Origin of the sequence: Rhizobium sp. BK418, from assembly GCF_004341105.1 — a bacterium.
GTDB lineage: Bacteria > Pseudomonadota > Alphaproteobacteria > Rhizobiales > Rhizobiaceae > Rhizobium.
In genome coordinates, this window is the sequence record NZ_SLZK01000001.1 from 56,742 (window position 1) to 112,885 (window position 56,144).

Sequence of the window (56,144 nt, forward strand, 5' to 3'; positions counted from 1 at the left end):
TCCATGGTGAAGCCTCGCGATCATGGTCACAGCCCCTGTGCATGCTGACTGACGGCAATGCGAGCCCCCCTGACAGTCGAATGGCATGCCTTTGAAAGGCTGAACCTATGACTATGACTTACCCTGCGGTCGACGAGCTGAAGGCCCAGGCAAAACGCCTGCGCCAAGCCATGACTGAGCGCGGCAGTGAAATCACCCACGGCGCCGCTCTGGAACTGATCGCCCGCCAATATGGCGCGCGCGACTGGAACACGCTCTCTGCCCTTGCTGCCAAGCCGAACGACAAACCGTCGTCACCGATCTTCGTCGGCGCCCATGTCAGCGGCCGCTACCTGAACCAGCACTTCACCGGCAAGGTTCTCGCGCTTTCCGCCATCCCCGGCAGCGAGTTCTACAGGATCACCATTCATTTCGATGAGCCTGCCGATGTCGTGACCTTCGAGAGCTTCTCGGCCTTCCGCCAACGCATCCATGCCCAGATCGACGAGAACGGTGTTTCGCCGCGCAAGACTTCGAACGGTCTGCCGCACCTCGTTCTCGATATCTGATCGCCTTGTTGCCGCCCGTAACGCCCGGAATCCGTCCATGACCTCTCGTTCAGAAGCCAATGCCTTTCTGACTGGCCCGCTGCCCGCGGTCTTTGCCCGCACCGCGCTGCCAATCGTCCTCATCACCACCATCAATGGCCTCTTTGCCGTGGTGGATGCCTATTTCCTCGGCGCCTATGTCGGGGCAGGCGCACTCTCAGCCGTGACCCTGATCTTCCCCGGCCTCATGATGCTCTTCGCCCTGCAGTCGCTCGTTTCGAACGGCATGGCGAGCATCCTTGCCCGCGAGCTTGGCGGCGGCAATCGCGATGCGGCACGGCGCACCTTCGCAGCCGCCCATATGCTGGCGATCGTCGTCGTGCTTCTCGTCAACGTCATCTATTGGATCGTCGGCCGGCACATCGTCAACAATGCCGCGGCGGGTGATCTCGCCGTTGCCGAAAATGCCCGCACCTTCATGGCCATCATGGTCGGTGCCGCACCCGTCGCTTTCTTCCTGTCGCTCAATATCGATGCCTTGCGCAGCGAAGGCCGGATAGGCTTCATGACCATGGTGATGCTGGCCGCGACAGTGCTGAACATTGCCGCCAACTGGTTTTTCATGGCGATCCTTGGATGGGGTGTGGCGGGCTCGGCGCTCGGCTCGGTGCTCGCACAGGCAATCTGCCTTGCTGCAGTGCTGATCTATCGCTGGCGCAATGATAGCGCCCTGCGTCCGGCTGCCCGCTTTTCGTTTTCCGATTGGCGGCCGATCCTGGCGCTCGGTGCGCCGATGAGCCTTGGCTTCATCGGCATCTCGCTCTCATCGGCGGCAGTCATCTTTAACCTTTCGGTCTGGGGCGAGCGGGATTATGTCGCGACGGTCGGCGCTTACGGCATCATCACCCGTGTCATGACCGTCGCCTATCTGCCGCTGCTCGGCCTCAACATCGCCTTTCAGACGATCTGCGGCAATAATTACGGGGCCGGCCTTTCGGTACGCGTCGGCCGCAGCCTGCAGATCGCCCTGATTGCCGCGCTCGTCTACTGCACCGGCGTGGAGATCACGGTCGAACTGCTGGCAACCCGTTTCGGTCATATCTTCGTCGACGATCTTGTCGTCATCGCCGAGGTCTCCCGCATCTTGCCCTGGACAGTCGGCGCCTATTTCCTGTTCGGTCAGATGATCGTGCTGTCCGGTTATTTCCAGGCGATTGGCGATGCTAAGCGAGCCGCGATCTTCGGTCTGTCGCGGGCTTATCTCTTCGCGCTGCCGCTGACATTCCTGCTGCCGCATGGCTTCGGCGAGATGGGCATCTGGATGGTTCCGGTCTTTGCCGAAGCCTGCATGTTCCTGCTGGCTTTTATTGTCCTTAGCCGGAACTCGAGGCGACTCGGCTGGCGTTATGGGCTATTGCCCGCCTGAGGGTGCCGCCGCTTCAGCAAAATTCCGTAAAACAAAGAGATAAGGCCGCGCCTGCAGGGCGCGGCCCTGTTTTCAATCCTTGCTGGCTGCGGGCGTGGATGCCGTGGCGGCCTTCGCTTCCCCGAGTGCCTGCGCGCATTCCTCGCAGCAGACCTCAACGGTCTTGCCGCCGAGCTTGACGCTGATGGCGTCCGGTCCGAGTTCGCAGTCACAGGCAGCGCATGTGGTCTTCTTCATCTGGTGATCCTCCTTTCAGTGCCCGTCCGGGGCAGGATCATAAGACCATCGAAAGCCTTCCCGCCGCTGTCGAATTCTTTAGCGACTTTAAGCCCGAAGCCGCGTTGCGCGTTGGAACTCCGCCGGTGTCTGACCATAGGTCTGGCGGAAGGATGAGGTGAAATGGCTGTGGCTGGAAAAGCCGAGATCGAGCCCTAGCGCCGTCAGATCCTCATACTCGGCGAGAAGATCGAGCGCGCGGGCAAGCCGAAGCCGGAGCTGGTAGCGATAGAGCGGAATAGCCTCTACCTGCTGGAAGACCTGTGTGAGATAAACAGGTGAAACGCCGACCTCCGTGGCGATATCAGCGAGCGTCCAGCGTCGCGCGAGATCAGAGGAGAGCACGAGCTTCGCCCGGTCGACAAGCTTCTGTCGCCCGGCGCTGGCACCCGCTGCATGCGAGGTGCGCTCGCCGAGAGAGCGGTGCACAAGGGTTAGCGCCAGCGTTTCCGCCTCCAGCGTCTCTGCGGCACCACGGCGTAAGCCATGGCGAAGAAGCGCAACGAGCGCCTGTGCGCGCGGATCGATACGACGGCGCTGGCGTTTGAAACCGAACAGCTCACCGGCCTGCACCTGATCCCTCGGTGCAAGCTCGGCAAGCAGGGCCTGATCGATCGACAGATCGATGCAGGCATCGCCACCGTCGACGGGATGGCTGATGCGGTATCCTTGCCCGGCATTGAAGAACAACATCTGATTGGCTTCTGCCACAGTGTCATTGCGCCCGACATGGCGCATGAAGACGCCGCGATAGGGATAGACGAGGCTGGTCTTATGCGCGCATTCCTCATCGCTCTTGTGACGGCATTCGCCATTGCAGACAACGTCACGGATCGCGACAGTCTTCGTCTTCAAGAGCAATGCGGTCGAAAATTGCGACATCGGTCTTTCCGGGTTTTTGCGCGGCGAGCGTTGCCCGCCGCATCACCCTATCACAATCCCTTGTTGTTCCAGTAGTGGCTTGAGACATGCACGTCACTTTCGATCTGGCCGCGGGAGAGGCCAATATCCTTCAGCTGATCGTCGGACAGTTCCATGACGGCACTGCGGCGGCGCTGCTCGGCGAGTTTGCGCGCCATCCAGCGGAATCCGTCAGCAAGGCCGGCAATAAGCCTGGATTGCGGCGTTTCCGTCTGGCGGTTGGTCTGAGTGCAGAATGTAAGATCTGGGCTGCGCATGGTGTTCCTCCATCCATTGCGTTTGGATGGAGGCATTGAACCATCTGCACGGCCCGCCCGCTGTCAGAATATTTAGCGATCTGCCGCCGTATCAGGCTTTCAGCAGCCACTCATGCTCAGGCGCATTGTAAAACTTCCAGATGCGCTTCGGCCCTGCCATGACATTGAGATAATAGAGATCATAGCCATGCGTTGCCGCACACGGGTGATAACCCCTGGGCACCAGCGTCACGTCGCCGTCTTCCACCACCATCGCCTCATCGAGCGAGCGGTCGTCGGTATAGACGCGCTGGAAGCCGAAGCCCTGCGGCGGGTTGAGCCGGTGGTAATAGGTCTCTTCTAGCAGGCTTTCGTGCGGAAGGTTGTCCTGATCATGCTTGTGCGGCGGATAGGAGGAGGTGTGGCCACCCGGCGTGATCACCTCGACGACGAGCAGCGAATGTGCCGAACTATCGTCTTCCGGCATGATATTGTTGACGTAGCGCACGTTGGTGCCCTTGCCGCGGGTCAGCGGCGGATGTGTGCCGGGCGGAATGGCCTTGGCCTCATAGGTGCCGCCGCCGGGTGCCGAGCAGACGGCAAGCTCAAGATCCGTCTCGGCCGTGACAGACCATGCCGATTCCATTGGGATATAAAGAGCATGCGGCGCGCCGTCGAAGGGGCTCATGCGCTCGCCAAGCGTGCCGAAATCCTTCGTGCCGGCCGAAGCCTTGCCCTTGCCGCTCACCCAGACGAGGCAGACTTCCCGCTCGCCGGTTTCGCCGGAGGCCGTCTCGCCCGGTTTCAGGCGGTACAGGTCGAAGCCGACATAGGTCCAGCCGGCGTTTTCCGGCGTGACATGCGTGACTCGGCCATTCTTGCCAGACGGTTTCACCTTGAGATTTGGCATTGGTGTTTCTCCTCCGTTACCTGGAAAATTCCCCTCCCCAACCCTCCCCACAAGGGGGAGGGGCTAAGTCTCACGCACCGTCTCCCTCCACATCCCCGCAGTGACTTTTGCAAAGATCGCTTGTGGCACTTATGGGGAGGCTCGTTCGGCCCCTCCCCCTTGTGGGGAGGGGTTGGGGAGGGGTCTTTCTGTTCCGTTACCCCTTCGGGAAACCTTCCGTCTCCACCGTATAACCAGCCGCCGTCATCACCCGCATCAATTCGGCATGACCGATCTCCGCCATCTTCTGCGGCGGTGCCTTGCGCGGATCCTGCTCGGCCTCGACGACGAACCAGCCTTCATAACCGTAATCGGCGAACCGCTTGACGATCGCGCCGAAATCGAGCGAGCCGTCGCCCGGCACGGTGAAGGCGCCGAGCGCCACCGCATCGAGGAAGGATTGCTTGCTGCGATCGAGCCCCTCAACGACGGCCTTGCGGATATCCTTGACGTGCACATGGTTGATGCGCGCGTGGTGGTTGTCGATCGCGCGCAGCACGTCGCCGCCGGCAAAGGCGAGATGTCCGGCATCGAGCAGCAACGGAATGCCTTCGCCTGAATTCTTCATGAAGGCGTCGAGTTCCGGCTCGGTTTCCACGACTGCGGCCATATGGTGGTGGTAGGAAAGCGGCATACCCTGATCGGCGCACCATTCGCCGAATTCGGTGACGCGGCGCGCATAGGCCTTCATCTCGTCATCGGCAAGGCGCGGCTTGGTCGCGAGCGGCTTGGAGCGATCGCCCTGGATGGAGCGGCCGACTTCGCCATAGACGATGCAGGGCGCATTGACGGCCTTGAAGAGCTCGATCATCGGCTGGATGCGGTCCTTGTTGGCCGCAAGTTCCTCATTGACCAGCGTGCCGGAGAACCAGCCGCCGCAGAGCGTCACATCGGCCGCGCGCAGGATCGGCAGCATTTCCTGAGGATTGCTGGGGAAACGGCGACCCTGCTCCATGCCGGTAAAGCCGGCGGTGCGCGACTGCCGCAGGCATTCTTCGAGGGATACATCGTCGCTGAGTTCGGGAAGGTCGTCGTTCCACCAGGCGATGGGCGACATGCCGAGCTTGGCCTTCATCTATGGTCTCCTTGAAAATAGTGTGGAGGAGCGTTTCCGCTCCTCCAGAAAATTGAGAATGATCGATCAGCCGACGCGCTGGGCCGCGCGTGCTTTCACATAGGCTTCGTGCGCCTTGTTGACCTCACCACGAGGGCTGACTTCCGGCACCGCGACATCCCACCAGTGGCCACCGGCATCGGTCGTGATCAACGGATCGGTGTCGATGACGAAGACCGAGGTGCGATCGTTTTTCTTTGAATCGGCGATCGCCTGTTCGAGCTCGGCAATCGAGGACACCTTTACCGCGATGGCGCCCATCGCTTCCGCATGCGCGCGGAAATCGATCTCCGGCATGACCTCGTGATAGGCGTCCTTCAAGAGATTGTTGAAGTTGGCGCCGCCGGTTGCCATCTGCAGGCGGTTGATGCAGCCGTAACCTCGGTTATCGAGCAGCACGATATTGAGCTTCAAGCCGAGCATGACCGAGGTCGCGAGCTCGGAATTCAGCATCATGTAGGAACCGTCGCCGACCATGACGACGACTTCCTTTTCCGGATGCGCCATCTTGGCACCGAGGCCGCCGGCGATTTCATAGCCCATGCAGGAGAAGCCGTATTCCATGTGGTAGCTGCCGGGAACGGTGGCCGGCCACAGCTTGTGCAATTCGCCCGGCAGACCGCCGGCGGCGCAAAGCAGCGTGGTCTTCTCGCCGCCGATCGAGCGAGCGACCGCGCCGATGACCTGCGCATCGGAGGGCAGGGCGGCATTGGTGGTGCCCATGGCCTTGGCGGCAGCCTCCATCCAGATGTTCTTTTCCCTAGCAGCCTTCTCGGCGAGTGCCGCCGGCGCCTTCCAGCCGGAGAGACCCGCAGAGAGCGCCTTCAGCCCTTCGCGGGCATCGGCGACGAGCGGATGGCTGTCATGCTTCAGCGCATCATAGGCTGCGATATTGAGGCTGAGCAGCTTGAAACCTTCATTCTTGAAGAGCGCCCAGGAGCCCGTCGTGAAATCCTGGCAGCGCGTGCCGACGGCAATCACCAGATCGGTTTCCTCGGCGATGGCATTGGCGGCCGAGGTGCCGGTCACCCCCACCGAGCCGAGCGCCAGCGGATGGCGCTCGTCGATCGCCGATTTGCCCGCCTGCGTCACGACGACGGGAACGCCGTGTGTCTCGGCAAAAGCTGCAAGCTCCTTGGTCGCCTGCGAATAGAGAACACCGCCGCCGGCAACGATGACCGGCTTCTTCGACGCCTTGATCAGTGCGATCGCATTGGCAAGCTCATCGGCATCCGGCTGCGGACGGCGCACCGTCCAGACCTTCTCGTCGAACAGGCTCTCCGGATAGTCGAAGGCCTCCGCCTGAACATCCTGGCAGAGCGACAGCGTCACCGGGCCGCAATCGAGCGGATCGGTCAGCACCTGCATGGCGCGCTTCAAGGCCGTGATAATCTGTTCCGGCCGGGTGATGCGGTCGAAATAGCGCGAGACCGGGCGGAAGGCATCGTTGGCCGATACCGTGCCGTCGCCGAAATCCTCGATCTGCTGCAGCACCGGATCGGGCGCGCGATTGGCGAAGATGTCGCCGGGCAGGAAGAGGACCGGGATGCGGTTCACATGCGCCACACCAGCCGCCGTCACCATGTTCAGCGCGCCGGGGCCGATCGAGGTCGTGCAGGCCATGAAACGCTTGCGGAAGCTCGCCTTGGCATAGGCGATTGCCGCATGGGCCATGCCCTGTTCGTTATGAGCGCGGTAGGTCGGCAGTTCCTGACGCACTTGATAGAGCGCTTCGCCCATGCCCGCGACATTGCCGTGGCCGAAGATTGCCCAGACGCCGCCGAAGATCGGCACTTTCTTGCCGTCGACGATCGTCATCTGCTTTTTGAGGAAATGCGCGACGGCCTGCGCCATCGTCAAACGGATTGTCTTACTCATCGGGTCCTCCCGAACCTTCGCTCTATCTGTTCTCCTCCCCAACCCCTCCTCACAAGGGGGGGGCTAACCTGCCGGGCTCTCCGCATTCCGCTGCAACATTTCATCCAGAGGACGCTTGCTGTGGCGTTAGGCGGTGCCCCAAGTTAAGTCCTCCCTTGTGGGGAGGGGTTGGGAAGGGGTCTAAATCTACTTCTACCGAAGCCCGCGCGTTTTCAGCCAGGCCTCTGTCAATTGTTTGAAGCGGCCTGCCATATCGGTGATCGCTTCCTCGTCATTGATCTTGCCCGAAAGCCAGCCGCGCGCCGCCTCGGCAAAGATCGTGCGACCAACCGCAAAGCCCTTGACCGAAGGGGCAGCCAGCGTTGCCTCGAATCCCCTCACCAGCTCGTCCGCAGGGGCCTCCAGCCCCAGCAGCACGATACCGCGGCACAACGGATCATTTTTGGCAATCACTGCATCGATTTTCCTCCAGGCGCCGGTCGAGGCCTGCGGTTCCAGCTTCCACCAGTCCGGCTTGATGCCGAGCGCATAAAGCTCTTCGAGCGCAGTCGAAACCGTATCATCGGTCAGCGGCCCGTTCTTGCTGGAGATGATCTCGACCAGCAACTCGCGTCCGACCTTGCGAGCCGCTTCAAAAAGCGTGCGCAGTTTCTCCTGCTGTTCCGTCTTCAAGTCGGCTGGATCGACCGGATGATAGAAGCACAGGCATTTGATGCAATGGTCGAGTGGCCATTCCACCAGTTGCGAGCCGATATCCTGACTGAATTCGAATCGCAGCGGCTTGGAACCCGGAAGCTCGACCGGGCGGCCGATCCAGGTGAAATTCTTGGTGGCTGCATCGAAGAAGGCATCGCGGCCGAAGCGCTCGTCGATCAGCATGCCGTAACCTCGACGGCCATCGGCAACGCGTGCCGCGGCTTCCACGGCAAGCCGTTTGAAGGCGACGATCTGCTTGTAATCGACGCCAAGTTCATCGCAGACACTGGTCAATTGCGAACGATGATCGACTGCCAGCGCCATCAGCAGCGGTATCTCGCCCTTGCGGGTCGAGGCCCAGTGAATATGATTGATCGCCTCGTCCTTGCGCAGCGCGCGATGTTTGCTGCCGTTCTTGAGGAAGAAGTCGAGCTCCGCCCAGGTCGGATATTCCGGCGAGCAGAGCAGCCGGGAGACGGCAAAGGCGCCACAGGCATTCGCCCAGGTGGCGCAGGTCTTAAGCGGCTCATCTTTCAGCCACCCGCGCAGCAGGCCGGACATGAAGGCGTCACCGGCGCCGAGTACGTTGAACACTTCGATCGGAAAACCCTGACCGACGATGCCGTCTTCCAGATTGTCGCTGATTGGGCCGTCATAGACGATACAGCCCATGGCCCCGCGCTTCAGCACGATGGTTGCCGGAGAGATGCGGCGGATTTCCTTCAGTGCGGCCAGAACATCGTCCGCGCCCGACGCAATCAAGATTTCTTCCTCGGTGCCGACGATCAGATCGCAGTCCGGCAGCGTCTCCTTCATCTTCGAGGACACGCGGTCGGACTTCACGTAACGCTCGAAGCCCTCGGCATGGCCGGCAAGGCCCCAGAGGTTCGGTCGGTAATCGATATCGAAGATCACCTTGCGGCCATTGGCCTTGGCAATGCGGATCGCCTTGCGCTGTGCGGCTTCCGTATTCTGGCGGGAGAAATGCGTGCCCGAGACGAGTACCGCGCGCGAGGACTTGATGAAATCCTCGTCTATATCGTCTTCGTCGAGCGCCATATCGGCGCAGTCGGACCGGTAGAAGATCATCGGCGAAACGCCTTCGGCCTCCACCGCCAACAGCACCAGCGCCGTCAACCGGTCCTTGTCCGTCTTGATGCCCTTGGTCTCGACGCCTTCGCGCGCCGACTGTTCGATGATGAAGCGGCCCATCTGCTCGGCGCCGACGCGGGTGATCAATGCCGATTTCAGCCCGAGCCTTGCCGTGCCGATCGCGATATTGGCCGGGCAGCCGCCGACGGACTTGGCAAACGAACCGATATCTTCGAGCCGTGAGCCGATCTGCTGGCCGTAGAGGTCGACGGAGGATCGGCCGATGGTGATCACGTCAAGAGACGGCTCCGGCGCGTCCGGATTCGATTGTACCATGATGTCCTCCCGCTAGTTTCTTACACGGTCCGGTATGCCCGCGAATTTCTAATAATGAAACATCGGTTCCGTATCTTTGTCAATTCGGAATATTTATTCCATTTTTGCCTTTGCGGATTTGGAATGCTGCAGCTTGCGTCGCCGCTCGGCAATGGCGACCGGCAGCGCCATGGTGAGCGCCATCGATGCGGAGAGCGAACGAAAACCGCCGAAATCAGCCTCTGCCACTTCGAACCAATGTGTCGCGCAGGCGGCCAGCGGCGAAAAGGCCGAATCGGTGATCGCGATGACCGGCACGCCGCGATCGGCCAACTCCTGGCTTTGGCTGAGACTGTCGGCGGCATAGGGCGAGAAGCTCGCCGCAATCGCCGCATCGCGCGGTGTCGCGAATTGCACCATCTCCGGATCGACGCCATTCGGCGAGGCAACGATCTGGTGGCGAATGTGCAGCTTGGAAAAAGCGTAGGTCATATGCGCCGTCAGCGGATAGGAACGCCGCTTGGCGATGAGGTAGATGGTCTCGGCACTCGCCAGAATATCGACCGCCTTGGCGAAGGTGTCGGTTTGCACCGTCGCTGCAAGCCGGTTCACGGACTGGCTTGCGGCGGAGATGAAGCCGGCAAGCAGGGTGGCATCTTCGTCATCCCCGCCGGACTGCTCCAGCGTGACGAGGCGCTCCTCATAGCTCAGCGTCCGGTCGCGCAGCCGCTCGCGAAAAATGCTCTGAAGGTCGGAGAAGCCTTCATAACCGAGGTGGTGGGCAAGGCGCACCAGCGTGGAGGGCTGCACGTCCGAAGCGGCGGCAATGCTTGCCGTCGTGCCGAAGGCGATTTCATCGGGATTGCCGAGCGCGAAGGCGGCGACCTGCGCCAACCGCTTCGGCATGCTCGCCTTGCGTTCGATGATGGTGCTGCGTAGGCTTTCGAAATCGCGTGGCACACGCGCTCTCTGGGGATCACTATCCATGCTGACGGCTCGGGAGATGAAACAAATATTCCATATTTCGAAGCATAGACGATTTCGTGCGGAGCGCCTAATTGTTTTTAATCCCATGAATTTCAACGGTTTTGGACAGCCTAGCGCGAGGCGGAGTGAAGTGATGCTTCAGGACATGCTTGTCAAAACGGTCCAAATATTCCAAAAATTCGCGAAATTTGAGGAGGAGACCTTGATATGAAGCCACTCGGCATCGGTTTGATCGGCACCGGTTATATGGGCAAGTGCCATGCGCTGGCATGGAATGCGGTGAAAACCGTGTTCGGCGATGTCGAGCGGCCGCGCCTCGTGCATCTCGCCGAGGCCAATGCGGAACTGGCGCGCGCCCGCGCTAGCGAGTTCGGCTTCGAAAAGGCGACCGCTGACTGGCGGGCGCTGATTGCCGATCCTGACGTCGATGTCGTCTCCGTCACGACACCCAACCAGTTCCACGCCGAAATGGCGATCGCGGCCCTTGAGGCCGGCAAGCATGTCTGGTGCGAAAAGCCGATGGCGCCAGCCTATGCCGATGCCGAACGCATGCTTGCCGTTGCCCGGCAGTCCGGCAAGGTGGCCGTGCTCGGCTACAATTATATCCAGAACCCGATCATGCGGCATATAAAGACGCTGATCGGCGAAGGCGCGATCGGCGCCGTCAATCATATCCGCGTCGAAATGGACGAGGATTTCATGGCCGATCCGGATGTCTTCTTCTACTGGAAGAGCGAACTGTCCGCCGGTTATGGCGCACTCGACGATTTCGCCGTCCATCCGCTGTCGCTGCTCTGGTATCTCTTCGGCCACGTCGAGGCCGTCACCACCGATATGGTGAAGCCCTATGGCGACCGCCCTGTGAAGGAAGGCGGCCGCCGCGCGGTGGAGAATCACGATGCGGCCAATGTCCTGATGCGCCTCGGTGGCGGCATTTCCGCGGTTTTGATGGCAAACCGTGCTGCCTGGGGCCGCAAGGGCCGCATCGCTCTGCAGATCTATGGTTCCAAGGGCTCGATCCTCTACGATCAAGAGCGCATGAACGAATTCGAGCTCTACCAGGCCGAGGGGCGCAGCTCCGAACAGGGCTTCCGCAAGATACTGGCGGCACCCGCCCATCAGCCCTATGATCGCTTCATTCCGGCACCCGGCCACGGCCTCGGCTTCAATGACCTGAAGATCATCGAATGCCGCGAGCTGATGCGGGCGATTTCCGGAGAGCCGGCGTCTATCGTGACATTCGAAGACGGTCTCAGGATAGAGAAGTCGGTTCACGCCATGGCACAGTCTTTCCATGAGCGCCGGTGGATCGAGATCGGCTGAAGCACAGATCTCGCTTCCGTTGACGGCGTTCGGGGTAGGGGATAGGCCTTGCCTCTGGTGAAGGGCCGCATATTTCGGGAGTGACATCGTGACGGACAGACTGGTAATCATCGGCGCGGGGCAGGCGGGCTTCGCATTGGCCGCCAAGTTGCGCACGCTGAAGGATGAGCGTCCGATCACGCTGATCGGCGCGGAGGACGTGCTTCCCTATCAGCGCCCGCCATTGTCGAAGAAATATCTGCTCGGCGAGATGGCCTTCGACCGCCTGCTGTTCCGCCCCGAGCATTGGTATCCCGATAATAATGTCGAGATCCGCCTGTCGACATGGGCCGAGCAGATCAAGCGCGAGAGCAAACAGGTCCTGCTGCAGGACGGCTCTGTTCTCGATTACGGCACGCTGGCGCTCGCAACAGGCTCGACGCCTCGCCGGCTGCCGGCAGCGATCGGCGGCGATCTGGAAGGCGTCTATATCGCCCGCGACAAGCGCGATGCCGATCTGCTGGCCGCGGAGATGCGCCCCGGCCGTCGCGTGCTCATCATCGGTGGCGGCTACATCGGCCTTGAGGCCGCAGCAGTCGCCCGCCATCTCGGTCTCGAAGTGACCGTCATCGAAATGGCCGACCGCATCCTGCAGCGCGTTGCCGCGAAAGAAACCGCCGACATCATGCGCGCGATTCATAAGAGCCATGATGTGACGATTCGCGAAAAGACCGGCCTGAAACATCTCATCGGCAAGAACGGCCACGTTGCAGGTGCCGAACTCTCCGATGGGAGCACCATCGACGTGGACTTCGTCATCGTCGGCATTGGCGTGGTGCCCAACGATCTTCTCGCCAAGGAGGCGGGGCTCGACGTCGGCAACGGAATCATCGTCGACGAGTTCGCCCGCACGTCGGATCCGTCGATCTATGCGGCCGGCGATTGCGCCAGCCTGCCCTGGCGGGGCGGCCGCATTCGGCTCGAATCCGTCCAGAACGCTGTGGATCAGGCCGAGGCAGCGGCGGCCCTCATTGCCGGCGGCAACGATCCCTATGATCCCAAACCTTGGTTCTGGTCCGACCAGTATGATGTGAAACTGCAGATCGCCGGCTTCAATATGGGCTATGACGACACGCTGCTGCGACCCGGTGCACGCGACGGCGCAAGTTCGGTCTGGTACTTCCGAGAAGGCAGGCTGATCGCCGTCGATGCCATCAACGATGCGAAAGCTTACGTGTCAGGCAAGAAGATGCTGGAATCAGACATCAATCCCGACCGCGCCATTCTCGCCGATCCCGCAGCGGATCTGAAGCAATTGCTGGTCTGACGCCTGCCCGCATAAGGGCCTCTGAGGCGCCTGTATTTTTGCACTGTCATCATTCTATCGATGACCTAGATAAAGGACATGTGAAAACTTCAAAAAAAGCTTGATCGTACGGGAGAATACCCATATCAGGGCTCCCACCGGAGAGGTGGCCGAGTGGTCGAAGGCGCTCCCCTGCTAAGGGAGTATACGTCAAAAGCGTATCGTGGGTTCGAATCCCATCTTCTCCGCCATCTATCTTTTGATTAAAGGAAATCAGATAGATGGAAGCGGATGCCGATCAGACCATGACAGTTGCCATCACACAATTTTCGCCTGCCGCAGCCGGGTTAGGCTGAATTTGTGCTGTAATTTTTCTTTTTCTCTTGAATTTTGGTGCGTCTTTGGACGTAAAAATGCCGCCCGCGCTGAAGCGGGCAGGCAGCATTCAGGCAGATGCCTTGGGCGGCGTTGGCGACCGCCATCGGTCCTGAAGGCCGGAGGTTGAAGCATGCCGCCTCCTGCGAAATGCTAGGACCGGCTAGAAGCGGAAATATAAACTCACTCCTGGCCGGCGATGGTAATAATCGCGATAGCCGTAATACCCGGGATAATCGCGGTAGCCGTAGTACCCGGGATATCGATAGCCGTAATACCCAGGGTACCTATAGCCGTAATACCGAGGGTATCTGTTGTAGCACCTGCCATAATATCCACAGGAACGGTAAGCGTAACGGTGGTTCCAGTAGCGATCTGCCCGCCAATGATGGCTCCGGTGTCGGATCAGCTCGACACTGCCGATCTGCACTTGTTCGGGAGTCGGCGGAAAGATCGGGGCTGCCTTTAGCGGCAGGGCGAAAGATGCAGCCAGGACAACGGCTGCGAGTGCTGATAATAGCTTCCTCATCGACGTATCCTCTCAGGTTTTCACCTTGAGCTTTCAGGGCTGAACCTTCGATGAACGGACTTCGTCGATCGGCGGCCTGGAATCGCCTGGCCCAGAGTCGCCAGCCAGCCGGCCACAGTGGGAACGATGATGATCCGGCTTGCTGGCATCTTCTCCGCCATTGCTCTCCATTGATAACGCCGCGGTTTTTTGCACGGCTTCTGTTTCCGCTGCCAATTTTCCCTGTTCGAAATTCTCCCTGGCGCACGCGCCGTCCCAGCATCGCGATGCTCGCCAGGCGAATCGCGTATGGGAATCAGTTGTCCCGCGTCGGCCAAAGCTGAAATCGGTTTCGGCTTTTCATACGGCGGAACGTCCGTCAGTCCTCAACCGGTCACCTTGAAAAGCCGAATCTGGCTGGAAAGTGGTGCCAATTTGGCACGAGTAGGCGCCTCTTCGCCTTGTGAAATCCCGATAAACGCTGGGAAAATAAGAACTTTCTTAACAAAGCTTAAACAAACGGCGGCCCCATTGCCCAACTTGTGGCCTTTCAGCAACAGCGTTTCGGTAAGGCTTTCGTAAACCCCTCTTGAACACAAGTTGGTGATTGCGTGACAGCCGCCGTCTTGTATTTTCAGCCTCGGAAGCAAGGGCCTGACCGCCCGACTTCTTCAAACACCGGGGGTAGGGCAGGGAAACGCCGTAAGGCGTGATCTTACCTCCGATCGAAACTTGAATTGGAGGTCATTATGAACATCAAGAGCCTTCTTCTTGGCTCTGCTGCCGCTATGGCAGTAGTTTCCGGCGCTCAGGCTGCTGACGCAATCGTTGCAGCCGAGCCGGAACCGGTTGAATACGTTCGCGTCTGCGACGCTTACGGCACCGGCTACTTCTACATCCCTGGCACGGAAACCTGCCTGAAGATCAACGGTTACATCCGTTTCCAGGTTAACGCTGGCGAAAACGTCGGCGGCGACTCGGATTGGGATGCTGTAACCCGCGGTCAGCTTCAGTTCACCGCCAAGAGCGACACCGAATACGGCCCGCTCACTGGCGTGATCGTTCTTCAGACCAATGCCGACAACGCATCGACCCAAGTTGCTAAGCTCGACTCCGCTTACCTCGACGTCGCGGGCTTCCGCGCTGGTCTCTTCTACTCCTGGTGGGACGATGGTCTCTCCGGCGAGACGGACGATATCGGTTCCGTCGTAACGCTGCATAACTCCATCCGTTATCAGTACGAAACCGGTTCCTTCTACGCTGGCCTCAGCGTCGACGAACTGGAAGACGGCGTCTTCAAGACTGGCGAAGAGCCGAACAACGTCGGCGTTGCCTTTGGCATCGGCGGCAAGGCTGGCGCCTTCAGCTACCAGGTCACCGGCGGCTGGGACTTCGACAACGAAGACGGCGCAATCCGCGCAATGGGTACGGCTGAACTCGGCCCGGGCACGCTCGGCCTCGCAGCTGTCTACTCCAGCGGCCCGAACTCCTACTACTCGCAGTCTGAATGGGCAGTTGCTGCCGAATACGCCATCAAGGCTACCGACAAGCTGAAGATCACTCCCGGTGTTCAGTACTACGGTAACTACTGGGGCACCCCGGCCAAGCTTGGCGCTCCTGACGACTTCGACGGTCTTGGCGATGCCTGGAAGGTCGGTTTGACGGTTGACTACCAGATCGTTGACAACTTCTACGCCAAAGCTTCCGTCCAGTACCTGGATCCGGAAGATGGCGACGACGTCACGACCGGTTACTTCCGTCTGCAGCGCTCGTTCTAATTCGAGTTGACTTCGGTCATAGAGAAGCCTGGCTTTTGAGCCGGGCTTTTTTTATGGTCGACGCCTTCACTATAACGAGTGGTGTTTTGATGTCCGCGCTAGGCGGCATCACGAAAGCTCAACTCAGCTTGCCGATAAACATCCTGATCGTGTCCGGAATGTCTCCCAGATGCAGAAGCGGCGCATGGCCTTGGCCTCTCGCCATGATCTGCACCATATCAGGATGCCGCTTCGCCATTTCATCCACTGTCTGCGGCGATAGCAGATCGGAATTCGCTCCCCTGATAACCAGCAGCGGCATGGCACGCAGGCTCTCGAACTGCGCCCAAAGGTCGGGGAGGGGCTTGCTGAAATCGATTGTTTTCAGCTGCTCGGCAATATCAGGATCGCAATCGGCAACTGGTACGCCGTTCTGCTCCCTATAGATGGCCTGCGCCATATTCAGCCAGTCGTTGACGGCGAGCACGGGGAAGGCAGCGGCATAGTTCTCCTTGAGGATGTCAACCGCATCACTCCAGGAAAGAGGTTTGCGATCCCGGTTGAGATAGTCCCTGATCGCCATCAGCCCGACCGGCTCAATGACCGGTCCGATATCGTTAAAAACTATGCCCGCCAGCAGTTCCGGCTTCATTCCCGCCAGCAGATGCAGGATCAGCCCGCCGCGCGATGTGCCGATAAAGATGGCGCGGTCGATGCCGAGTGCGGCGCAGGCGGCAATCACGTCGGCGCATTCGACCGCCAGATTGTAATTCGTCGTGTTCGCATCCCGCTCGGACATGCCGCGCCCGCGATAATCGAGAGCGACGACACGGCGCGGGGAGGCCGCGTCCTGTGACAGCAGCAAGGCAAGTTCATGAAAATTGCGAGAATTGCGTGTAAGGCCCGGCAGGCAGATGACAGGCAATCGATTGATGTCTCGGCTTGCCGCCCGGTAGTCGCGGGCATAAAGCTTCAACCCATCAGTCGAAGTAAAGAATTTTTCGGTGAATGCGTTCTTGTCTTCGTCGCGCATGACATCTCCATCCGGTGTGCCAGAGGAGATGTAACGTGCTTTCGGCAGGCCTGCCAATCGGCCTTAGGTCGCGCTGCGCCCGCCGATCAGATCGCGCTCGATATCCGGGGTCTGGCCAAGGCGAACCTTGTAGACCTCGTAATTCTCCATCACCCGCTGCACATAATTGCGCGTTTCGGGAAAGGGGATGCGCTCGATCCAGTCGACGATCTCATCGACCGGCTTGCCACGCGGATCGCCATAACGCCCAATCCATTCCGGCACGCGCTTCGGTCCGGCATTATAGGCGATGAAGGTCAGGATATAGGAACCGCCGAAGGCTTCGATCTGTTCGCCGAGATAATGCGCGCCGAGCGTCGCGTTATAGCCGGCGTCGGCCGTCAGCTTGTCCTTGGAATAGGTGATGTTGTGCCGCTTGGCGACGGCCTGAGCGGTGCCAGGCAAAAGCTGAAGCAGGCCGCGGGCGTTGGCGGCGGAAACGGCAGCCGGATTGAAGGCGCTTTCCTGCCGGGCGATCGCATAGGCGAGTGCCTTGCCCGAGCCGGAAATATTGGCATTGGCGGGTATGACACCGACTGGGAAGGCAAGTGCTGCGACATCGATGCCGCGTCCATAGGCGATCTTGCCGATCTGCAGCGAAAGGTGATGGTCGCCCGCCTGCTCGGCCTTGGCCGTCAGGATCGCCAGCTCGCCGGGGCTTTGAAGCTGGTCGGCAAGTGCCAGGTAAATGGCTGCCGCACGCCAACCATGACCTGCTGCCTCCAGCCGTCCGATTGCCTGCACGGCCTCACGCTGCTGCAGGTTCTGACGGTCGGCAGCTGTCGGCGCCGGATAGGTGACGTTCAATGTCTTGCGCCCGAGCCTTTCGGCGGCAAGCTGACCGTAGAAAGTGCCGGGAAAATTCGCGGCTTTGGCGAAAAATTCACTGGCTTTGCCCGGCCCGCCAGCCTCCGCAGCGCGTCCGAGCCAATACCAGGCTCGGGAGACGGACAGCGGGCCGTTGGAAACCTGCAGGATCTTGCGGAAATGTGTCTCAGCCGTCGTCGGGTCCTGCAGACCGCGCAACGCGTACCAGCCGGCATGGAATTGTGCTTCGACGATATCCGCCGGCACCGTCGCGACGGAGGCGGCGACGATCTCGTAGGCTGCCTTGAACTGGCCCTGGTCGACGAGGCCGCGGCTGACGATCCGCTGCTCGTTCCACCATTCGCCTGAGTTCATCAGTTCGGTTCGGTCGCGCGGCATCTGCTGCAGCAGCTTGGCGGCCTCGAGATACTTGTCCTGCTTGCGCAGATATTCGATGCGCGCGAAGAGAAAGCCTGGATCGCTGCGCCATTTGGCTTCGACAGCATTCAGCAATGCACCGGCATTACCCGCATTGTTGTCGACGGCAGCCCAGGCCTTGTAGAGCGACTGCGCCTGCCCCATGTCGCCGAAGCGCTTGGCCTGCGCCACCCGCCCGCGATACATCAGGTAATCCATCCGCGTCTTATGGTCCGCGACGGTCAGCAGGCCGGCAAATTCGGCCAGGATCTTGTCTTCGGTTGCCTTGTCGAGCACCTGCCCGCGCCAGATCTTGCCGATATATTTTGCTGCTTGCGCAGACTTGCCGGTCGCCACTAGCGCACGCGATAGGATCATCGCACCCTGCGGCGTCTCGGGCGCCGTATCGCCGAAGGCATTCAGTATCGCCGCAGGGGCGGGATTCTCGTCATAAAGCGCCCGTTCGGAATTGCCGCGCAGACGTTCCAGACCCGGCCATCCCTTCAGCTCGTCCGAGGCACTGGCGATCTCATACGAAGGGACGCCCTTTAGGCCGGACGTGGCGATTGCCCAGGTCAGGATATGACGGTCGAGCGTTCCCGCCGTCATGGTGTTGCGGATGGCGAGCGCCTGCTGCGGATCCTTGTTGGAGAGCGCATCGAGGCCCGCCTTCAAATCGCTGTTGACGGGCGCGATCGCCGGGTTGCGCGGGATTGCGCCGGTGGTGATCGCCTCGGGGAAAGAGGCGGTTTCCGGCACGAAAGCCAGCGGCTTGACGGTGGGTACGGGAGCGCCTTCGCCGGGCAGCTGCGATGCAGCGCTGCCCCAGGCCGCGGCCACCAGACCGAAGGCAGACAGGATCAAAACGGCTCTCTTCATTAGGTTACCCGCAACGAAAACATGCCCTTCCATTTGGCTGGAGGCACCTTAACGAAACCTTACCAAATCCGGTAAAATTCATTCACATTTGCTATCGGAATTTGCCCTAAACCGATCTATGCGCGCTTGTCGCGGCCATATTGCCGCTCTATGGTGCACAACTCTTATTCATGGAATGCGGCTGAAGCAAGGTTATCAGCCGTGAGGAGCTTTGCATGTTCAATGGGTCCATCCCCGCTCTCGTCACTCCCTTCACCGACGCCGGCCTGATTGACGAAGACAGCTTCGCCGCTCATGTCTCGTGGCAGATCGGGGAGGGCAGCAGCGGCCTCGTTCCGGTCGGCACGACCGGTGAGTCACCGACGCTGTCGCATGCCGAGCACAAACGGGTAGTGGAACTCTGCATCGAAGTCGCGGGCAAACGCGTGCCGGTCATGGCTGGCGCCGGCTCGAACAATACGCGCGAAGCGATCGAGCTTGCCCAACATGCCGAAAAGGTTGGTGCCGACGCCGTCCTCGTCGTTACCCCCTATTACAACAAGCCGACGCAGAAGGGTCTGATCGCCCATTATTCGGCAATCGCCGAAGCTGTTAAGCTGCCGATCTATATCTACAATATCCCCGGCCGTTCGGTTATCGACATGACACCGGAGACGATGGGCGCGCTTGCGAAAGCACACAAGAATATCGTCGGCGTCAAGGATGCGACCGGCAAGATCGAGCGCGTCTCCGAGCAGCGCATCACTTGCGGAAAGGAGTTCCAGCAGCTCTCCGGCGAGGATGCGACGGCGCTCGGCTTCAATGCTCACGGCGGCGTCGGCTGCATCTCAGTGACGGCCAATATCGCGCCGCGTCTCTGTGCGGAGTTCCAGGCTGCGACGATTGCCGGCAACTATGCCAAGGCGCTGGAACTGCAGGACCGGTTGATGCCGCTGCACAAGGCGGTCTTCATGGAGCCCGGCGTCTGCGGCGCGAAATACGGCCTGTCGAAGCTCGGCCGAATGAGCCGCAACGTACGCTCGCCGCTGATGTCCTCACTGGAGCCGTCGACGGAGGCGGCGATCGACGCTGCCATGCGTCACGCCGGCTTGCTCAACTGAGGCTGATAACCGGCCCATCTTCACAAGATCGGGCCGTTCTCTTACATAGATGACAGGAAATAAGGGTGCGGAATTCGCGCCCCTGAATGGAATTATCGTCATGGCCCCCAAAGGCAGCCAGCGCATCGTGAAGAAGGTCGTCGCGGAAAACCGCAAGGCCCGCTTCAACTATGAGATCATCGATACCTATGAGGCGGGCCTGGTGCTGAAGGGCACCGAGGTCAAGTCATTGCGCGAAGGCAAGGCCAATATCGCCGAATCCTACGCTTCGGATGAGGATGGCGAAATCTGGCTGATCAATTCCTATCTGCCGGAATATCTGCAGGCGAACCGCTTCAACCACGAGCCGCGCCGCCGCCGCAAGCTTCTTTTGTCTGGACGCGAGATCAACCGCCTGCGCGCGGGCATCAACCGCGAAGGCATGACGCTGATCCCGATGAAGATCTACTTCAACGATCGCGGCCGCGCCAAGCTTGAGCTGGCACTCGCGAAGGGCAAGAAGCTTCATGACAAGCGCGAATCCGAGAAGGAGCGCGATTGGAACAGGCAGAAGAGCCGTCTGTTGAAAGGCAACGGCTGATCATTTCCTGTAGCATTCGCTATTCGCGAATAAGGCTTCAGTCCTCGAAATCGCTGGCTGGTGCCACTTCAGCAGGACGCGGAGGGCGCTCGGAAGGATCCCGGCCGATCTCAGCTTTTAGCGACAGTAGATCGATGAAGTGATCGGCCTGGCGACGCAGGTCGTCGGCGATCATCGGCGGCTGGGTCGACATGGTCGAAATGACTGAAACCTTACGTCCCTTGCGTTGCAGCGCTTCGACCAGAGTGGTGAAATCGCCGTCGCCGGAGAAGATGACGAGATGGTCGACCGTTTCGGACTGCTCCATGGCATCGATCGCGAGCTCGATGTCCATATTGCCCTTGATCTTGCGGCGCCCCATGGAGTCGGTAAACTCCTTGGCAGGCTTCGTAACGACCTTGTAGCCGTTATAATCCAGCCAGTCGATAAGGGGACGGATCGAGGAATATTCCTGGTCTTCGATCAGCGCGGTATAGTAGTAAGCACGCAGCAGATATCCGCGTTTCTGGAATGCTTTCAAGAGTTTGCGGTAGTCGATATCAAAGCCCAGACTTTTGGATGCAGCGTAGAGGTTGGCGCCGTCTATGAATAGTGCAATTTTCTCGCGTGGGTCAAACATCGCTTACCAATCCAAAGAGAGTAATCTAAATCCATAAGCCACTTAGCCAATAAAAACAGCGGCTTGTGGAGGTGGCGTCGAGCTGTTCCGTACTTTATGAATTATTCATATATAAAAGATTTAGGGCACGATTCGACTTATTCCAAGCAACCGTCGGTGGAAATGTCATATTGTGCATGGAAATTTAGACCAGCCGCGGATAAAGGCGAGGGAACCCTAACGAAAAACTTGAATTTGCCCGGTTTTAATTGTATCGGGCGTCTTAATCCCGAAAAGACGACCGCAAAGGACAGGCAATGGCCCGTGTCACAGTAGAAGATTGCATTGACAAGGTAGAGAACCGCTTCGAGCTGGTTCTGCTCGCCAGCCATCGCGCCCGGCTGATTTCTCAGGGTGCCTCGATCACCATTGATCGTGACAACGACAAGAACCCCGTTGTGGCTCTGCGCGAAATCGCTGATGAGACCCTCTCGCCTGACGATCTCAAGGAAGACCTGATCCACTCGCTGCAGAAGCATGTGGAAGTGGATGAGCCCGAGCCCGATCCGGCAAGCCTGATCGCCGCCGGTGCCGCAGCCGCTGCCGACAGCGAAGAGCAGGACGATCTGCCGGAAACGATCACCTTCGACCAGATGTCGGAAGAAGAGCTTTTGGCCGGTATCGAAGGTCTCGTCCCGCCAGAAAAGAGCGACGACTACTAAGCGCATCCTCGGCCCTTGGAGGGCTGTGCTTCCCGCGCGGGAAAAGATTGACGATTACCAATCATCAATCTTGCGCCTGTAGAGCTTAGGCATAATATTGCCCATGTGAGCGCCAATCTGCGATTGGCGCCCTTTTATTTTATTGGAGTGGCTTTGGAATGATGCGGCAGTACGAGCTCGTGGAGCGGGTTCAGAAATACAAGCCCGATGCCAACGAAGCTCTGCTGAACAAAGCCTATGTCTACGCCATGCAGAAACATGGCCAGCAGAAGCGGGCGAGCGGCGATCCCTACATTTCGCATCCGCTCGAGGTGGCCGCCATCCTGACCGACATGCATCTCGATGAATCGACGATTGCTGTCGCCCTCCTGCATGACACGATCGAAGATACGACGGCGACCCGCGCCGAAATCGATGAACTTTTCGGCGAAGATATCGGACGTCTGGTCGAAGGCCTGACGAAGATCAAGAAGCTCGACCTCGTCACCAAGAAGGCCAAGCAGGCAGAAAACCTGCGTAAGCTCTTGCTTGCCATTTCCGATGACGTGCGCGTCCTGCTCGTCAAGCTCGCCGATCGCCTCCACAACATGCGCACCCTCGACCACATGTCGCTGGAAAAGCGCGCGCGCATTTCCGAAGAGACGATGGAAATTTATGCGCCGCTTGCCGGCCGCATGGGTATGCAGGACATGCGTGAGGAACTGGAGGAGCTTTCCTTCCGGCACATGAACCCGGAGGCTTACGAGACCGTCACCAAGCGCCTCGAGGAACTGTCGAAGCGCAATGAAGGCCTGGTCAAAAAGATCGAGGCCGAGTTGCGCGACCTCCTGATCGCCAATGGGCTGACGAGCGCCTATGTCAAAGGCCGCCAGAAGAAGCCCTATTCGGTGTTCCGCAAGATGCAGTCGAAGTCGCTCTCTTTCGAGCAGCTTTCCGATGTCTACGGTTTCCGCATCATCGTCGAGGATATCCCCTCCTGCTACCGCGCACTCGGCATCGTCCATACCCGCTGGCGCGTCGTGCCAGGTCGTTTCAAGGACTACATCTCGACGCCGAAGCAGAACGATTACCGCTCGCTTCACACCACGATCGTCGGCCCGTCGATGCAGCGCATTGAATTGCAGATACGCACCAAGCGCATGCACGAGATTGCCGAATTCGGTATCGCCGCTCATACGCTCTACAAGGACGGCGCCACCAATGCCGATGGCGATATTCTCTCGCGCGAAAGTAATGCCTATTCCTGGCTGCGCCACACGATCGAGGCACTTGCCGAAGGCGACAGCCCGGAAGAATTCCTCGAACATACCAAACTCGAGCTTTTCCAGGACCAGGTCTTCTGTTTCACGCCGAAGGGCAAGCTGATTGCTCTGCCGCGCGGCGCAACGCCCATCGACTTCGCCTACGCCGTCCACACGAATATCGGCGATACGACCGTCGGTGCGAAGATCAACGGCCGCATCATGCCCCTGGTGACCCGCCTCAACAATGGCGACGAAGTGGAGATCATCCGCTCCGGCGTGCAGGTGCCGCCGGCCGCCTGGGAAGAGATCGTCGTCACCGGCAAGGCGCGCGCTGCCATCCGCCGTGCGACGCGCATGGCGATCCGCAAGCAATATGCCGGTCTCGGCCACCGCATCCTGGAACGCACCTTCGAACGCGCCGGCAAAATCTTCTCGCGCGATGCAATGAAGCCGGCGCTGCACCGTCTGGGGCAGAAGGATGTGGAAGATGCGATCGCCGCCGTCGGTCGCGGTGAAATGTCGTCGCTCGACGTGCTGCGCGCCGTCTATCCCGATCATCAGGATGAGCGCGTCACGGTCAAGCCCGCCGGCGACGAGGGCTGGTTCAATGTCCGCAGCGCCGCGGGCATGATCTTCAAGATCCCCGGCAAGAGCAAGGCCGATCTCGATGGTGAGCGTGCCTCCACCGAGAGCGATCCCGATATCGTGCCGATCCGCGGCCTTTCCGGCAATGTCGACGTCAAGTTCTCGCCAACCGGCGCCGTGCCCGGTGATCGTATCGTCGGCATCATGGAAAAGGGCAAGGGCATCACCATCTATCCGATCCAGTCGCCGGCACTGCAGCGCTTCGATGACCAGCCGGACCGCTGGATCGATGTGCGCTGGGATCTGGATGAGGCCAACAAATCCCGCTTCACGGCCCGCATCTTGGTCAACGCGCTGAACGAGCCCGGTACGCTCGCGAAGGTGGCGCAGACGGTGGCGAGTCTCGACGTCAATATCCGCATGCTGAATACGGTACGTGCGGCAACCGACTTCACCGAAATGGTGTTGGAAGTTGAGGTCTGGGACCTGCGTCAGCTCAATCAGCTGCTCGCCCAGTTGAAGGATCTGGACTGCATCGCGACGGTCCGACGGCTCTACGAGTAGGCTTTTGTTAAAGTTTTGCCGAACGCAAATTTGCGTTTTGCATATTTTGTGATCATTTCATGGCCGAAAAGGCATATTGAAATGGCAAGTCATGCGTCACTTGCATGGCTGCGTTCAGGTTACAGCGATGGTAATTGACCTTTGCCGCGATTATCTTCTGGTCATCAAGAAATGAAACGAAGATGAGGCAAAGCAATGTTTGAACCGATCAGAAAGTTCGCCCGCGCCCTTCGCGCTCCGACCGCTCAGGAACGTGAAATGGCATATCTCAACGGCTCGCATGACCGTATTGATCTTGAATATCGTCAGCGCCAGGTCGATCGCGGCTTGTTCCGCAATCGCTAATCGCCTGAGATATACTTGACGTAAGGAAGGGGGCGTTATGCATGAACCGCGCCCCTTGGAAGAAGAAAAGAGTAGACGGTCTGTTTAAGCGGTTCCATTTGCCGCTCTTGTCATGATGACGTGCGCTGCACTAAATACGCGCCATGTTATTTCGCCGTCGCAAACCAGCAGGATTTAAGGAAAAACTACGGGAGCTTGTCTGGCCCCGTAAAGGTTTTCTGCGCCCTGCACGTTATATCATGATGCGCGTTCTGCGCTTGTCTGCCTCACCGCATGCCGTTGCGGTGGGCTTTGCCGCGGGTGTCTTCGTTTCGTGGACACCCTTTATCGGCGTGCATTTCATCATGGCCTTCGTCATCGCTTATTTCCTGTCGGGAAATATGGTGGCCGCAGCCCTTGGCTGCGCAGCCTTCGGCAATCCGCTGACCTATCCGTTCATCTGGGGCATTACTTGGGAAGTCGGCCATCTGCTGCTCAGCCGCCAGGCTCAGACGGGTGGCCAAGCGATCGATCTCGCCGAACTCTTTCACAAGCTGCATTTCACGGAACTATGGAAGCCGGTGTTGGAGCCGATGCTGATCGGTGCCATTCCGCCAGGGGCCATCAGTTCGGTTGCGCTTTATGCGCTGACATTCTACACCGTCAAGGGCTTTCAGACGCGCCGCCGCGCCCGGCTGATGGAGCGCGCGCGTCTTCGGCTTTCCGATCCGGCCGGCAATTTGCCGACCGTCTGAGCTGAATTTATCCGGAAAGGCTCCCTTCGCATGATCATCGGCATTGGCAGCGATCTCATCGATATCCGCCGCGTTGAGAAATCCATCGAGCGTTTCGGTGACCGTTTCACGCATCGCTGCTTCACCGAGATCGAGCGCGCCCGTTCGGATCGCCGCGCCAACCGCGCCGAATCTTACGCCAAGCGTTTTGCCGCCAAGGAGGCCTGCTCCAAGGCCCTCGGCACAGGCCTTTCGCAGGGTGTCTTCTGGAAGGATATGGGCGTCGTCAACCTGCCGAGCGGCAAGCCGACAATGCAATTGACGGGCGGTGCCGCCGTCGTCCTGCAGGCCATGCTGCCGGCGGGCCACAAGGCCGCCATTCATTTGACAATAACCGATGATTATCCCTTGGCTCAGGCTTTTGTGATCATCGAAGCGCTGCCGGATGCCGTATGATAGCGACCTCTCGTCGCTTTTAATGCTGTCGTTATTGCCGCCACCAGCCGAAGCCGCTAGAGAGAACGTCAGAAAGAAATGCGCCTTTACGGCGTCTTGAAGGAATAAGACTGCGTGTCCGAAAAAGTCGAAACCAAGCCGAACGCCCTCTGGGAAAATATCAAGGTCATCATCCAGGCTCTGCTCCTGGCCATGATTATCAGGACCGTATTGTTCCAGCCCTTTACCATTCCGTCGGGCTCGATGATGCCGACACTGCTGGTCGGTGACTATATTTTCGTCAACAAGTTTGCTTACGGCTATTCGAAATATTCGCTGCCTTTCTCGCCGAATATTTTCAGCGGCCGCATCTTCGGTTCCGATCCGAAGCGCGGCGATATCGTGGTTTTCCGTTTCCCGCCGAATCCTGACGTCGATTACATCAAGCGTGTCGTTGGCCTGCCGGGCGACCATATCCAGGTCACCGACGGCGTTCTCTTCGTCAACGGCAAGCCGGTTCCGAAGGTGCCCGATGGCACTTTCAATTCCGACTACAAGCTCGATCCGGGCCAGGACGTGCCGGTATTCCGCGAGACGCTCGATAACGGCAAGACCTACGATACGCTCGATCAGTCGCCGGTATCGCGCGGCGACAACACCCGCGAGTTCATCGTTCCGGAAGGCCATTACTTCATGATGGGCGACAACCGTGACAACTCGCTCGACAGCCGCTTCGATGTCGGCTTCGTTCCGGCGGAAAACCTTGTCGGCCGCGCCAGCGTCATCTTCTTCTCGCTTGGCAACGACACGTCCTTCCGCGAAATCTGGAAGTGGCCGACCAACATGCGCTGGGATCGCCTCTTCAAGGTTGTTGAATGAGCAAGGCGCAGACGCTCTCAGCGGCGGACCGCGCTAAGCTTGAAACCCTGATCGGCCATGAATTTGTCGAGAAGGAACGTCTGGATCGCGCGCTGACCCATGCCAGCGCGCGCACCGACAAGGGCAATTACGAGCGGCTTGAATTTCTCGGCGACAGGGTACTCGGGCTCTGCATCGCCGATCTGCTGTTTCGCACGTTCGGCGCTGCGACGGAAGGCGAGCTTTCGGTACGCCTGAACCAGCTGGTCAGTGCCGAAACCTGTGCGGCCGTCGCCGACGAACTCAATCTTCATCTTTATATCCGCACTGGCGCAGACGTGAAGAAACTCACCGGCAAGCGCATGATGAATGTGCGCGCCGATGTCGTCGAAAGCCTGATCGCCGCGCTTTATCTCGATGGCGGACTGGAAGTCGCCCGCCGCTTCATCCTGCGTTACTGGGAGGGCAGGGCGGTGCGCGCCGATGGTGCCCGCCGTGACGCAAAAACCGAGCTGCAGGAGTGGTCGCACGCCAAATATGGTGTCACACCCGTCTACCGGGTTGAAGAACGCAGCGGACCGGATCATGATCCGCGCTTCAAGGTGACTGTCGAAGTCGCTGGCGTCGCACCGGAGATGGGCGTAGAGCGCTCCAAGCGCGCTGCGGAACAGGTCGCCGCCACGAAAATGCTCGAGCGCGAAGGCATTTGGCAGCAGGCATCTGCCGGAAATTGACGGGATTAATGACAGAAGAAAACGAAATGGCGGCCAAGAGCGCTGCTGAAAGCAACCCGACGCATTCGGGCTTCGTCGCGCTGATCGGTCCGACGAATGCCGGAAAATCGACACTCGTTAATCGCTTCGTCGGTGCCAAGGTCTCGATCGTCAGCCACAAAGTGCAGACGACGCGCGCCATCGTGCGCGGCATTGCCATCCACAACAATGCCCAGATCGTCTTCATGGACACGCCCGGCATCTTCAAGCCGCGCCGCCGTCTCGATCGCGCCATGGTGACGTCTGCCTGGGGTGGCGCCAAGGATGCCGATCTCATCATGCTGCTGATCGATAGCGAGCGTGGCCTGCGCGGCGATGCGGAAGCCATTCTCGAAGGCCTCAAGGACGTTCCGCAGAAGAAGATTCTCGTTCTGAACAAGATCGACCGTGTCAATCGCGAATTGCTTCTGGCGATCGCTGCTACGGCGAACCAGAAGGTCGACTTCGACCAGACCTTCATGATCTCGGCAGAAAACGGTTCGGGTTGCGACGACGTAATGGATTATCTGGCAAAGACCCTGCCGGAGGGTCCCTGGTACTATCCTGAGGATCAGATCTCCGATCTGCCGATGCGCCAGCTTGCCGCCGAAATCACCCGCGAGAAGCTGTTTCTGCGCCTGCACCAGGAGCTTCCCTATTCCTCGCATGTCGAGACGGAAAAATGGGAAGAGCGCAAGGATGGTTCCGTGCGCATCGAACAGGTCATCTATGTCGAGCGTGACAGCCAGAAGAAGATTGCGCTCGGCAAGGGGGGTGAAACCATCAAAGCGATTTCGTCGGCCTCACGCCGTGAACTGTCTGAAATCCTTGAACAGCCGGTGCATCTCTTCCTGTTCGTCAAGGTGCGCGAGAACTGGGGCGACGATCCCGAACGCTTCCGCGAGATGGGCCTCGAGTTCCCGCACTAAAGCATGTCGCGCAAAAGTGTGCAGCGGTTTTGCGGTAACGACATGCGGCAAATATAAAAGGCATGTCGCGCAAAAGTGTGCAGCGGTTTTGCGGTAACGACATGCGGAAATGCAAGCCTTAAAGTGGCAACGAAACTGGCAAGCGGCGTCCAGCTCCTTGTTTCCGCGTAAAAATCACTGTCTGTTCCGAGGAACGAATTGGTCTGCCTGCGCATTGATTTGCGAGCGCCGGTTTTTGGCACCGCGGGGACAAGATGCCGACGGCAAAACCCACCCATTCCTTCAAGACGCCCTGCGAGCAATGTCCGTTACGGCCGTTGCCGCATTTCCGGGAGTTCAGTCGAGACGAACTGGAATTCGTCTCCAAGTTCAAGAGAGGGGAACTGGCGGCTGATGCCGGTGCAACCATTCTGGTCGAAGGTGCTCACAGCGCCCACCTCTTTACCGTGCTGTCAGGTTGGGGCTTCCGCTACAAGATGTTGGAAGACGGCCGTCGGCAGATTCTGAATTATGTCATGCCGGGCGACCTGATCGGCCTGCAGGGCACGATCATGGGCGAGATGCAGCATTCCGTGGAGGCCCTGTCGCCGGTCTCTCTCTGCATCTTCGAACGCGATAAGCTGATGAGCCTTTATATCCGGCATGCCTCGCTTGCCTTCGACATCACCTGGATCGCGGCGCAGGAGGAGCGTATTCTCGATGAACACCTGCTCAGCATCGGCCGCCGCACCGCGCTCGAAAGAGCCGCCTATCTGATCGCTTTCCTCTTCGAGCGCGGCAAAAAGCTCAATCTTTTCAACGGCCGCAATCTCATTCCGATTACCCAGCAGCATATTGCCGACACGCTCGGGCTTTCGATTGTTCATACCAACAAGACCTTGAAAAAGCTTGCAGCACGCGACCTTATCCGCTGGCAGGAGCGTGGTTGCGAGGTACTGGATGGGGAAGGTCTGAAGCAGATGGCTGGCTGGGAAGGGCTGCGCGAGGAAAAGCGTCCTTTCGTCTAAAGTCGTTCCTTGCCAGACGATGAGCTTGAATGTCTTTTTTAAATGCAAAGTGACGCCGGAAAAAATACAGTCACGTCATCTTTCCTTCGATTTTCGTTCGTATCGACCGGAGGCAAAAATGTGGCTATTCAATAGCGATGGGCAACCATCCCCAACGGTCCAGGCGGGAACCGCAGGAAATGATATTTACGATATGGCAGAGGTGCGGCAAAATTTGCGCTTCACGAGGGGCATGAAGATCATGAGCGCAAAGACCCGTGTCCTGGTCCTGGAAGACAGCATGATTATCGCCATGGAGGCGGAGGATATCCTGCGCGTCGTGGGCGCGGACGTGATCGATATCGCCAACAGCCTCGATCAGGCGCGCGATGCGATCCGCGTTGCAAATTATGATTTTGCGCTCCTCGACGTGAATCTCGGCGAGGCGATGAGCTTCGATTTCGCGCGTGATCTGTCGCAGGCCAATATCCCCTTTGGCTTCGTCAGCGGCTACTCCGATACGCAGGATTTCCCGATCGACCTTCAGGACGTGCCGCTTCTCGTCAAGCCTTTCGACGAGGACGCGATGCGCGACTTTCTCCAGAAGCTTTTCCCGTCGCCAGCTGAATGACTTGAGGCCTCAGCCTGCTTTAGAGTCTTTCCCGCTCAGAATGCTTCAATCTGACCCGGAAAGGTTTTAGAGTGAATCCGCAGGCTGAAGGACGGTTTTCCGATGCAATGGCAGGATCAGGCGATCATTCTTGGCGTCAAACGCCACGGCGAGACGAGCGTCATCGCCGAGGTGATGACGCGCGAGCGCGGCCGTCACCTCGGTCTCGTCCGCTCCGGCCGTTCGCGCACCATGCAGCCAGTGCTGCAACCCGGCAACGAGGTGGAAGTCATCTGGCGTGCCCGGCTGGACGAGCATCTCGGTGAGTTCCGCATCGAACCGGTCAAGCTGCGCGCGGCGCGGCTGATGGAGACGGCAACCGCCGTCTATGGCGTGCAGGCCATGGGCGCGCTTCTGCGCCTGCTGCCGGAGCGTGATCCGCACCCGCATCTCTTCGAAGCGCTGGAAATCATCCTCGATCACCTCCACAATCCTGCCGATGCCGGTGAGCTTTTCGTGCGCTTCGAGCTCGCAGTGCTGAACGATCTTGGCTTTGGGCTCGACCTTACTGAATGTGCGGCGACTGGAGCCCGCACCGATCTCGCCTATGTCTCGCCGAAGTCCGGCCGCGCCGTCAGTCGCGGCGCCGGAGAGCCCTGGGCCGATAAGATGCTGCTTTTGCCGGCCTTCCTGAGTGTGCAGGAAAACCAGGCAGCCGATTTCGAAAGCCTCACGGCGGCATTCCGTCTGACTGGATTCTTTCTGCATCGTCATGTCTACGAACCGCGTGGTCTCGAGGCTTCTGCGGCGCGTGAAGGCTTCGTTCAGGCTGCGCTCAAGGCCCTGAACCCGGCTGCGCGGACGCTTTTGCGACCGGATGAGCTTTCCGCTTGAACGGCTTTTCATTCGTGCAAAACATCCTTCAGCTTTGGCGGTTTACCCCCACGCGCCGTGCCCCTATGTCTCCTTGAACTGAGCGCTCAAGGAGGAAGCCATGCTGAGCAGACCCGAAACATCGACTACCATCACGCTCTGGAACGGGCAGGAGATTCCGCGCCTCGGCATGGGCTGCTGGGCGATCGGCGGTCCCTTCTTTGCAGGCGACACGCCGCTCGGCTGGGGCGAGGTGGATGACAATGAATCGATAGCGGCCATCAACCGTGCCATCGACCTTGGCATCCGCTTCTTCGATACGGCCTCGAATTACGGCGCCGGCCATTCGGAAGAGGTCCTGGGACAGGCGATTGGCAATCGCGCCGATATCGTCATCGCCACCAAGTTCGGCTTTGCCACCAATCCGGAGACGAAGCAGGCGACCGGTGCCTTTGCCGATCCGGCCTTCATTCGCCAGTCCGTCGAGACATCGCTGCGCCGGCTGAAGCGGGAGCGTCTCGACCTCCTGCAATTTCATCTCAACGATTTTCCGCTGGCACAGTCCGACGAAGTCTTCGATACGCTGGAGGCGCTGCGAGCGGAGGGCAAGATCGATGCCTTCGGCTGGAGCACGGATTTCCCAGATCGTGCCGCCCGCCATGTCGGCCGGTCCGGTTTTGTTTCGATCCAGCATACGATGAATGTCTTCGAGCCCGTGCCGCAAATGATCGATGTCGTCGAGAGGAACGGACTCATCTCCATCAATCGCGGCCCGCTGGCCATGGGCCTGCTGACCGGCAAATTCACGCCGGACAAGGCGGTCGGCGCCAAGGATGTGCGCGGCGCCGCACTCGACTGGATGGTCTATTTCAAGGACGGCCGGATCGCGCCGGAATTTGCGGCAAGGCTCGATGCCTTGCGCAGCCTGCTGACATCTGAGGGCCGCACCCTGACGCAGGGTGCTCTCGCCTGGCTCTGGGCGCGTTCGTCGCGCACCTTGCCTATTCCTGGCTTCCGGACGGTCGCGCAGGTCGAGGAGAACGCCGGCGCACTGGAAAAGGGTCCATTGCCCAACAATGTGATGGCAGAGATCGACGCAGCGCTGGCGCGGGTGTGACTATGCCCGGGCGCGAACCTTGAAGGCCCAACCCTCCGGTCGCGACTCGATGATTTTCACCTCGTCGCCGATCGTGACCCTGCCATTGCCGCGCGGGGTCACGTTCCAGCCGAAAAGGGGGCCGGGCACGCGCCGGTCGCCCGACATGCGGATCCTGCCCATGGCTGGTATGGGGCTTGGTACCTCGCGGGAGCCCGTCAACTGGTCCTGCGTGGTCATGATGCAACGGGCGCAGGGTTTTACGAGATCGAAGCGGATACCGGAGATTTCGATGGCCGCCCAGCGGTCTTCCGCCCAGGCTTCGTCCGTTTCGATAACGATATTCGGCCGGAAACGCTCCATGCCGACACTGCCTTCGGCGTGGGCGGCAAGATCTGCGTTCAGCGCCTTCAGCGATCCCGTCGTCGTCACCAGAATCTGGTAGCCGTCAGAAAAGGCCACCGGCGAACCTTCACCTGCCCATTCGGCATTGGCCGTTCGCCGCGCCTGGCCATCGAAAAAGACGAGCCTCACGTCGCGCCCGAGCCATTCCGAAAGCCTGGCATTGATTTCATCGTCGGCAACGGCGGCACTGACGGCCGATTTCCAGACGATGACGTCGAGCCGCCGGTCCGGATGCGGCGGCGGCACGGCAATATCGGCCTTGCCTTGCATCAGCAGCCGGAAGGCGCCGGCCTCGGGCCGCACCTCAATACGGGCGAGCGCAGGAAGTTCGCGTTGCGTTATGAAATGTCCGTCCGGATCCGTCACCATCGCCCGCCGGTCGCCGGGCAGGCCATAGGCGTCAATCTCCGTAAAGGGCAGGGCAATGCCGCGGGCGCTCTTGAGCGGATAAATGAAGAGATCACTGACACGCATCCCATGCTCCTCCTAGATTTTCGTTCCAATTAGATTTCGTCCATGAATGCCGCGAGAAAATCGCGCAGGCTTCTGTCGCGGGTCGCGGCCAGTTCACGGCCGGTCCGGGTCTGGAAACCATCCGCCAGTTTGAACAGTTTCGTCTGGAAATGGTCAATTGCATAACGCTTGTCATCGAGCGGCCGGCTCTCGGCGGCGGGATCGAAAGGATCGTAGAGGCCCGATCCGAGGCGCCCTGCGATATAGAAACAGCGTGCAGCGCCCACCATGCCGATGGCATCCAGCCGGTCCGCATCCTGCAGGATCTTTGCCTCCAACGTTTCCGGCGGCACATTGGCCGAAAAACTGTGCGCCGTCACCGCATGGGCGACATCAGCGATATCCTCGTCGTCCCATCCGAGTTCTTTCAATATCCGCGAGGCTTTTTCTGCGGCGAGCGCCGAGGCCTGGGCGCGCAGCGGCGAGTTCTTCTCGACTGCGACGCAATCGTGCAGCAGCACGGCAGCCGCAAGCACCCGGCCTTTGCCGCCTTCCGCGGAATGGATGCGCATGGCATTGCGGAAGACACGCAGAATATGGGCAAGGTCATGCGACCCGTCGTCGCCGTCACTCGCATGTGGAATGAGCTCCACAGCAAGCGCCTCGTGAGGAGAGAAGGCTTCGGCCTTGAACATCGTTGTCACCGGTTTTCAAAGAAATCCTATTCCGTCGATAACGGCTTGGCCGGCGAGTCGCAATGTGCCGAAATCAGCGCCGGATTTGGTGAGCGGCGTAACGTTGCCCTGCTTCTTCGGCGGCATGCAGAGCATGAGGGCCACCTCGCCGAATGGTTTCGGCGGGCTGATATGATAGCCCTGGATCTCGTCGCATGCTTCGCGCTCCAGCAGCGCCATCTGCTCGGCGGTTTCGACGCCCTCCACGGTCACGCGCATGCCGAGCGCATCGCCGAGCAGGATGATGGCGCGCATGATCGCATGCGCTTCCCTGTTCTCGACGATGTCGTTCACGAAGGACTTGTCGATCTTGATCTTGTCGAAGGGGAAGCTCGAGAGATAGCTGAGCGACGAATAACCGGTTCCGAAATCGTCCATGGAAATGCGGATGCCGCGCTCCTTGAGCGCATGCAGGATCGGCAGCACCTCATCGCGATTTTCCATTAGCACGCTTTCGGTGATCTCGAGTTCGAGACGTGAGGGCGAGAGTTCGGCTGCAGCAAGCGCCTCGTTGACATCCTGCGGCAGGTCGCTGCTCGAGAACTGGATGGCCGAGACATTGACGGCGATCTTGATATCTTCGGGCCATTGCGCTGCATCGTTGCAGGCCCGGCGCAAAACCCAGCGGCCAATATCGACTACGAGGCCGACCTCTTCGGCCAGCGGAATGAACTCCATCGGCGAGACGCGGCCGCGCACCGGATGATTCCAGCGGATCAGCGCCTCGAAACCGCAGATGCGATGCTGAGCCAGGTCGTAAAGCGGCTGGTAGTGAAGCTCGAATTCCTCGTTCTGGACGGCGGCGCGCAGATCGGCCTCCAGCGCATGGCGGGCCTGCATCTTCTCGTCCATTTCGCCGATGAAGAAGCGCTCGTGGCGGCGCCCGTCCGCCTTGGCATGGGAAAGTGCGACGGCCGCGTTGCGCAGCAGTTTGTCGGTCTCGAGGGCATCGTCAGGGGCGATCGAAATGCCCATGGAAACGCTGAGTTCCACCTGCTTATCGCCGCGGAAGAAGGGTTCGCTGAGCTCCCGGCGGATCTGGTCGGCGAGCGCCGTGATGTTCCACGGCTGCTGGCGGCGCGTCTGCAGGATCGCGAATTCGTCCGAGCCGAGACGCGCAAGGATATTCTCCGAGCCGGCTGAAGCGCGGATGCGCTCTGCCACCTGTCGCAGAATCTTGTCGCCGGCTGAAACACCCAACGTATTGTTGATCGATTTGAACCGGTCGAGGTTGAGATGCACGAGCGCGATCTGCTCACCTTCCTTGCGCTCGGCAAGGGCGGCATCCAGCTGCTCGCGGAAGCGAATGCGGTTCGGCAGCCCGGTCAGCGGATCGTGATGGGCAAGATAGGTAATGCGCTCGGCCGCCTTGCGGTCTTCGGTAACGTCGGCATGAATGGCGATATTGCTGCCGTCGGCCAGGATAGTAACCACGCTCTGGATGATGCGGCCGTCATCCATCAGCCATTCGCGCCGGCGGATGCGCCCTGCTCTGGAGGAGGTTTCCCGCCCCTCCTTCTTGCGGCGCGCCCCGCTATTGGCCTGTTCCGTGCCGCGCGTCTTGCTTATCAGCTCCGCAATTGCGGTACCGGGCGAAACATCGTTTTCGGTGAAGCCGAAGAGCTGGCGAAAGCGCAGGTTAGAAAGGGTTAGGCATTGATCCGCATCGAAGACGCTGAGGCCGAGCGGCAGATTGTTGAGAACAATCTCGATGAGCTTGCGCTGTTCTGCCAGCGCCTGCGTTGCGGAACTGATCGTGTTCTTCAGTTCGCGGTTTTCGACGAGCAGCGTTTCGGCGTTGCGCTTGAGCTCATCATATTCGCTTTCATGGCTGCGATAGGTCGTGATGACGAGCTCCATCAGGCGCTCTGCATCGATCGATCCATCCTCGCTGACGGCTTGCGTGCACTGTTGCCAGAAAAGCGTCTCAGCTTTCATGCGCTCAACTTCCCCTGAGGGACGGTTGCGATGAAAGCATAGCAAAAGGCAAAGGCGTCTTCGATTGGCAAAAGTGCCATATCGCGCCGGGCATAAAAAAGACCTTTCTAAAATGAATACAAGAACCGACTTTTATAAGCAGCAAGTGTCCGTTTCCGGCAACTCTCAAGCGGCATCATCTACCGCTCCGATTAATAATCGGTTGCAGCCGGGTGATGCTTTATACCTAGCCGGCAATTTGTCTGTATCTCGCAAACTCCTGAAATAGCGAGAAAAACGGGGTCTCCGACGGAGGTTGAAAGCGCCGTCGGAAGGCGCAGTTACAGTTTGTCAACCATGGTTAATCGGGAGTTAACAGCTTGTTGACCGAAATCGCAAATCAGTTTACCCAGCATATCGACCTTGATCTTTTCCACCCGCGTACTGCGTACAGACTGTCACCGGAAGAAGCGGTGAACGGAGGTTTGTATGATTCATCTTTCATCGGTTTCCGACGTCTCCTATGCATATTTGGCAACGCTCACACGGCTCGATGCCAATGGCGACGGCGTGCTCAGCCGAAGCGAACGCGCGGCAGATCAAAAGCCTGGCATCATCCGTGAATTTCTTGAGGTGGACGATGCCGGCAGCGCCCAGACGCAATATCGAAGCAATCTGGCTGCCCTGATGATGGAATATCAAGACAACGGATCGCTGACAGGCTCGACGGTTCCCTATGCGCTGCAGCAGATCACTCCCGATGCCAATGATCAGCCGATGCAGGTCTATCGCAATACCTATGGCGAATTCGATTTCGGTATCGCCGACTGAGCGTTACGCACCTGTCTCAGCAAGTGAGTCGGCCGCCGGTCGGCTTTTTCTTGCCTTTTAGGCAAGCAGGAACACCTTCTTCCATGAGACGTTGGGACACAGTCCCCGAAACGGAAGGAAACCTGATGAAAATCGTATGCACCATCGCTGCCCTCGGCCTCTTAGCGGCGGCGTCTCAAGGCCTTGCCCAGGACAAACAGACAGCGACGGCAAATTTTACCGGCCCTGACGGCAAGGATTCCGGCCGTGCCACGCTGACGGCTGCCGCCAACGGCGGCGTCTTCATTGAAGCCGAAATCTCCGGCCTGCCGGCCAACAAATGGGTTGCCTTCCATATCCATGAAACTGGCCGCTGCGATGCCGCAACCCATCATGAAACGGCGGGCGGCCATTTCAACCCGACCAAGGCCGAACACGGCTTCCTGGCAGCCAAGGGGCCGCATGCGGGCGACATGCCGAACCAGTACGTCGGACAGGACGGCATCCTGCGCGCCCAGATTTTCGACAGCATGGTCTCTCTCGACGGCAAGGAGGATGGCGTGCGCGGACGTGCGCTGATAGTGCATGCCGAATCCGATGATTACCGCAGCCAGCCATCGGGCGGCGCCGGCGACAGGATCGCCTGCGGGGTGATCAAGTAACCAGGAAAGCTCTATGGCTGGGTTTGCGCGGACGCCTTCGGCGCTCTCCTGCGGGCCGGAGCCTTGGCCGGGGTCTCCTCCGGGGTGGCGTGAAGGTCCGGAGCATTGGACGCTGGCGCCTGCGCCGGATTGTAGGTCACCTGCGGGTAGGGGATCGTTATCCCCTTCTCGTCAAAGGTAAGCTTGGCGCGTTTGATCATGTCACGGCTGAGGTCCCACCAATCGCCGGTCTTGGCCCAATAGCGCAGCGTTACATAGATCGCGCTTTCGCCGAAGCTGTCGACAAAAGCAGTGGGCGCCGGCGCCTTGAGCACGCGCTTATCGTCGGCGGCGAGACCCATCAACGTTTCCATCGCCAGATCGAGGTCGTCCTCATAGGCAATGCCGATCTTCAAGTCGTTCTGCCGGGTCGGCTGGCGGCTGTAGTTCGTGATCGGCGTATTCCATAAAGTCGAATTGGGCGCCAGCCGGTAGAGGCCATCTCCCGTCTTCAGTTCCGTGGCGAAAAGGCCGATTTCAAGCACCGTGCCGCTGACACTGCTTGTCTCGATATATTCGCCGACACGGAAGGGCCGCAGTACCAGCAGCATGATACCGGCAGCGATATTCTGCAGCGTGCCCTGGAGCGCGAGGCCGACGGCGAGGCCGGCGGCGCCGAGAGTGGCAATGATCGATGCCGTCTGCACGCCGAATTGTCCAAGCACGGTGATGAACACCAGCATCAACAGCGCATAGTGCACGACGTTGGTGAAGAAGCGGGCAAGTGTCTCATCAATGCCGCGCACGCGCGAGATACCTTCATAGACCCAGCGGCTAGCGAGACTCGCCAGCACCCAGCCGACGATGAGCAGAATGATCGCCCCAAGGATGGAAAAGGAATATTGAACGGCAAGCGCACTCGCCTGACCGAGCGCTGAACGCGTTGCGATGATGAAGTCGGTGGCCTGTTGTTCCATCACTTGCTCCACAAATGCCTCGTCGACAGCTAGATGGAGCAGAGGCCAGGAGCGTCAACCGATTGAATTGTCCCGAACGGAAAGCAGGAAAGGCGCGTTGCCGTCAGCCTCCGCGCCGCGGCCGATGGCCCTGACGGCATCGACGAGCCGCCCGCAACGACCAAGCAGCGCATCGCCGATTTCGATGATTCGGCCATTCGGCGTCGCATAGGGCGATGCCGCCCGCAGCCGGCGGGCAAGCGCTAGCTCATCCTGTTCGGGTGCGAGCGACAGCGTCGCAATCAGCGCCGCTGCGGGCGATCGCGACACGCCCATCCAGCAGTGGATCAGGAGCGGCGCTTCCTGCTGCCAACCGGCAGCGAAATCGATGATCGCCTGCACATGTTTTTCGTCGGGGGCGACGAGATCACCGGTGCCCTTGAAGGCAATATCGTTCATGGTGAGCAGCAGGTGCCGGTCGGCCCGGATGACGCCCGGCCGGTGAAAGGCCTGCTCCTTTGCCATCAGGCTGATCATCTCGCGCGCTTTGTGCCGCACCGCCATTTCGCCGACACGCGCCAGCGGAGAAACCACGATCAAGGTCACGGCTTCGTGCCTCGCGCCGCCTCGATCTCGGCGAAGCGCTCGCAGAACAGCCGCTGCGCCTCGATCGCCGGCAAGGGATCGATCAGCAGCATGTCTCTGGAAATGCCGCGCGGCTGCCCGAAGAATTTCTGTGCTTCCGCAGGCGTGAAGCCGGCAAGCACCGTCGCCTCGAAATAGGCGGCGATCGTGTCGGCCTTCTTGATCTTGTCCTTGAGTTCGCGGGAGGGATGCGGCGGCAGGCCGAAGCGCAGGTGCACGGCAGCTTCCAGCCGCTTCTCGATCATCTTGTATCCGCCGCCGACAACGGCCTTGAAGGGCGAGATCATGTCGCCGATCACATATTCCGGCGCATCATGCAGCAACGCCATCAGGCAATCGCTCGGGGTGGCCTCGTTGAAATGCCGGAAGATGAATTCGACGACGAGGCAGTGCTGCGCAACGGAAAAAGCATGGTCGCCCGACGTCTGGCCGTTCCAGCGGGCAACGCGTGCAAGCCCGTGGGCGATATCGGACAGCTCGACATCGAGCGGCGAGGGGTCGAGCAGATCGAGCCGCCGGCCGGACAGCATGCGTTGCCAGGCGCGTGGAGCCTTCGCAGCGGTCACGCGCTCGCCTCGTCGGCAGACGTCGGAAAGCTGAGGCCGGACCAGGCCGGCAGACTGAGCGTCACGGAAACGTCGCCGGCGAGCAGCAGTATTCCCGAGGCCATCGCCTCGCCAGCACGGTCGATGCGCACGATCGCAAGCCCTCTCTGCCCTTCGACGGAACCGAGCGTGCCGATCGCTTTGCCGCTGGCGGTGATTTGGGTGCCGCCGGCAGGCAGTGCTGCCCCCGCCGAAACGATGACGACGCGACGGCGCGCCGTACCGCGATGCTGCATGCGGGACACCACTTCCTGACCGACATAGCAGCCCTTCTTGAAGGAGAGGCCGCCATTGAAATCCATCAGCACGTCATGCGGAAAAGCGTCCTGAAGCGCATAATCTGGCCCTGACGTGACAATTCCATTCTCGATACGGAGCGCATCGTAGGACCTCGCGCTATCGTTGCCATGATGGCCGGCGCGGCGAAGAAGCGTGACGCCTGCCTTGGCGAAGCGGCTATCCTTGACGCCTTCCGTCGCATTCTCGTCCCACGAAACGGTCACGCCATCCTCGGCAACAGGCGTCAGCGTCACCGGCGCACGCAGGCGGTACATGGTCAGCCGCTTGAGCAAGGCTTCGCGCTGGGCCGCGTCCGTTTCGATGATGAAACCGTCGCCGTCGCGCCAGATCACGAAGTCGAACAGGATCTTGCCCTGAGGCGTCAGCAGCGCACCCGGCCGCGCCTCATCGGCGCCCATCGAGACGATGTCGGTGGTGATGAGATTTTGCAGAAAGGATTCTGCTTCCGCGCCGCCAACGGCAATGAGCGAGCGGTCTTTCAGGAATACGGCTGGCATGGCGAAACCTGTCGCGTTGGTGATCGCTCAGAGGTAAGTCTTTGACGTTGACGGTGCAAGCGTTGCGGCGTCAGTCACCCGCGGTGAAGAACTTCCATTTGCCGTCGGGCGCGATGCCGAGGCGATAGAAATTATAGCCGCCGAACTCCTGCATGTCGGAGAGATCGCCAGCGGTCACGATGCGCAGCAGTTCCACGCGCTCCGGCGGCGTCAGCGACTTCAGGTCCTTTTCGGCGAAATAGGGCCAGACATACATCTCGTCCGCCGTGCCCTGGCCGACATGCACGAAGCCGGTCGAGATGACATCGAGCATGATCGCGAGGATTTCATCGCCATCGGGATCGCCTGAGAGATCCTTCAGCGTGCCGATCGGATCGTCGGTCGGCTCGCCGACGGTCACCTGCGTCTGGTCGGCGCCGGTCCCCATCAGCGGGCGCAGGCGTTCCAGATCACCTGAAGCAGCGGCCTCGACGATCTGTTCGCGCATTTTGCGAACCGGTTCCGGCACCTTGCTAATGTCATAAATGACTTCGACGGGTTTCGAATCGTCGGATGCGCCCGGCGTCTTGTCGACGCCCTGGCCGCTGTTCTTGTTGACGAGCGGATCAGGCTGGGGAACGCCGGGAGAACCGTTCTGCGGTGCAGCCGGCTGCGTCTGACCCTGTTGCGCCGTCGCAGCAGGCGCATCGGGTTGGCCCGGAATCTTTTGAAGTTCGGAAAGCGCGTAGGCGGAAGAAGCGGACAGTACGCTGCCAGCGACGAGACCGACAGCAAGAACAACCGGCGCGAGTGAAATTCGCGAGGACATATCTTTACCGGTACGCATGAGACTCTCTGTGATGCCCTTATTGCAAGGTGCGGTTGGTGGAAAATTCACCTGCCAGCATGCGATCGCGCAGCGAATCGAGCAAGGCCTCGGCGCTGCCCTCGCCATGCAGCCTGATCGTCTCGCGCAGCGCATGCGCAATTGCAGCATCGGCAATGATTTCAGGCTCGATGCCATCGGCCATGCCGTCGGCCCAAGCCTCGTTCTGGTATTCCAGAGCCGCCTGCATCTTTTCGTGGACGATCATGTCGTCGATGTCGTTGAGGCTTGGTTCCATTGTCTTTTCCTCAGAACTTCTGATGTCTTACCGCTGCGTTAACAAGACTAACAGCCTTTTCCCAAAACGACACGTCCGCATGCGAAAACAGGTTAATTAATCGTTAATTTCCAAAGCGCGAAGTAATTTCTGTGGCGAGTGTTGCACCTTCGTTACGGTAGCGCTCTTCTGCCACGATGGCCGCCTGTGTGCAATCGGTATAAACCGAGGCGAATGCCCGGTATCCGCGATTGAAAGCTGCGGTCAGTTTTTCCTTGCGCTGCGGCTCCCCATTCGTTTCAGAATCAAGCAGTTGCTGCATGTCGGTCCGCCATTCGTCTGCGCCCGGTGCCTTGCAGAGCGTCCGCAGGTAATGCACCGAACCCAGGACCTCCGCCAGCCGCGCCAGCTTGTCGTCGTAGGGCACGGTCACAACCTGCGGTGCGACCTCTGCCGGCGGCGGAGGGGCCGCATTCTTGCCGCCTTGCGCCATTGTGGGACCAGCCCAGGTAAGGCCGATAAAGACGAAAGATGACAAGACAACGCGTCCAACGGGAATCATGTTCACAGTTGATACAGCGAGCATGACGGGAACAAGGCGAATGCCGCACTTTCCACTTCTATTCTGCAGACTGTCCCGGTTGCCGCGTCATTTTCCCGCCGCAAGCCGTTCTGCACATTCGAGTACGCTTTGCGGCACCGGCAAGCGCCGGATCTCTTCTACGCTGTACCAGCCGATCGCGGCCGCATCGTCGGCAGCTTCGGCAACAAGATGACGGTCTGCTTCGACGCGGAAGACGGACAGGAAGAAATGGCTGCTGATGCTACCGTCCGGCGCATGGGTCTTTAGGTCGTAAGTGGAGAAGAGGCGGGGGTTGCGGGCCTGAATGCCGGTCTCCTCGAAGAATTCTCGCAATGCCGTCTCTTCGGGCTTTTCGCCCGGCTCGCCGCGCCCGCCGGGAAAGGCGTACATATCGGCCGAGGGCGGGTTTCGCCGTAATACGAGAAGAAACCGGCCGTCACGTTCGAGGATGGCGGAGGAGGCGGGTCTGGCTTCGGAAATCATGGCTTCGTACGCTTTGCTGCAATACCGCCTTATCTCACGCTCCGCTCGCCTTGCGCAACCGCCGGCATTGCGTGGAATATGACCTTTGCGATTCCTGCGAGATGCTCTTGACCTATCTGATCTATTTTCTTGCTGCCGTCTTCGAAATTGCCGGCTGCTTTGCCTTCTGGGCCTGGCTGCGGCTGGCAAAGCCGGTGTGGTGGCTCGCGCCGGGCCTGGTGTCACTGGCACTTTTTGCGTGGTTGCTGACGTTTGTGCCGAGCGAGGCAGCGGGGCGCACCTTCGCAGCCTATGGCGGCGTCTATATCGTCGCCTCGCTGCTTTGGCTCTGGCTGGTGGAAAACCGCATTCCCGACCGCTGGGATATCGGCGGCGCGCTGATCTGCCTCACTGGCTCGGCAGTCATCCTCTTTGCGCCACGCAGCTAGGGCAGTTCCGCAAAAGATGTGCAGCGAGAATGCCCGGGAGCAAAGCGCCTTGACCGATGCCGGGCAGGATGCAAAGAAATCCCCATGTGTGGACGTTTTGCCCTGACGAGCTCCAATGCCGCTGTGCAGGAGTTTTTCTCGACGCTTGATATCGATGCTTTCCCGGAGCGCTACAACATCGCGCCGACGCAGCCGATTCTCGTCGTCATCTCGGGCGAGGGGCAGGAGCCGGGCAGCAACCTTCCGGACCGACGTGCCCTGCTGGTGCGCTGGGGTTTTACGCCGGGCTGGGTTAAGGATCCCAAGGAGTTTCCGCTGCTGATCAATGCACGCGCCGAAACCGCGATCGGCAAGGCGTCCTTCCGCGCCGCCATGCGCCATCGCCGTATCCTCATCCCGGCCTCCGGGTTCTATGAATGGCATCGCCCTTCGAAGGAAAGCGGCGAGAAGGCACAGGCCTACTGGATCCGGCCGCGCCGCGGTGGCGTCATCGCCTTTGCTGGTCTCATGGAAACATGGTCCTCGGCCGATGGCTCGGAAGTGGATACAGGGGCTATCCTGACGACCAGGGCCAATAGCGCGATTTCGTCGATCCATGACCGCATGCCCGTCGTCATCCAGCCGGAGGATTTCTCCCGCTGGCTCGACTGCAAGACGCAGGAGCCGCGTGAGGTCATCGACCTCATGCAGCCGGTACAGGATGATTTTTTCGAGGCGATCCCGGTTTCCGACAAGGTCAACAAGGTCGCCAATATGGGGCCAGATCTGCACGAACCGGTGCCGCTCGAAAAGCCGCCGAAGCCGCCCCAGAAGAAAACGCCACCCGATGGCGGCCAGCTCAGCTTCTTCTGACGCATGTCGCGCGGAAGTATGCCGCGGTTTCGCCATAACGATCCGTGAAAACGAGAATTGAACGCTTCCCCATCTACCGGAAAATATGATGATTTCTCCATCCGCGGCGCTTGCCGGCTTCTTGCTTGGCGCTTCTCTGATTGTGGCGATCGGCGCACAGAACGCTTTCATCCTGCGGCAGGGGCTGCTGCGCTCGCATGTCTTCATTCTTTGCCTGATCTGCGCGCTTTCGGATGCCGTGTTGATTGCCGCAGGCGTCGGCGGGCTGGGCACGCTGGTGTCGCAATCGCCGATGCTGATTTCGGTGGTGACGATCGGCGGCGCTATATTCCTAGGCTCCTACGCCGTCATGGCTTCGCGCCGAGCGCTGCGTCCGGCCGCCATGCAGGCGGGTGCGCCGCAGGCTCTGGGGCTTAAGGCGGCGGTCGCAACCTGCCTCGCCTTCACCTTCCTCAATCCGCATGTCTATCTGGATACGGTCGTGCTGCTCGGCAGCCTGTCGGCCGCCTATCACGGCGCAGATCGTCTGGCCTATGGCGTCGGCGCCGCCACGGCGTCATTTGTCTGGTTCTTCGCGCTGGGATATGGGGCGCGCCTCTTGCAGCCCGTTTTTGCCAGACCCGCGGCATGGCGGGTTCTGGATGTCATTATCAGCATCGTCATGAGCTTGCTGGGGATCAGCCTGCTCGTCCGCTTCTTCAACCCCGCTTAGGCGGTCTTCTTGACCTTTACAGGCTTTGCCATCATCGAGGCCGCAGCCACGGCCTTGAGGCCGAGCGGGCGATAGTTGGTAGTGAGATCCGGCTTGGCTGCCTGCTGCTGTTCCGTGGTCTTCTTCGAGGTCACGATACTCTCCTCACGTGGTTCCCTAGAGTTTTATGTATCTTGGTCTTTTGTCTTCAATAACGACAAAAGCGAGGCATTGCTTATCAGGAAATATAACCACGGAGCATAATTCGCGAGGCTTAACCGAAGCCTGCGTACGTTAACACTTACTTAATAAAATAGACGCTCAGATGTGGCGACCGATATCGTCCTCTCCGACACCCGGCTCCTCGATAGTCAGGGTGCCATATTTGCGCCTCCACTTTCGCGCCCCGAAGGGCAGGGAAATGAGGTAGGCGCAGACGGTAAAGACCATCACTTCCCAGGTGAAGCTCATCAGCATCGCGACGTAGATGACGACGCCGAGCATGGCCGGCAGTACGAGATCGCGCCGCATGCGGCTCTCGGATTTGCCGGACCAGACGGGCAGGCGGCTGATGAGCAGGAAGGCGATGAGGACCGTGTAGCCCGAGGCGAGGAAGGCAAAGGTTCGGTCGGTGGCGAGACCGAGGAAGCCCAGATAAACCGGCAGCAATACCAACATTGCGCCAGCCGGCGCCGGCACGCCGACGAAATATTCTGACTGCCAGGGTGCGCGGTTCTCGCGCTCCGACATCACGTTGAAGCGGGCCAGCCGCAGACCAGCTGCGATCGCATAGATGAGTGCTGCGATCCAGCCGAGCGAGCGCGCTTCGTCAAGCGCATAGACATAGACCACGAGGGCAGGGGCGACGCCGAAATTGACGATGTCGGCAAGCGAATCCATCTGCGCGCCGAATTTCGACGTGGCCTTCATCAGCCGCGCCACGCGGCCGTCGACGCCATCGAGGAAGGCGGCGACGAGCACCATGGCGACAGCCAGTTCATAGCGGCTCTCGAAGGCGAGCCGGATGCCGGTCAGGCCGGCGCAGATAGCGAGAATGGTGATGAGGTTCGGAACGACGAGTCGGATCGGAATCTCGCGCAGGCGCGGCCCACGGGCGGAATCGTCGACCGGGCCATTCGGTTCGAAGGGCGGAAAGGGTGGTTCCATATCGCGCTCTCCTGAAACTTAGCTGCGGCGGCTGATGACCGGACCCTTCGCCGAAGCGAATTCGGCAATGACGGTCTCGCCGGCAACCGCCGTCTGGCCAAGCGAAACGCGCGGTGCGGCATTCGCCGGCAGGAACACGTCGAGCCGCGAGCCGAAGCGGATGAGGCCGAAACGCTCGCCCGCATCGACGGGTTCATTGACATGCGAAAAGCAGAGAATACGCCGCGCCACGAGTCCGGCGATCTGCACCACGCCGATCTGCCCATGACGGGTTTCGATGACGAGGCCGTTGCGCTCGTTGTCTTCGCTCGCCTTGTCGAGTTCGGCGTTCACGAAGCTGCCCGGGCGGTAATTGATGCTGACGATGCGGCCGCGCATCGGCGCGCGGTTCACATGGCAGTTGAAGACGTTCATGAAGACCGAGATGCGCAGCATCGGCTCGGCTCCAAGGTTCAGCTCGGCAGGCGGCGTCACCATCTGGATCGACGAGACCTTGCCGTCAGCGGGCGAAATCACGAGATCGTCGTCCTGCGGCGTCACGCGCTCCGGGTCACGGAAGAAGTAGGCGCACCAGAGCGTCAGGATGAGGCCGATCCAGAAGAGCGGTTTGAAGATCCAGCCCAATACGAGCGACGCGACGAAGAAGGCGGCGACGAAAGGGTAACCTTCCTTGTGCACCGGAACGATCGTGTTGCGAACCGTATCGAACAAGCTCATGTGTGCCAGGCTCCTGTCGTTTTTCGTATCCGCTGGTTACATAAAAACGACCTGAGGAGCAATGCCACGGACCTCAGGCAGCCTTCCTTGCGCTGGTTCTGAACAACAAAACGGGCCAGTTTGCCCGTTTCGGCGCTTAGCTTGCCGGCGCCAGCCGATTGACGATGCCGAGCTCATCGCTCTCGCGAACCTGCTTCAGGTGTTCTTCGGCCTGTGTTGCCTCGCGCTGGCGGTTCCACATCGAGGCATAAAGACCGTTCTTTTCGAGAAGGGCGGCATGCGTGCCGCGCTCGGCAATCTCGCCGCTCTTCAAAACGATGATTTCATCGGCGCCGATGACCGTCGAAAGGCGGTGGGCGATGACAAGCGTCGTGCGGTTCTTGGAGACGATATCGAGCGCCGTCTGGATTTCCCGCTCCGTCGTCGTATCAAGCGCCGAGGTTGCCTCGTCGAGAATGAGGATCGGCGGCGCCTTCAGGATTGTGCGGGCGATCGCGACACGCTGCTTCTCCCCGCCTGAAAGCTTCAGGCCGCGCTCGCCGACCTTGGTCTCGAAACCCTCGGGCAATGTATCGATGAAATGCGCGATCTGGGCAATTTCGGCGGCCTGCCGAACATCGGCCTCATTGGCTGAAGGCCGGCCGTATCGGATATTGTAAGCCACCGTATCGTTGAAGAGCACCGTATCCTGCGGCACCATGCCGATCACCGAACGCAGGCTCTTCTGCGTGACGTCGCGGATATCCTGCCCATCCACGGTAATCGAACCGCTCTGGATGTCATAGAAACGGTAGAGCAGGCGCGACAGCGTCGATTTGCCGGCACCCGAGGGGCCGACAACGGCGACCGTCTTTCCGGCAGGCACGTCGAAAGAAATGCCTTTCAGGATCGGCCGGGCCGGATCATAGGCGAAATGCACATCCTTGAAGGAGATGGCGCCCTGGCCGATGGCAAGTGCCTTCGCATCGGGCGCGTCCAGAACCTCGGCCTTCACTTCCAGAAGATCGAACATCTGCTCGATATCGATCAGCCCCTGGCGGATTTCACGATAGACGAAGCCGATGAAGTTCAGCGGTACCGAAAGCTGCAGCAGCATGGAATTGACGAAGACAAAATCGCCGACCGTATGTTCGCCGCGCTGGACCGACCAGGCGGAGAGAACGAGCATGATCGTCGTGCCGATGCCGAAGATCACGCCCTGGCCGAAGTTCAGCCAGCCGAGCGAAGTCCATACATCGGTCGCCGCCTTCTCGTAGCGCTCCATCGACTTGTCGAAGCGCTTGGCCTCCATCTCCTCATTGCCGAAATATTTGACGGTCTCGAAATTGAGCAGCGAGTCGATCGCCTTGGTATTGGCGTCCGTATCGCTGTCGTTCATCGCCCGGCGGATTGAGATGCGCCAGTCGGAAGCGCGGATCGTGAACCAGATATAGGCCCAAACGGTAAAGGCGGTGACGGCGAGATAGGAGAAGCCGTAGCCCCACCAGAAGATTGCAGCCGTCAGCAGGAATTCTATGACTGTCGGGATCGAATTCAGGATCGTGAAGCGCACGATCGTTTCGATGCCCTTGGTGCCGCGTTCGATGATGCGCGAAAGCCCGCCCGTCTTGCGCTCCAGATGGAAGCGCAGAGAAAGTTCGTGCATATGCACGAAGGTGCGGTAGGCAAGCTGACGCACCGCATATTGGCCGACGCTGGCAAACAGCGAGTCTCTAAGCTGATTGAGGCCGAGCTGGATGAGACGCGTCAGGTTATAGGCGATGACAAGGGCAGTAGCGCCGATGAGCAGCGGCGGCAGGGACGACCCCTGCAGATCCATCCTGCCGTTCAGCGCGTCCGTGGACCACTTGAAGAAATAGGGCACCAGCAGCAGGACGAATTTCGACACGAGAAGGTAGACCGAGGCCCATACGACCCGCATCTTCAGATCCGGCCGTCCTTGCGGCCACATATAGGGCCAGAGATTGTAGAGTGTTCCGAGCAGGTTGGAATCCGAAACTGTCTTGCCGTTTGCCATGCCTATCTCCAGCCCGGAGGGCCGCTATTGCCGCGGTCTGTCGCCGTTCCAGCGAGATATGTTACCGGCTGGCGGAATACAACATTGATAGGAACTTTATAAGCGCAGTGTTGCGGACCGGCCCTAACAAAACGGCGGCCCGGAGGCCGCCGCTTATCGTTTCTAGAGATGGCCGCCGGAGAGCCGCTTGCGGTGAAGCTCCTCGGCATTCGGCAGCGCATCCTTCGGAAGGCCGAAGATCTGGCCAGGGCGAATGCGGTCCGGATTGGGGATCTTGTCTTCGTTGGCGATGTAGATCGTTGTGTAGCGTACACCGGCGCCATAGACGCGGCGGGAAATCTGCCACAGCGTATCGCCGCGGCGGATGATGACCGCATTGTTGTTTGCCGTCAGAGGTGCCTGTTCGATCGTCTTCGGTTGGCCGGCGGCGGATACCTCGTTCGACGGCGTGGCATTGGGGACCGTCAGCTGGGCAATGATCGCGCCGAGCTTGTCGAGCGCCGCGCCGACTGATTTAGCATCCTTCGGCAGACCCTGCAGCACTGTCAGTGCATTCGAGGCGACCTGCGAGGCGGATGCCGATGCCTGCTTGAAGGCGTCGGTCGCATCGACGGCAGGATGGAAATCGACGAGCGAGCGCAGTGCAAATTCGGTCGCCGAGCGGGCTGCCGCAAGCTGTTCCGTGCCTGGGATCTTGCCATCTGCAAACAGGCCCTTCAGTAGGCCGAAAGCTTTCGTCGCGTCACCCTTGAGTTTGCCAAGCTCGCCTTCATCAACCGCCGCAATCGCCTGATTGCTGTTGGCATTGTTGCCGGGCCCGGCCGCAACGGTGACCTGATCGCCTGCAGGACGGTTGAAATTGACAGAGGCGCGCACGAGCACCTTGCCGGCGCCATCAACGACGTCGACGCGGATCTTGTGGTCGCCGACCGACAGATCCATCACGCCTTCGATGACGAAGTGACCGTCCGACCCTGCGGTATCCTTGCCGATCATCGCATCATCGGCATAACCGACGACCTTCGCATTGGCGCGCGTCGTACCGGCAACGAAGATTTTGTTGCCCTCGATTTCGACAGCGCTGACCACCACGTCGGCCGTGTTATCGCCGCCCTGCTGGGTGCCGGGAACGGCTGGTGCCGTTTTGGCACCATCGCCTGAGCTTGCGGGCATATTCGGGGTTTGTATGGCGACTTCGTCGTTTGCTGCAGCATTCAATCCAGACGCAGAGGCATCATTGGCGGTCGGCGGCTGGGCGCTGGCGATCTCAGCCTTCGGCGCTGTGATGATACGGCTTGCCGTGCCGGGCTTGGAGACCATGGCAAGCAGCTCGCTGCCGCTACCGTCCTTCGGCACGGAAACGGTCGCGACTTCTTCAGAGAGGGTAGTCTTGCCATCCTTGCCCGTGACCTTCAACACCAGCTGATGGTCGCCCGCGGGAAGCGGGTTGTTGAGAACGGCAGCAAAATCGCCGGTGCCGTCGACATCGGTCGTCATGACCACCTTGTCGCCGTCGAGGACTTCCAGCTTGCCATGCGGCTCGGCCGAGCCGGCGATGACGGTCGAGCCGTCGGGCTCGACGCGCAGCACGTCGAATGCCGGGATCTTCGGGCCAGTGCTGGAAGCGCTATCGGCAGTGCCCGCAGGCTCGGGCGCGCCGGTTAGAGCGGCCTCAGCTTTTCCAAGCGCGGCCAGGGCATCGGCGGCATTTTCAGGCAGATTCTGGATGATGCCGCGTGCCTTGCCCGCACCGTCCTTGGCCTTGGAAACGAGGCCTGCGGTTCCGGTGTCGAGGCCTTCGGGGGCGGCGAAATCGACGATCGCGGTCAGCGCATTCACCGCTGCCGTCTTGGCGCCTGCAAGCGCATCGGCGGCAGGCGCCTTGCCATCGGCAAACAGTGCTTTCAGGCCGGAGATGGTCTGGCCGGCATCGGCGGTGAGGCTGGCGAGCTTCTGGGTGACAGCCGTGGCATCGGCGACAGCCGAGCGGGAAGTCTTAGACGCTTCGTTAACCGTATTGTTGACCTCGGTGCCGGCCTGGTTGATGGCGTCCCCCACTTTCGCCACATCGGAGCCGAGACGGGGCATGACGAAAAACACCATCAGTATGATTGCGATTACGAGCACTGCGAGGGCCAGCAAGCCGGCACGGTTTTTCATCATTACGTCTCCCAAGGCGGCAAATTGCCGTAGTATCCAGAAATTGCTAGCGATTCCCTTTGCTTTCCACAAGCATTCAAAGCAATTACACAAGCCCGGCGCGCCGCTTTTCAGTCAATTTTCTTGACTGCATTGAAATGGAATAGTTGTTTTTCCCCTATGAGCGAACAATCTGTATCGATTCGATCCATCTGCGTTTACTGCGGTTCTCGACCGGGACGCGATCCTTCCCATATGGCCGCCGGCCGCGCACTCGGAAAAGAGATCGCCGAATATGGCCTTCGCCTCGTCTATGGCGGCGGCACGAAAGGCATCATGGGGGCTGTAGCCAGCGGGACCTTATCCAATGGTGGTCAGGTAACGGGCATCATTCCCGAGTTCCTGATCGATATGGAAGCGACTCGCCATTCCCTAGGCCAGCTCAACGAGCTTATTGTAACTCCTGACATGCATGCGCGCAAACACGCGATGTTCGAGCGCTCCGACGCTTTCGTTGCCCTGCCTGGAGGCATCGGCACGCTGGAGGAGATCGTCGAGATCATGACCTGGGCGCAGCTCGGCCGTCACGAGAAGCCGATGGTTTTCGCCAACATCAACGGCTTCTGGGATCCGATGATGGAGCTCCTGCGTCACATGACGGGCGAGGGCTTCCTGCACACCGCCCATCGCGTCCAGCCGCTTGTCGTCGACGAGATCTCTGGCATCATTCCCGCGATCATGGCACAGGCAGCAGAGCTTGCCGCCGACCGCAGCGGCGAAGACGACGTGATCTCGAAGATGTAGTGAGCAATTCCAGCAAAAGTGTGTAACGGTTTCGCGTCCGGAATTGCGTCAGAAATACTCGCGAGCCTAACGCCCGCGTGATGTCCTGAGCATGGACCAGGTGTAGAAGAAGAGGCCGGCCCAGATCAGCGGAAAGGCGATCATGCGCGCCGTATCAAGCTCCTCTCCGAAGCCGAAAATGGCGATGACGAAGATCATCGTCGGCGCGATATATTGCATGATGCCGATGGTCGATAATTTGAGCAGCTTGGCGCCATTGGCATAGATCATCAGCGGCACGGCGGTGATCAGCCCGCAGCCGAGCAGGAGCACGGTATCGCTGAGGCCGGTGCGGTACAAGTGCCCCTCGCCGGTGACGAACTCCAGATAGAGAATGTAGAGCAGAGCCGGCAGGCTGAGGATCAGCACCTCCAGAAAGAAACCTTGGTTCGGCCCAAGCGGCAGCGTCTTGCGAAACAGCGCATAGAAGCCCCAGCTGATCGCCAGCGTCAGCGCCACCCAGGGAATGCCGCCGCTGTCGAAGGCGAGCACGACGACTGCAAGGCCGGCAAGACAGATCGCCGCGATCTGCATCGGCTGCAGCTTTTCCTTCAGCAGCACCGCGCCGAGGAAGATGCTGAAGAGCGGGTTGATGAAATAACCCATGGCCGCATCGAGCGAATGGCCGGCACCGATCGCCCAGACATAGGTACCCCAGTTGACGGTGATCAGCGCCGCAGTCATGACCGCCATGCCGAGCATGCGCGGTGAACGTAGCGCAATCGCGACATCCTGCGTGCGTCCCAGGACCAGGAGCACGATGCCGGCAAGCGGCAGCGACCAGAGAATACGGTGGGCGATGACTTCGGCCGGCGAAATGTGCGCGACCGCCTTCATGTAGATCGGCAGAAAGCCCCACAGAAGATAGGCCGTCAGCGCGAAGGCAAAGCCGCGTGGACTGTCTTCGTTCTTGATCAAGGAGGCGCTTGCATCGACAGACATCGGGTGTTTCCATCTTTGTTCTGTTTCTGATCCGCATTAGCTTAAGCGGCGTGAATAGGCCAATTCATTTCAGTGAATGGATCGGCACTTGCCCGGCGACGGGCAGAGGCAAACCATGGACGAACAGGAACTGCTGATTTGCCGGCAAGCCTATGCCATTCAGATGCTCGCGAAGATGGGCATCGCGGGCGACGAACGGCTGCGGCAGGTCTTTGCCACGGTGCCGCGCGAGGATTTCCTGGATCCGCCGCCATGGCGTATGGCGAGCGGCATCGGCTATCAGGACATGCCGTCGACCGATCCCGTCATCCTCTATCAAGATGTCCTGATTGCGCTGCAGGAGGACCGGCAGGTCAACAACGGCAGCCCCTCGCTGCATGCGCTCGGCCTTCACTGGCTCGCGCCGAAACCCGGCGAGACGGCCTGCCATATCGGTGCCGGCGGTGGCTATTATACCGCCATGCTGTCGCATCTAGTCGGTCACGACGGCCATGTCGTGGCGATCGAGTATGACCGCGATCTCGCCGCCCGCGCCGCCGCCAGTCTGGCTCCCTATGGCAATGTCGAGGTCATCTGCGGCAACGGTCTGGAATGGCCGCAGTCGTCATCCGACGTGATCTACGTCAATTTCGCGGTTCACAGACCGGCCGAAACCTGGATCGACCATCTTGCTGTCGGCGGCAGGCTGATCTTTCCGCTCAGCGCCCCCTCCCGTGATGGCAGGGATAATTTGCGTCCGCTCAGCGCCCGCGGCGGCTTTTTCTTGATCCAGCGCACGCCGGGTGACTATCGCGCGCGTTATCTGAGCTCTACCGTCTTCGTCTGGGGCCATGGAGCGACCGGTACGCTCGAGACTTACAAGACGCTCGAAGCCAGCTTCCGGCGTGGCGGCATGGACGAGGTCACGCGGCTGCGCTGGAAGACACCAACAGAAGAGGACGAATGGTATTCGGAGGAGGACTGGGGCCTCCTATAGAATATTTCACACAATCGCGGCCGCAAACCGCGGCCGCTTTTGCACTGCTTCATCTTACTCGGCGGCGATCTTGCCCGCGAGCTGCCGGTTCTTCATCAGCTTGTAGATGACAGAATCCATCAATGCCTGGAACGAGGCGTCGATGATGTTGTCGGAAACGCCGACAGTCCACCAGCGCACGCCGCTGGAATCGGTGGATTCGATCAAAACGCGCGTGATGGCGTCGGTGCCGCCATTGAGGATACGCACCTTGAAGTCGGCAAGCACGAGATCGTCGATTTCATGCTGGTATTTGCCGAAGTCCTTGCGTAGCGCAAGGTCGAGCGCATTGACCGGGCCTTCGGCTTCCGCCACCGACATCAGCGTCTGCCCGTCGATGCTGATCTTCACCACGGCTTCGGAGACGATCTTTATACGGCCGTGGGAATCGAAGCGCCGTTCGATCATCACCCTGAAGCCATCGAGCGAGAAGAAATCCGGGATGGTGCCCATGGTGCGCCGCGCTAAAAGCTCGAAGCTTGCATCCGCACCCTCATAGGCATAGCCGGACGCCTCGCGCTCCTTGACGATGGAAATCAGGAGATCAAGCTTCGGATCGTCCTTGGCGACGTCGATGCCGCGCCGCTTCAGCGCGTTGATGAAATTCGCCTTGCCGCCCTGATCCGAGACCATGACCTTGCGGAAATTGCCTACACTTTCCGGCGGCACGTGCTCGTAGGTGCGCGGGTCTTTCAGCAGCGCCGAAGCATGGATGCCGGCCTTCGTTGCAAAGGCGGAGGCGCCGACATAGGGCATCTGATGATCGGGCGAGCGATTGAGGAGCTCGTCGAAGGCATGCGACAGGCGGGTGAGGTTCGTGAGTCGCTCCGCATCGATCGTCGTTTCGAAGCGGGTGTTATAGGCGCTCTTCAAGGCCAGCGTCGGGATCAGCGTCACCAGATTGGCATTGCCGCAGCGCTCGCCGATGCCGTTGAGCGTACCCTGGATCTGGCGCACGCCGGCCTCGACGGCGGCAAGCGAATTGGCAACGGCCTGGCCGGTATCGTTATGCGCATGGATGCCGAGACGGTCGCCCGGCACGCCTGCGGCGATCACGGCTTCGACGATGGCGCGGATCTCCGGCGGCTGCGTGCCGCCATTGGTGTCGCAGAGCACCACCCAACGCGCGCCGTTCTCATAAGCAATCTTGGCGCAGGCGAGCGCATATTCCGGATTGGCCTTGTAGCCATCGAAGAAATGCTCGCAGTCGACCAACGCTTCTTTGCCGGCGGCAACCGCGGCCTTGACGCTTTCGGCGATACATTCGAGGTTTTCTTCATTGGTGCAGCCGAGCGCGACCTGCACATGATAGTCCCAGCTCTTGGCGACAAAACAGATCGCGTCGCTGCGCGCCTGCAGCAGGCTGGTGATACCGGGATCGTTCGAGACGGAAACACCTGGACGCTTGGTCATGCCGAAGGCGACGAAAGTAGCCCGGCTGGTGCGCTTTTCGGCGAAGAAGGTGGTATCGGTCGGATTCGCGCCCGGATAGCCACCCTCGACATAATCGAGCCCGAACTCGTCCAGCATGCCTGCAATCGCAATCTTGTCCTCGACTGAAAAGTCGATGCCGGGTGTCTGCTGCCCGTCCCGAAGCGTCGTGTCGAAGAGGTAGATTCTTTCGCGTGTCATGGTGGTGTTTCCTGTCGCCGCTTGCGGCTTTTATTGTTTGCCTGCGAACCGGTCCGTTGCCCGGATCAGCTGGTCGAGAATGCCGGGCTCCGAGAAGGCGTGACCCGCCCCCTCGATCAGGTGGAACTCGGCCTTCGGCCATGCCTTGTGCAGAAGCCAGGCATATTTGGCCGGGCAGGGCATGTCGTAACGTCCGTGGACGATGACACCGGGAATATCCTTCAGCTTGTAAGCATCGCGCAGCAGCTGGCCTTCTTCCATCCATCCGGCATGGACGAAGAAGTGGTTCTCGATGCGGGCAAACGCATAGGCGAAGTCGGCCTCCTCGAACTTGCCGCTGGTCGATTTTTCCGGCAGCAGCGTGATCGTCTCGCCCTCCCAGATGCTCCAGGCCTGCGCGGCCTCCAGAGCGACGGCCCGGTCGGGTCCGGTCAGGCGACGATTATAGGCGAGCATCATCTCGTGGCGTTCTTTCGGCGGGATGGGGGCTACGAAACGCTCCCATTTGTCCGGGAACATCTCGGAGACGCCGAACTGATAATACCAGTCGAGCTCAGCCCGCGTCAGCATATAGATGCCGCGCACGATGAGTTCGGAGACGCGCTCCGGGTGCTTCTCGGCATAGGCTAGCGCCAATGTTGAACCCCAGGAGCCGCCGAAGACCTGCCATTTCTCAACACCGACCATTTCCCGCAACCGCTCGATATCGGCCACGAGATGCCAGGTCGTATTGGCCTCGAGGCTTGCATGCGGTGTGGACTTGCCGCAGCCGCGCTGATCGAACAGCAGGACATCATAGAGCTTGGGGTCGAATGCGCGGCGATGAGCGGGCGAAATGCCGCCGCCCGGGCCACCATGCAGGAAGACTACCGGCTTGGCACCTGATGTGCCGCAGCGTTCCCAGTAGAGCACATGGCCGTCGCCGACGTCGAGGTGGCCGGTCGCATAGGGTTCAATTTCCGGATAGAGCGTGCGCAGCACTTCGGTCATATCTTCACGCCTTTCGCGGGCCAGACAGCGGTATCGTGATCGGGATGCTGGAAAGAGATGATCGCCTCCTGCCGGGCGTAGAAATCCGGATCCTTGTGGACGGGAGCGTCGAAGATCGTCTCGACCCAGGGCAGGCGGGAATCGTAATTGACCTGGATCTGCGGCGCGAGATCGCTACGGTCGTCGAAGGTGCCGATCGCAAGCTCCAGACCGCCCGGATGGCGATAGGTCATCGGCGTGCCGCAATCCCGGCAGAAGCCGCGGTCGATGTTGACCGAGGACTGGAAATAGGCAGGCTCGCCGCGGGTCCACTCCATGCCCTCTTCCGGCGCCGTCACCAGCGCAGAAAAGAATCCGCCGAATTGTTTCTGGCACATGCGGCAATGGCAGATGGACGGGCGTCCGAGCTTGCCGGTGATGCGGAAGCGCACGGCGCCGCACTGGCAGCCGCCTGTTCTTGTCGTCTCTGTCATGGATGAGCTCCTGAAGGCCAGTCGGGTGTATCGTGGTCGGGATGCTGATTGGACACGATCTCGTGGAGGAAGGATTCAGCCTCCTGATCCGCCTCTGTTCGCTCTCCCGGCAGTTCGTGCAGGTGATCGACAAAATCGATCTTGGCTTCGATACCCCACTGGATGCTCGGCGGAAAGGCCGCGGGATCATCGAACGCACCGGCCGCAACCGCCATTCCATCCGGCGCCTCATAGGTCAGCGGTGTGCCGCAATCGCCGCAGAAACCGCGGCTGACGAGGTTGGAGGACCGGAAGATC

59 protein-coding genes and 1 tRNA gene (1 of these 60 only partly in view) are annotated in these 56,144 nt (G+C 60.0%); 27 read left to right on the plus strand and 33 right to left on the minus strand.

Annotated features, from left to right (window positions below):
• The first annotated feature begins 107 nt into the window (after nt 1-107).
• Both EV281_RS00260 and EV281_RS00265 read left to right on the plus strand, forming a co-directional pair.
• Nucleotides 108-548, plus strand: coding sequence for a glyoxalase superfamily protein (locus tag EV281_RS00260; protein WP_132650983.1), 441 nt, complete (start codon nt 108-110; stop codon nt 546-548).
• A 37-nt stretch (nt 549-585) separates the two neighbouring features.
• Entirely contained in the window at nt 586-1,953 is a 1,368-nt protein-coding gene (locus EV281_RS00265; protein WP_132650984.1) for an MATE family efflux transporter, read from the plus strand.
• Between the two features lie 72 nt (nt 1,954-2,025).
• On the opposite strand, the gene EV281_RS30975 is transcribed toward EV281_RS00265, so the two are convergent.
• The 8 genes from EV281_RS30975 to EV281_RS00300 all read right to left on the minus strand — a co-directional run bounded on the left by EV281_RS30975 (nt 2,026) and on the right by EV281_RS00300 (nt 10,417).
• Nucleotides 2,026-2,190 (minus strand): hypothetical protein, encoded by a 165-nt coding sequence (locus EV281_RS30975; protein ID WP_165911816.1) that lies wholly within the window; start codon nt 2,188-2,190, stop codon nt 2,026-2,028.
• Nucleotides 2,191-2,277: 87 nt separating this feature from the next.
• Nucleotides 2,278-3,111, minus strand: coding sequence for a helix-turn-helix domain-containing protein (locus EV281_RS00270; protein ID WP_132650985.1), 834 nt, complete (start codon nt 3,109-3,111; stop codon nt 2,278-2,280).
• Between the two features lie 50 nt (nt 3,112-3,161).
• Nucleotides 3,162-3,407, minus strand: coding sequence for a DUF1127 domain-containing protein (locus EV281_RS00275; RefSeq protein WP_132650986.1), 246 nt, complete (start codon nt 3,405-3,407; stop codon nt 3,162-3,164).
• 91 nt (nt 3,408-3,498) lie between these two features.
• Complete coding sequence (gene iolB / locus EV281_RS00280; protein WP_132650987.1) at nt 3,499-4,296, minus strand: 5-deoxy-glucuronate isomerase; 798 nt, start codon at nt 4,294-4,296, stop codon at nt 3,499-3,501.
• A 196-nt stretch (nt 4,297-4,492) separates the two neighbouring features.
• A complete protein-coding gene (iolE, locus tag EV281_RS00285; protein ID WP_132650988.1) occupies nt 4,493-5,410 on the minus strand; it encodes a myo-inosose-2 dehydratase in 918 nt (305 codons plus the stop codon).
• 66 nt (nt 5,411-5,476) lie between these two features.
• Nucleotides 5,477-7,327, minus strand: a complete 1,851-nt coding sequence (iolD, locus tag EV281_RS00290; protein ID WP_132650989.1) for a 3D-(3,5/4)-trihydroxycyclohexane-1,2-dione acylhydrolase (decyclizing) — start codon at nt 7,325-7,327, stop codon at nt 5,477-5,479.
• 192 nt (nt 7,328-7,519) lie between these two features.
• Nucleotides 7,520-9,451 carry a 5-dehydro-2-deoxygluconokinase gene (gene iolC, locus EV281_RS00295; RefSeq protein WP_132650990.1) on the minus strand — a complete coding sequence of 644 codons (1,932 nt, stop codon included), beginning with the start codon at nt 9,449-9,451 and terminating at the stop codon, nt 7,520-7,522.
• 93 nt (nt 9,452-9,544) lie between these two features.
• Nucleotides 9,545-10,417, minus strand: a complete 873-nt coding sequence (locus tag EV281_RS00300) for a MurR/RpiR family transcriptional regulator (RefSeq protein WP_132650991.1) — start codon at nt 10,415-10,417, stop codon at nt 9,545-9,547.
• A gap of 207 nt (nt 10,418-10,624) precedes the next feature.
• Between EV281_RS00300 and EV281_RS00305 the strand changes: the two genes are divergently transcribed.
• From EV281_RS00305 to EV281_RS00315, 3 genes are all read left to right on the plus strand, one after another.
• A complete protein-coding gene (locus EV281_RS00305; protein ID WP_132650992.1) occupies nt 10,625-11,740 on the plus strand; it encodes a Gfo/Idh/MocA family oxidoreductase in 1,116 nt (371 codons plus the stop codon).
• Nucleotides 11,741-11,828: 88 nt separating this feature from the next.
• Nucleotides 11,829-13,046 carry an FAD-dependent oxidoreductase gene (locus EV281_RS00310; RefSeq protein ID WP_132650993.1) on the plus strand — a complete coding sequence of 406 codons (1,218 nt, stop codon included), beginning with the start codon at nt 11,829-11,831 and terminating at the stop codon, nt 13,044-13,046.
• Between the two features lie 139 nt (nt 13,047-13,185).
• Nucleotides 13,186-13,276 (plus strand) — tRNA-Ser (locus EV281_RS00315).
• A gap of 47 nt (nt 13,277-13,323) precedes the next feature.
• Here the strand turns inward: EV281_RS00315 and EV281_RS30980 are convergent.
• Nucleotides 13,324-13,470, minus strand: coding sequence for a hypothetical protein (locus tag EV281_RS30980; RefSeq protein WP_165911817.1), 147 nt, complete (start codon nt 13,468-13,470; stop codon nt 13,324-13,326).
• Between the two features lie 1,187 nt (nt 13,471-14,657).
• On the opposite strand from EV281_RS30980, the gene EV281_RS00325 reads away from it, so the two are divergent.
• On the plus strand, nt 14,658-15,686 hold the full coding sequence (locus EV281_RS00325; protein ID WP_132650995.1) for a porin: 1,029 nt from the start codon (nt 14,658-14,660) through the stop codon (nt 15,684-15,686).
• Between the two features lie 118 nt (nt 15,687-15,804).
• Here the strand turns inward: EV281_RS00325 and EV281_RS00330 are convergent, their stop codons facing one another.
• Together EV281_RS00330 and EV281_RS00335 are read right to left on the minus strand one after the other, a co-directional pair.
• Nucleotides 15,805-16,698, minus strand: coding sequence for an alpha/beta hydrolase (locus tag EV281_RS00330; RefSeq protein ID WP_132650996.1), 894 nt, complete (start codon nt 16,696-16,698; stop codon nt 15,805-15,807).
• A 63-nt stretch (nt 16,699-16,761) separates the two neighbouring features.
• Complete coding sequence (locus tag EV281_RS00335; protein WP_132650997.1) at nt 16,762-18,840, minus strand: lytic transglycosylase domain-containing protein; 2,079 nt, start codon at nt 18,838-18,840, stop codon at nt 16,762-16,764.
• Nucleotides 18,841-19,055: 215 nt separating this feature from the next.
• Between EV281_RS00335 and dapA the strand changes: the two genes are divergently transcribed.
• Together dapA and smpB are read left to right on the plus strand one after the other, a co-directional pair.
• Nucleotides 19,056-19,940, plus strand: coding sequence for a 4-hydroxy-tetrahydrodipicolinate synthase (gene dapA / locus EV281_RS00340; protein ID WP_132650998.1), 885 nt, complete (start codon nt 19,056-19,058; stop codon nt 19,938-19,940).
• A gap of 100 nt (nt 19,941-20,040) precedes the next feature.
• Nucleotides 20,041-20,520 carry an SsrA-binding protein SmpB gene (smpB, locus tag EV281_RS00345; RefSeq protein ID WP_132650999.1) on the plus strand — a complete coding sequence of 160 codons (480 nt, stop codon included), beginning with the start codon at nt 20,041-20,043 and terminating at the stop codon, nt 20,518-20,520.
• Between the two features lie 37 nt (nt 20,521-20,557).
• Here the strand turns inward: smpB and EV281_RS00350 are convergent, their stop codons facing one another.
• The gene (locus tag EV281_RS00350) at nt 20,558-21,139 is read right to left on the minus strand and encodes an NYN domain-containing protein (protein WP_112565748.1); all 582 of its coding nucleotides are present in this window, start codon (nt 21,137-21,139) and stop codon (nt 20,558-20,560) included.
• Between the two features lie 296 nt (nt 21,140-21,435).
• On the opposite strand from EV281_RS00350, the gene rpoZ reads away from it, so the two are divergent.
• The 12 genes from rpoZ (at nt 21,436) to EV281_RS00410 (ending at nt 31,851) form a co-directional block, all read left to right on the plus strand.
• On the plus strand, nt 21,436-21,840 hold the full coding sequence (gene rpoZ / locus EV281_RS00355) for a DNA-directed RNA polymerase subunit omega (RefSeq protein WP_112565751.1): 405 nt from the start codon (nt 21,436-21,438) through the stop codon (nt 21,838-21,840).
• 158 nt (nt 21,841-21,998) lie between these two features.
• Complete coding sequence (locus EV281_RS00360; protein WP_132651000.1) at nt 21,999-24,233, plus strand: bifunctional (p)ppGpp synthetase/guanosine-3',5'-bis(diphosphate) 3'-pyrophosphohydrolase; 2,235 nt, start codon at nt 21,999-22,001, stop codon at nt 24,231-24,233.
• A gap of 195 nt (nt 24,234-24,428) precedes the next feature.
• A complete protein-coding gene (locus EV281_RS00365; protein WP_132651001.1) occupies nt 24,429-24,578 on the plus strand; it encodes a DUF3563 family protein in 150 nt (49 codons plus the stop codon).
• A gap of 143 nt (nt 24,579-24,721) precedes the next feature.
• On the plus strand, nt 24,722-25,312 hold the full coding sequence (locus EV281_RS00370) for a DUF2062 domain-containing protein (protein ID WP_132651002.1): 591 nt from the start codon (nt 24,722-24,724) through the stop codon (nt 25,310-25,312).
• Between the two features lie 30 nt (nt 25,313-25,342).
• On the plus strand, nt 25,343-25,747 hold the full coding sequence (acpS, locus tag EV281_RS00375) for a holo-ACP synthase (protein WP_132651003.1): 405 nt from the start codon (nt 25,343-25,345) through the stop codon (nt 25,745-25,747).
• A 114-nt stretch (nt 25,748-25,861) separates the two neighbouring features.
• Entirely contained in the window at nt 25,862-26,605 is a 744-nt protein-coding gene (gene lepB / locus EV281_RS00380) for a signal peptidase I (protein WP_132651004.1), read from the plus strand.
• Entirely contained in the window at nt 26,602-27,318 is a 717-nt protein-coding gene (rnc, locus tag EV281_RS00385) for a ribonuclease III (RefSeq protein ID WP_132651005.1), read from the plus strand. Before lepB ends, rnc begins: the two co-directional genes overlap by 4 nt.
• An 8-nt stretch (nt 27,319-27,326) precedes the next feature.
• The gene (era, locus tag EV281_RS00390) at nt 27,327-28,265 is read left to right on the plus strand and encodes a GTPase Era (RefSeq protein ID WP_132651006.1); all 939 of its coding nucleotides are present in this window, start codon (nt 27,327-27,329) and stop codon (nt 28,263-28,265) included.
• A gap of 254 nt (nt 28,266-28,519) precedes the next feature.
• On the plus strand, nt 28,520-29,272 hold the full coding sequence (locus tag EV281_RS00395; RefSeq protein ID WP_132651007.1) for a Crp/Fnr family transcriptional regulator: 753 nt from the start codon (nt 28,520-28,522) through the stop codon (nt 29,270-29,272).
• Between the two features lie 193 nt (nt 29,273-29,465).
• Nucleotides 29,466-29,882: a response regulator gene (locus tag EV281_RS00400; RefSeq protein ID WP_245508224.1), complete on the plus strand. Its 417-nt coding sequence runs from the start codon at nt 29,466-29,468 to the stop codon at nt 29,880-29,882.
• A gap of 102 nt (nt 29,883-29,984) precedes the next feature.
• Complete coding sequence (gene recO / locus EV281_RS00405; protein ID WP_132651009.1) at nt 29,985-30,755, plus strand: DNA repair protein RecO; 771 nt, start codon at nt 29,985-29,987, stop codon at nt 30,753-30,755.
• Nucleotides 30,756-30,855: 100 nt separating this feature from the next.
• Nucleotides 30,856-31,851 carry an aldo/keto reductase gene (locus tag EV281_RS00410; RefSeq protein ID WP_132651010.1) on the plus strand — a complete coding sequence of 332 codons (996 nt, stop codon included), beginning with the start codon at nt 30,856-30,858 and terminating at the stop codon, nt 31,849-31,851.
• Here the strand turns inward: EV281_RS00410 and EV281_RS00415 are convergent, their stop codons facing one another.
• Genes EV281_RS00415 through EV281_RS00425 form a run of 3 tightly spaced genes read right to left on the minus strand, consistent with a single transcriptional unit; the run spans nt 31,852 to nt 35,360 of the window.
• Nucleotides 31,852-32,709: an MOSC domain-containing protein gene (locus EV281_RS00415; protein ID WP_132651011.1), complete on the minus strand. Its 858-nt coding sequence runs from the start codon at nt 32,707-32,709 to the stop codon at nt 31,852-31,854.
• A gap of 29 nt (nt 32,710-32,738) precedes the next feature.
• Complete coding sequence (locus EV281_RS00420; protein WP_132651012.1) at nt 32,739-33,383, minus strand: HD domain-containing protein; 645 nt, start codon at nt 33,381-33,383, stop codon at nt 32,739-32,741.
• Between the two features lie 15 nt (nt 33,384-33,398).
• Complete coding sequence (locus tag EV281_RS00425) at nt 33,399-35,360, minus strand: EAL domain-containing protein (protein ID WP_245508199.1); 1,962 nt, start codon at nt 35,358-35,360, stop codon at nt 33,399-33,401.
• 468 nt (nt 35,361-35,828) lie between these two features.
• On the opposite strand from EV281_RS00425, the gene EV281_RS00430 reads away from it, so the two are divergent.
• Nucleotides 35,829-36,170 carry a hypothetical protein gene (locus EV281_RS00430; protein WP_132651013.1) on the plus strand — a complete coding sequence of 114 codons (342 nt, stop codon included), beginning with the start codon at nt 35,829-35,831 and terminating at the stop codon, nt 36,168-36,170.
• A gap of 125 nt (nt 36,171-36,295) precedes the next feature.
• Complete coding sequence (locus EV281_RS00435) at nt 36,296-36,811, plus strand: superoxide dismutase family protein (RefSeq protein ID WP_132651014.1); 516 nt, start codon at nt 36,296-36,298, stop codon at nt 36,809-36,811.
• Between the two features lie 11 nt (nt 36,812-36,822).
• Here the strand turns inward: EV281_RS00435 and EV281_RS00440 are convergent, their stop codons facing one another.
• The 8 genes from EV281_RS00440 to EV281_RS00475 form a co-directional block, all read right to left on the minus strand.
• On the minus strand, nt 36,823-37,767 hold the full coding sequence (locus EV281_RS00440; RefSeq protein ID WP_132651015.1) for a mechanosensitive ion channel domain-containing protein: 945 nt from the start codon (nt 37,765-37,767) through the stop codon (nt 36,823-36,825).
• A gap of 54 nt (nt 37,768-37,821) precedes the next feature.
• On the minus strand, nt 37,822-38,352 hold the full coding sequence (locus EV281_RS00445; RefSeq protein WP_132651016.1) for a tyrosine phosphatase family protein: 531 nt from the start codon (nt 38,350-38,352) through the stop codon (nt 37,822-37,824).
• Nucleotides 38,349-38,957 carry an HD family hydrolase gene (locus EV281_RS00450; RefSeq protein WP_132651017.1) on the minus strand — a complete coding sequence of 203 codons (609 nt, stop codon included), beginning with the start codon at nt 38,955-38,957 and terminating at the stop codon, nt 38,349-38,351. Before EV281_RS00450 ends, EV281_RS00445 begins: the two co-directional genes overlap by 4 nt.
• Nucleotides 38,954-39,793 (minus strand): folate-binding protein YgfZ, encoded by an 840-nt coding sequence (locus tag EV281_RS00455; RefSeq protein ID WP_132651018.1) that lies wholly within the window; start codon nt 39,791-39,793, stop codon nt 38,954-38,956. The genes EV281_RS00450 and EV281_RS00455 overlap by 4 nt, the downstream gene beginning before the upstream one ends.
• A 70-nt stretch (nt 39,794-39,863) precedes the next feature.
• Nucleotides 39,864-40,619: a hypothetical protein gene (locus tag EV281_RS00460; RefSeq protein WP_132651019.1), complete on the minus strand. Its 756-nt coding sequence runs from the start codon at nt 40,617-40,619 to the stop codon at nt 39,864-39,866.
• Between the two features lie 19 nt (nt 40,620-40,638).
• Nucleotides 40,639-40,896, minus strand: coding sequence for a hypothetical protein (locus EV281_RS00465; RefSeq protein WP_018115578.1), 258 nt, complete (start codon nt 40,894-40,896; stop codon nt 40,639-40,641).
• A 103-nt stretch (nt 40,897-40,999) separates the two neighbouring features.
• Complete coding sequence (locus EV281_RS00470; protein WP_184327178.1) at nt 41,000-41,461, minus strand: TIGR02301 family protein; 462 nt, start codon at nt 41,459-41,461, stop codon at nt 41,000-41,002.
• Between the two features lie 63 nt (nt 41,462-41,524).
• The gene (locus EV281_RS00475; protein ID WP_132651020.1) at nt 41,525-41,941 is read right to left on the minus strand and encodes an NUDIX domain-containing protein; all 417 of its coding nucleotides are present in this window, start codon (nt 41,939-41,941) and stop codon (nt 41,525-41,527) included.
• A gap of 107 nt (nt 41,942-42,048) precedes the next feature.
• On the opposite strand from EV281_RS00475, the gene EV281_RS00480 reads away from it, so the two are divergent.
• The 3 genes from EV281_RS00480 to EV281_RS00490 all read left to right on the plus strand — a co-directional run bounded on the left by EV281_RS00480 (nt 42,049) and on the right by EV281_RS00490 (nt 43,933).
• Entirely contained in the window at nt 42,049-42,369 is a 321-nt protein-coding gene (locus EV281_RS00480) for a YnfA family protein (RefSeq protein WP_132651021.1), read from the plus strand.
• A gap of 84 nt (nt 42,370-42,453) precedes the next feature.
• Nucleotides 42,454-43,221 carry an SOS response-associated peptidase gene (locus EV281_RS00485; protein WP_132651022.1) on the plus strand — a complete coding sequence of 256 codons (768 nt, stop codon included), beginning with the start codon at nt 42,454-42,456 and terminating at the stop codon, nt 43,219-43,221.
• A gap of 91 nt (nt 43,222-43,312) precedes the next feature.
• Nucleotides 43,313-43,933 (plus strand): LysE/ArgO family amino acid transporter, encoded by a 621-nt coding sequence (locus EV281_RS00490; RefSeq protein WP_184327375.1) that lies wholly within the window; start codon nt 43,313-43,315, stop codon nt 43,931-43,933.
• On the opposite strand, the gene EV281_RS30985 is transcribed toward EV281_RS00490, so the two are convergent.
• The 5 genes from EV281_RS30985 to EV281_RS00510 form a co-directional block, all read right to left on the minus strand.
• Entirely contained in the window at nt 43,930-44,067 is a 138-nt protein-coding gene (locus EV281_RS30985) for a hypothetical protein (RefSeq protein WP_165911818.1), read from the minus strand. The genes EV281_RS00490 and EV281_RS30985 overlap by 4 nt on opposite strands.
• 166 nt (nt 44,068-44,233) lie before the next feature.
• On the minus strand, nt 44,234-45,079 hold the full coding sequence (pssA, locus tag EV281_RS00495; protein ID WP_132651023.1) for a CDP-diacylglycerol--serine O-phosphatidyltransferase: 846 nt from the start codon (nt 45,077-45,079) through the stop codon (nt 44,234-44,236).
• A gap of 18 nt (nt 45,080-45,097) precedes the next feature.
• Nucleotides 45,098-45,805: a phosphatidylserine decarboxylase gene (locus EV281_RS00500; RefSeq protein WP_281026254.1), complete on the minus strand. Its 708-nt coding sequence runs from the start codon at nt 45,803-45,805 to the stop codon at nt 45,098-45,100.
• A gap of 127 nt (nt 45,806-45,932) precedes the next feature.
• A complete protein-coding gene (locus tag EV281_RS00505) occupies nt 45,933-47,813 on the minus strand; it encodes an ABC transporter ATP-binding protein/permease (protein ID WP_132651025.1) in 1,881 nt (626 codons plus the stop codon).
• A gap of 162 nt (nt 47,814-47,975) precedes the next feature.
• Entirely contained in the window at nt 47,976-49,976 is a 2,001-nt protein-coding gene (locus tag EV281_RS00510; protein ID WP_132651026.1) for a LysM peptidoglycan-binding domain-containing protein, read from the minus strand.
• A 156-nt stretch (nt 49,977-50,132) separates the two neighbouring features.
• On the opposite strand from EV281_RS00510, the gene EV281_RS00515 reads away from it, so the two are divergent.
• A complete protein-coding gene (locus tag EV281_RS00515) occupies nt 50,133-50,756 on the plus strand; it encodes a TIGR00730 family Rossman fold protein (RefSeq protein WP_132651027.1) in 624 nt (207 codons plus the stop codon).
• A gap of 66 nt (nt 50,757-50,822) precedes the next feature.
• On the opposite strand, the gene rarD is transcribed toward EV281_RS00515, so the two are convergent.
• Nucleotides 50,823-51,737 (minus strand): EamA family transporter RarD, encoded by a 915-nt coding sequence (gene rarD, locus EV281_RS00520; RefSeq protein WP_132651028.1) that lies wholly within the window; start codon nt 51,735-51,737, stop codon nt 50,823-50,825.
• Between the two features lie 115 nt (nt 51,738-51,852).
• On the opposite strand from rarD, the gene EV281_RS00525 reads away from it, so the two are divergent.
• A complete protein-coding gene (locus tag EV281_RS00525; RefSeq protein WP_132651029.1) occupies nt 51,853-52,713 on the plus strand; it encodes a methyltransferase domain-containing protein in 861 nt (286 codons plus the stop codon).
• A gap of 54 nt (nt 52,714-52,767) precedes the next feature.
• On the opposite strand, the gene cimA is transcribed toward EV281_RS00525, so the two are convergent.
• The 4 genes in view from cimA to EV281_RS00545 are tightly spaced (at most 30 nt apart) and all read right to left on the minus strand, a layout consistent with a single transcriptional unit that may run on beyond the window.
• Nucleotides 52,768-54,384 (minus strand): citramalate synthase, encoded by a 1,617-nt coding sequence (gene cimA, locus EV281_RS00530; protein ID WP_132651030.1) that lies wholly within the window; start codon nt 54,382-54,384, stop codon nt 52,768-52,770.
• 30 nt (nt 54,385-54,414) lie between these two features.
• Nucleotides 54,415-55,374: a prolyl aminopeptidase gene (gene pip, locus EV281_RS00535; RefSeq protein WP_132651031.1), complete on the minus strand. Its 960-nt coding sequence runs from the start codon at nt 55,372-55,374 to the stop codon at nt 54,415-54,417.
• Entirely contained in the window at nt 55,371-55,847 is a 477-nt protein-coding gene (locus EV281_RS00540) for a GFA family protein (protein ID WP_132651032.1), read from the minus strand. Before EV281_RS00540 ends, pip begins: the two co-directional genes overlap by 4 nt.
• Nucleotides 55,844-56,144, minus strand: partial view of a GFA family protein gene (locus EV281_RS00545; RefSeq protein WP_132651033.1) — the 3' portion only. It continues 176 nt past the right edge of the window; 301 of the gene's 477 nt are visible here — the last part of the coding sequence; its start codon lies off the right edge, out of view — the gene reads right to left on this strand; the stop codon is at nt 55,844-55,846. Before EV281_RS00545 ends, EV281_RS00540 begins: the two co-directional genes overlap by 4 nt.

Coding starts and splice junctions, on each gene's coding strand:
- dapA (WP_132650998.1), top strand. CDS start 19,056: ATGTTCAATGGGTCCATCCCCGCTCTCGTCACTCCCTTCACCGACGCC.
- EV281_RS00370 (WP_132651002.1), top strand. CDS start 24,722: ATGTTATTTCGCCGTCGCAAACCAGCAGGATTTAAGGAAAAACTACGG.
- EV281_RS00505 (WP_132651025.1), bottom strand. CDS start 47,813: ATGGCAAACGGCAAGACAGTTTCGGATTCCAACCTGCTCGGAACACTC.
- EV281_RS30980 (WP_165911817.1), bottom strand. CDS start 13,470: ATGCTGCCTGCCCGCTTCAGCGCGGGCGGCATTTTTACGTCCAAAGAC.
- EV281_RS00360 (WP_132651000.1), top strand. CDS start 21,999: ATGATGCGGCAGTACGAGCTCGTGGAGCGGGTTCAGAAATACAAGCCC.
- EV281_RS00515 (WP_132651027.1), top strand. CDS start 50,133: ATGAGCGAACAATCTGTATCGATTCGATCCATCTGCGTTTACTGCGGT.
- iolE (WP_132650988.1), bottom strand. CDS start 5,410: ATGAAGGCCAAGCTCGGCATGTCGCCCATCGCCTGGTGGAACGACGAC.
- EV281_RS00325 (WP_132650995.1), top strand. CDS start 14,658: ATGAACATCAAGAGCCTTCTTCTTGGCTCTGCTGCCGCTATGGCAGTA.
- era (WP_132651006.1), top strand. CDS start 27,327: ATGACAGAAGAAAACGAAATGGCGGCCAAGAGCGCTGCTGAAAGCAAC.
- EV281_RS00425 (WP_245508199.1), bottom strand. CDS start 35,360: ATGAAAGCTGAGACGCTTTTCTGGCAACAGTGCACGCAAGCCGTCAGC.
- iolD (WP_132650989.1), bottom strand. CDS start 7,327: ATGAGTAAGACAATCCGTTTGACGATGGCGCAGGCCGTCGCGCATTTC.
- EV281_RS00475 (WP_132651020.1), bottom strand. CDS start 41,941: ATGATTTCCGAAGCCAGACCCGCCTCCTCCGCCATCCTCGAACGTGAC.
- iolC (WP_132650990.1), bottom strand. CDS start 9,451: ATGGTACAATCGAATCCGGACGCGCCGGAGCCGTCTCTTGACGTGATC.
- EV281_RS00435 (WP_132651014.1), top strand. CDS start 36,296: ATGAAAATCGTATGCACCATCGCTGCCCTCGGCCTCTTAGCGGCGGCG.
- EV281_RS00525 (WP_132651029.1), top strand. CDS start 51,853: ATGGACGAACAGGAACTGCTGATTTGCCGGCAAGCCTATGCCATTCAG.
- EV281_RS00440 (WP_132651015.1), bottom strand. CDS start 37,767: ATGGAACAACAGGCCACCGACTTCATCATCGCAACGCGTTCAGCGCTC.
- rarD (WP_132651028.1), bottom strand. CDS start 51,737: ATGTCTGTCGATGCAAGCGCCTCCTTGATCAAGAACGAAGACAGTCCA.
- EV281_RS00335 (WP_132650997.1), bottom strand. CDS start 18,840: ATGAAGAGAGCCGTTTTGATCCTGTCTGCCTTCGGTCTGGTGGCCGCG.
- EV281_RS00485 (WP_132651022.1), top strand. CDS start 42,454: ATGTGTGGACGTTTTGCCCTGACGAGCTCCAATGCCGCTGTGCAGGAG.
- rnc (WP_132651005.1), top strand. CDS start 26,602: ATGAGCAAGGCGCAGACGCTCTCAGCGGCGGACCGCGCTAAGCTTGAA.
- EV281_RS00300 (WP_132650991.1), bottom strand. CDS start 10,417: ATGGATAGTGATCCCCAGAGAGCGCGTGTGCCACGCGATTTCGAAAGC.
- pip (WP_132651031.1), bottom strand. CDS start 55,374: ATGACCGAAGTGCTGCGCACGCTCTATCCGGAAATTGAACCCTATGCG.
- EV281_RS00415 (WP_132651011.1), bottom strand. CDS start 32,709: ATGCGTGTCAGTGATCTCTTCATTTATCCGCTCAAGAGCGCCCGCGGC.
- recO (WP_132651009.1), top strand. CDS start 29,985: ATGCAATGGCAGGATCAGGCGATCATTCTTGGCGTCAAACGCCACGGC.
- EV281_RS00265 (WP_132650984.1), top strand. CDS start 586: ATGACCTCTCGTTCAGAAGCCAATGCCTTTCTGACTGGCCCGCTGCCC.
- EV281_RS00410 (WP_132651010.1), top strand. CDS start 30,856: ATGCTGAGCAGACCCGAAACATCGACTACCATCACGCTCTGGAACGGG.
- cimA (WP_132651030.1), bottom strand. CDS start 54,384: ATGACACGCGAAAGAATCTACCTCTTCGACACGACGCTTCGGGACGGG.
- smpB (WP_132650999.1), top strand. CDS start 20,041: ATGGCCCCCAAAGGCAGCCAGCGCATCGTGAAGAAGGTCGTCGCGGAA.
- EV281_RS00260 (WP_132650983.1), top strand. CDS start 108: ATGACTATGACTTACCCTGCGGTCGACGAGCTGAAGGCCCAGGCAAAA.
- EV281_RS00420 (WP_132651012.1), bottom strand. CDS start 33,383: ATGTTCAAGGCCGAAGCCTTCTCTCCTCACGAGGCGCTTGCTGTGGAG.
- iolB (WP_132650987.1), bottom strand. CDS start 4,296: ATGCCAAATCTCAAGGTGAAACCGTCTGGCAAGAATGGCCGAGTCACG.
- EV281_RS00270 (WP_132650985.1), bottom strand. CDS start 3,111: ATGTCGCAATTTTCGACCGCATTGCTCTTGAAGACGAAGACTGTCGCG.
- EV281_RS00305 (WP_132650992.1), top strand. CDS start 10,625: ATGAAGCCACTCGGCATCGGTTTGATCGGCACCGGTTATATGGGCAAG.
- EV281_RS00455 (WP_132651018.1), bottom strand. CDS start 39,793: ATGCCAGCCGTATTCCTGAAAGACCGCTCGCTCATTGCCGTTGGCGGC.
- EV281_RS00395 (WP_132651007.1), top strand. CDS start 28,520: ATGCCGACGGCAAAACCCACCCATTCCTTCAAGACGCCCTGCGAGCAA.
- EV281_RS00330 (WP_132650996.1), bottom strand. CDS start 16,698: ATGCGCGACGAAGACAAGAACGCATTCACCGAAAAATTCTTTACTTCG.
- EV281_RS00460 (WP_132651019.1), bottom strand. CDS start 40,619: ATGCGTACCGGTAAAGATATGTCCTCGCGAATTTCACTCGCGCCGGTT.
- EV281_RS00400 (WP_245508224.1), top strand. CDS start 29,466: ATGGCAGAGGTGCGGCAAAATTTGCGCTTCACGAGGGGCATGAAGATC.
- EV281_RS00430 (WP_132651013.1), top strand. CDS start 35,829: ATGATTCATCTTTCATCGGTTTCCGACGTCTCCTATGCATATTTGGCA.
- EV281_RS00275 (WP_132650986.1), bottom strand. CDS start 3,407: ATGCGCAGCCCAGATCTTACATTCTGCACTCAGACCAACCGCCAGACG.
- EV281_RS00365 (WP_132651001.1), top strand. CDS start 24,429: ATGTTTGAACCGATCAGAAAGTTCGCCCGCGCCCTTCGCGCTCCGACC.
- rpoZ (WP_112565751.1), top strand. CDS start 21,436: ATGGCCCGTGTCACAGTAGAAGATTGCATTGACAAGGTAGAGAACCGC.
- EV281_RS00470 (WP_184327178.1), bottom strand. CDS start 41,461: ATGCTCGCTGTATCAACTGTGAACATGATTCCCGTTGGACGCGTTGTC.
- pssA (WP_132651023.1), bottom strand. CDS start 45,079: ATGGAACCACCCTTTCCGCCCTTCGAACCGAATGGCCCGGTCGACGAT.
- EV281_RS30975 (WP_165911816.1), bottom strand. CDS start 2,190: ATGAAGAAGACCACATGCGCTGCCTGTGACTGCGAACTCGGACCGGAC.
- EV281_RS00465 (WP_018115578.1), bottom strand. CDS start 40,896: ATGGAACCAAGCCTCAACGACATCGACGACATGATCGTCCACGAAAAG.
- EV281_RS00350 (WP_112565748.1), bottom strand. CDS start 21,139: ATGTTTGACCCACGCGAGAAAATTGCACTATTCATAGACGGCGCCAAC.
- EV281_RS00510 (WP_132651026.1), bottom strand. CDS start 49,976: ATGATGAAAAACCGTGCCGGCTTGCTGGCCCTCGCAGTGCTCGTAATC.
- acpS (WP_132651003.1), top strand. CDS start 25,343: ATGATCATCGGCATTGGCAGCGATCTCATCGATATCCGCCGCGTTGAG.
- EV281_RS00540 (WP_132651032.1), bottom strand. CDS start 55,847: ATGACAGAGACGACAAGAACAGGCGGCTGCCAGTGCGGCGCCGTGCGC.